The following is a 57,671-nucleotide window of genomic DNA, read 5'->3' as shown; positions in this document are numbered from 1 at the left end:
GTGATCGACCCTGTGGCTGATTATGCAGAGCTGATGCAGAGCCTCTTTGACTTTGACGCGATCCGCGCGATGTTCCAATCGGGCTTCACCATGCGGTTCGACGCGATGCACGCGGTCACAGGCCCCTACGCAAAGGCGTTGATCGAAGGGCAACTGGGTGCTGCAGCAGGAACGGTCGTGAACGGCACCCCCCTGCCCGACTTTGGCGGTGGACACCCCGACCCGAACCCAATCTGGGCGCACGAGCTGATGGCGCTGATGACGGGTCCCGATGCCCCCGATTTCGGCGCGGCCTCTGACGGCGACGGCGACCGCAACATGATCGTGGGCAAGGGGATGTTTGTCTCGCCCTCCGATAGCCTCGCTATTCTCGCGGCAAACGCGCACCTCGCCCCTGCCTATAAAGACGGGATCGCAGGGATTGCCCGTTCGATGCCAACGTCTGCCGCTGCGGATCGGGTGGCAGAACGGCTAGGTATTGAGAGTTTCGAGACACCGACAGGCTGGAAGTTCTTTGGCAACCTTCTGGACGCGGGCCGCGTCACAATTTGCGGTGAGGAAAGCGCGGGCACGGGATCGGACCACGTGCGCGAAAAGGACGGCCTCTGGGCGGTGCTCTTGTGGCTCAATATCATAGCGGTCACAGGCAAACCCGCGACGGAAATCCTGCGCGATCACTGGGCCGATTATGGCCGCAACTACTACAGCCGTCATGACTATGAAGATGTCGATGCAGACAGCGCCAATGCGGTGATGGATGGCTTGCGGGCAAAGTTCGCCACCCTCATCGGCCAGCAATTTGGCCCGCTGACCGTGAGCAGCGCGGATGAGTTCGCCTATGACGATCCCGTTGACGGCAGCCGCAGCGAACAGCAGGGCATCCGCATCGGGTTCTCATCTGGTGGGCGCGTTGTGTTCCGTTTGTCGGGCACGGGCACAGTGGGCGCGACCCTGCGGGTCTACCTCGAAGAGCTAGAGACCGACCCGACGAAACTGGACCAAGACCCCCAAGAGGCATTGGCCCATATCATCGCAGCCGCAGAGGCGATGGCAGGCATCACCACCCATACGGGCCGTGATGCCCCGAATGTAATTACTTAACCAAACGAAGCGCGGGCTGTTCGATCACCTCGCGCGACACAACTTCACCTTTGAATGCGATGACGGGATGACGCTGTGCATCCCCAATCGCACTCACGTTCACCAAGGCTTGGCTAAACGGCTTTTTGCCTGTGTTCGGACGAAAATCGTAGTTCATCACACGGATCGACGGGCGCGGTGTGCGACCGATCTTTAATTGGAAGAAATGAAACCCAACCTTACCAAGTGATACCTTTAATGACTTTTTGCGCATGACACGCTCCAATAGGTAGCAGACATGCCAAAGGTATTAATTTTTATTCGAACGTATATTCTTATTGTCTGATCAGCCCTGAAATACCCAAATTTGTGACTTTTGGAACAACAGAATTCGCGGAAAAGTCGGGACAGATAAACCACCCAAAACCCATAGGTTGCATCAGAACCGTCCCTTGGCGTGGGGAGAGGCCCATGTCAGCCAAATTGCCGCCGTCCATGTGAACTGCGGTCCACCCGCAGGGGCACCGTCGAGCGGGCTGAAATATTCCCAGAACCCATGTTCCGCGATGAGCTTTTGCGTCTGTTTGCGCAGCCGTTCGGCGTGGACCGTATGACCCGTTTCCGCGAGCCCAATCGCGATCAACGCGTTCACCATCCCCCAAACAGGCCCGCGCCAATAGCGAAGGTGGTTAAAATGCGGGTCCTCGGGATCGTTCGACGGAATGCCAAAGCCCACCTGCCCGATGATCCGATCATAATGCGCAAGCATCCGATCATCTTTGATCCCCGCAAACCAACACAGGAACGACGCGCTCGACAGCGAATTGGTAAACGTGCCCGTCCGCACATCGACTGAATCGTAGTGTCCCCGCTCTGAGTTCCAATGACGCTCCACCCCTTGCTTGAGTGTCTTGATCCAGCCTTCGATTTCATCGACGCCGTGATCCAGTTCGACCGCGATATGTAACAAATCGCGGCAAGCTCGCAGGAAAAGGAAGGTCATCCCGACATCGGCCACGCGAAATGGGCCGTGGTCGCGGATGTGGTCCTCATCATACCCACAATCGCGGTTGAATTGGACCAGCGCGAGGTAGCGGTCGTAGTCCTCTTTCTTGGGCCGCATGGCGGGGTCGACGTGATCAATGTCCCGCCGATGGTATTCGCCGACGTTCGACCCATCCACATTGGCCAGCGCCGCGTCCCAATCCACCGCATTGTCGCGCCCAGATTCCCAAGGATGCGTGATCACCACCATCCCCTCGTGCAGGCGATATTTGACGAACCAGCGATGCCACGACACCAGCCGCCCATACATCAGTTCCATATGCACGCGGCCATAGTGTTTGTCGGCCTCATAAACCGCACGCGCCATCGTCGCCGCAATCGGGGGCTGGGTGATGCCAGAGGTATGCGGCACCCGTTCGACATTCCAAATATCAGGGCCAGGGAAATAGCCGATGGCCTGTTTGTGAAAGACGATATGCGGGACCATCCCATTGTCCCATTGGCCCGTGAACAAGGTCTCGATCTCGGCCCAAGCACGACGCGGATCATGGGTGGAAAATCCCCACGCAGCAAAGGCACTGTCCCAGTTCCACTGATAAGGATACAGCCCCTTGGTCGGGACGGTGTATAAACCGCGGTCGTTTTCCTGAAGGATCTTGCGGGCTTTTTTATCGATTTTATCGTAATTCATCCGTGGTCCTTTCCCCTGTCCCGACCGTATGCGCCTGGGACCTGTGGGTTTAGTCGCCAGCCCCGAACGCGGCGACGTTTGGGCCAAAACCTGCGCAGTGCCCTTTTATTAGGCAGCTTTGCTCATCGGGGTAGCAAGGGTGGGAACAATCACCGCACGAGGATAGGTTGCCAAACGGGTCGTCAGGCAGTGACAGTCGACCTTGAAAACGCCTATCTCACTGACCCTGCGTAAAATATTTTATATTTCACATATATTTTACGACTTATGCGTCAGAACTGTTGACAAGAGGGGTGCGAGGTCGCATATACATTTCTAAATTCAAATGTATGCAGATATATACTGATCTGTGATACATCTGAGCGAAACAACCGATTGTGCCCCACCCCGCGGGCGACCGAGGAGACCAGACATGACCGATTACCCTGTAAATATGGATGTAAAACCAGAAGTTACCGCGTTTTTCGACCCTGCGACTTGGACCATTTCCTATGTGGTCAAAGACCCAGCATCGAACAAATGCGCGATTGTCGATTCCGTCATGGACATCGATTACGCCGCTGGCCGCATCACCTATGAATCGGCAGATGCGCTGATCAAACACGTCGAAGACAACGGTCTAGAGCTGGAATGGCTCCTCGAAACCCACGTCCACGCTGACCACCTCTCGGCTGCGCCTTATATCCAGAACAAACTGGGTGGCAAAATCGGCATCGGCAAGAACATCACCATCGTTCAGGACGTGTTCGGCAAGGTGTTCAACGAAGGCACCGAATTCCAGCGTGACGGTTCGCAGTTCGACGCTCTGCTCGAAGACGGCGACATCCTCGAAATCGGTGAACTGAAGCTGACCGTTATGCACACTCCGGGTCACACCCCTGCTTGCATGACCTACGTCACTGGCAACGCGGCCTTTGTGGGCGACACCCTGTTCATGCCAGACGGCGGTTCTGCTCGTGCGGACTTCCCGGGTGGTGACGCAGGCATGCTCTACGACTCGATCCAAAAGGTTCTCGCACTGCCTGACGACATGCGTCTGTTCATGTGCCACGACTACGGCCCGAACGGTCGCGACATCGAGTGGGAAACCACTGTAGGCGCAGAGAAAGAGCACAACATTCACGTCGGCGCTGGCAAAACGAAAGAGGACTTTGTCAAATTCCGCACCGAGCGTGACGCGCAACTCGACATGCCGCGCCTGATCATTCCGTCGCTGCAAGTTAACATGCGCGCAGGCGAAATCCCGACCGACAAAGACGGTCGCCCAATGCTCAAAGTACCAGTGAACGGCCTCTAAGGGCCGTTCCTTTTTATAATAAGAACGAGGGGAGACATCATGGACATCAAGGATATCAACAAACGCATCAGCGTGAGCCCACAGATCACTGCAGCCGACGTTAAGGCGATTGCAGACGCGGGCTTTCGTGCCATCATCTGTAACCGTCCCGACGGCGAAGGTGCTGACCAACCAACCTTCGAAGAGATCGACACCGCGGCTAAGGCTGCTGGTCTCGAAACGCTCTACCTGCCGATCGTATCGGGCAAGGTTGAGGACGCGGATGCTGCGAAATTCGGTGACGCCCTTGATGCGCTCCCTGGCCCTGTTTTGGCCTACTGCCGCACAGGCACACGTTCCGCGACCCTCTGGTCATTGAGCCAAGCGAAATCCCTGCCCGTCTCTGACATCCTCGCGGCAACGAAATCCGCTGGCTACGACATGGGCGGCGTTGTGCGTCGTATCGCAAACGGCGGCAAAACCCCGACCGACAACACCGACGCATCGTTTGACGTTGTGATCGTGGGCGGTGGCGCAGGCGGTATCGCAGTGGCCTCGTCGCTGAAGGCTCGCAAACCTGACCTCGACATCGCGGTGATCGACCCTGCCGACATCCACTACTACCAGCCAGGCTGGACCATGGTTGGCGCAGGCGTTTTCCACCCCCAAGAAACCGCAAAAACCATGGGCAGCCTCATTCCCAAAGGCGTCCACTGGATCAAATCGGCGGTCGCTGCTTTTGAACCCAAAGACAACGCTATCATCCTCGATGGCTGCCGCGTGGTTGGCTACAAACGCCTGATCGTTGCACCGGGCATCAAACTCGACTGGAACCGCATTGAAGGCCTCGTGGATACGCTCGGCAAAAACGGCGTGACCTCGAACTACCGCTATGACCTCGCGCCTTACACGTGGAAACTCGTGCAAGAGCTGAAAGAGGGCAAAGCGCTCTTCACCCAGCCACCGATGCCGATCAAATGTGCAGGCGCACCGCAAAAAGCGATGTATCTCTCGGGCGACCACTGGTTCAAAAACGGCGCTCTGAAAAACATCGACATCCAGTTCATGAATGCTGGCGGCGTGCTCTTTGGCGTCAAAGACTACGTGCCTGCACTGGAAAAATACGTCGAAAAATACGACGCATCGCTGAACTTCTTCCACAACCTGATCTCGATCGACGGCCCTGCGAAGAAGGCGACCTTTGCCGTTGCGAAGCCCGAAACCGAAGCCACCACGGTCACCGTCGAATTCGACATGATCCACGTGGTTCCGCCGCAGGTCGCACCTGACTTTATCCGCGTATCGCCACTGGCTGACGCTGCGGGTTGGGTTGATGTGGACCAGTCCACGCTGCGCCACAAAACCTACGACAACATCTGGTCGCTGGGCGATGTGATGAACGCTCCGAACGCGAAAACCGCTGCTGCGGCACGTGTTCAGGCGCCTGTTGTGGCTGAAAACGTCTGCGCAGACATCGACGGCAAATCGGCTGTCGCACAGTACAACGGCTACGGCTCATGCCCGCTCACCGTTGAACGCGGCAAAATCGTTCTGGCTGAATTCGGTTACGGCGGTGCGCTGCTGCCGTCCTTCCCGAAGTGGATCAACGATGGCACCAAACCATCGAAGCTGGCGTGGTGGCTCAAAGAAACTGCGCTTCCGCCGATCTACTGGAAGGCCATGCTGCGTGGCCGTGAATGGATGATCAAACCTGAAAAGGTAACCGCGAAATAACGACCTTCCTGTTCCGGTGTCCATGCCGGAGCAGAAACTGGCGGGGCCTTCGCCGGCTCCGCCGTTCTTTTTCTCTCCTCCGCCAAGGTGTTGCCCATGGCCCTCTCGCCACTCACAAAATATCTCCCGGTCCTTCAATGGGGCCGCACCTATAACAAAGAAGCCTTCCAGAACGACCTCGTCGCCGCTGTGATCGTAACGATCATGTTGGTGCCTCAGTCGCTGGCTTACGCGCTCCTCGCAGGTCTGCCCGCTGAGGCGGGTATCTACGCGTCGATCGTGCCGATCATGCTCTACTCCGTCTTTGGCACTTCACGCGCGTTGGCCGTTGGTCCTGTAGCCGTTGTGTCGCTGATGACCGCCGCCGCGATTGGCAAGGTCGCCCAATCGGGTGACATAGGATACGCCACCGCCGCGCTGACGCTGGCGTTCCTCTCTGGTGTCATGCTCTTGGGCCTTGGCCTGCTGCGGTTGGGCTGGATCGCGAACTTCCTATCCCACCCTGTGATTGCGGGCTTTATCACCGCCTCGGGCGTCCTAATCGCATCGAGCCAGATCGGCCATATCCTTGGCATCTCGATCTCGGGCCACTCGCTGCCGCATATGTTCGAAAGCCTGTTTGAGAACTTCACCAAACTGAACTTTATCACGCTCTTTATCGGCGTTGCGGCAACCGCGTTCCTGTTCTGGGTGCGCAAGGGTCTCAAACCGCTCCTCCTGTCCAAAGGCGTGCCGCCGAAACTCGCGGACGTGCTGACCAAGGCTGGCCCCGTTGCTGCCGTCGTCGTCACCACCGCTTTCGTTGCGCTGTTCCGTCTGGATAACTGGGGCGTCAAAGTGGTTGGCGAAGTCCCGCAGAGCCTGCCGCCCTTCACCATGCCCGACCTCTCGTTCGATCTGATCGGCAAACTCTTTGTCCCTGCCCTCCTAATCTCGATCATCGGCTTTGTTGAATCGATCTCGGTCGCGCAAACCCTTGCCGCAAAGAAACGCCAGCGCATCACCCCTGACCAAGAGCTGATCGGTCTGGGCGCTGCAAACATCGGTGCGGCCTTTACCGGCGGCTATCCTGTCACGGGTGGCTTTGCCCGTTCGGTTGTGAACTTTGACGCAGGTGCGGAAACCCCTGCGGCTGGTGCCTTCACCGCTATTGGCCTCGCCATTGCCGCTCTTGCCCTCACCCCGCTTCTCTACTTCCTCCCCAAGGCAACGCTCGCCGCAACGATCATCGTCGCCGTTCTGTCGCTCGTGGACTTCTCGATCCTGAAACGGTCGTGGGGCTATTCCAAACCCGACTTCTTTGCGGTGGCTGCAACCATCCTGATGACCTGGGCCTTTGGTGTGGAAACGGGCGTGTCGTCAGGTGTTGGCCTCTCGGTCCTTCTGTATCTCTTTAAAACATCGCGCCCGCACATCGCCGAAGTGGGCCTGATGGAAGGCACCGAACACTTCCGCAACATCAAACGCCATCAGGTGAAAACCGATGACCGTCTGGTGATGATGCGCGTCGATGAAAGCCTCTATTTCGCCAACGCACGCTTCCTCGAAGATTACATCTACGACCGCGTGCAGGCTGATTGTGGCATCGAACACGTGGTGCTGATGATGTCGGCGGTAAACGCCATCGACTTCTCCGCCCTCGAAAGCCTCGAGGCCATCAACGCCCGCCTCAAAGATATGGGCATCAAACTACACATGTCCGAAGTCAAAGGCCCCGTGATGGACCGCCTCCAGACCGCGCATTTCCTGCACGACATGACGGGCGAGGTATTCCTCTCGCAATACGAGGCGATGGCCAAGCTCACAGGCATGACTGCCGCCAAAGCAGCCGAATAACCAAAAGGGGCGCGACCATCCGGTTCGCGCCCTTTTTCTATGTCGAACTAGGATAACGATAGCCCGTACGGGCGGTCAGATGGTCTAGTCTGCTATGGATTTTCTGGGGTGGTACCCGCGGCCGGACTCGAACCGGCACGGCACTAAGGCCAAGAGATTTTAAGTCTCCGATGTCTACCATTCCACCACGCGGGCACGAGGGTGTTTTGCCCTGCCCCGCGCCGATGGGCAAGGGGCGAAAGGTGCAAAAGCCGCTTTGACGGAATTATCCGCCCGTTGCGACAGGACCGACGCCTTCTTCTTTGACGGCCTGCATCGCAACATAGGTCGATGTATTCGCCAAATACGGCAGGGTCGATATTTTCTCTGCCAGAACAAGCCGATAAGCCGACATCGACGCCGTGCGAACCTTGAGCAGGTAGTCGAACTGACCCGCAATCAGGTGACACTGTTCAATCTCTGGCACGCGAATGACGGCAGCGTTGAACTCGGCCAAGGCCGACTCGCGAGTGTCGGTCAGTTTCACCTCGACAAAGGCCACGTGATCGCGCCCCAAACGGATCGGGTCAAAGAGCGCGCGATAACCACGGATCAGCCCTGTTTCCTCAAGCCGCTTCAAACGCGCTTGGGTCGGGGATTTCGACAGGCCGATCCGACGCGACAGCTCGGTCACACTGATCCGCCCCTCAATCGCGACGATATCCAAAATCTTACGGTCGAATGCGTCCAGATCAGAACTATGGTGGATCATCTTGGCCTCTCTCAAAGCAATATCGCCTCAAACTCGGCGATTTTGACAGTGAATGCGCCGCGAAAGGCGAACCTTCAAGGTAAATTTACGGCAAACCCGCCTAACGAGCGGTAAATTTGGAAATTTAGCGCAAACATACGCCGCAGCCGTTCGCAACGGCATCACAAATTCCGCAAATGTCCTGCCATTTTGGGCAAAATCAGGCCATCCAACGAAAAAGGACCGCACCCTGCGGCACGGTCCTCAAATCTAACAATCGACCAGCGATTACGCTGCCGCGCCACGGATCACTTTGGCAAACGGGCCGAACATGGATTCGTTCGCGCAGATCAGGTTGCCATCCTCAAGGATGTTACCGTCTTCGTGAATCGGCTCCAGTAGGGCACCTGCTTCGCGCACAATAACGAGGCCAGCAGCGATATCCCACGGCTTCAGACGGCGTTCCCAGAAACCGTCGAAACGGCCAGCAGCGACATAGGCAAGGTCCAGAGACGCAGCGCCCAGACGACGCACACCCGAGGTCGCGGGCAGCAATTGACCGAGGTCACGCAGGGTCTGCGGCAGGTCCGTGCTACCAGCAAACGGCAGGCCCGTTGCAAAGATACCGTCGGTCAAACGGTGACGACCAGAGACGCGAATACGGGTCTCGTTCATCCATGCGCCCGACCCTTTTTCGGCATAGAACATCTCGTCTTTGACGGGATCGTAAACCACGCCCGCAACGATTTGACCCTTATGTTCAAGGGCGATCGACACAGCCCAGTGACCCAGACCGTGCAAAAAGTTGGTGGTGCCATCGAGCGGATCAACGATCCAGCGACGGGTCGGATCTTCGCCTTCGATCTCTTTGGACTCTTCTCCGAGGAAGCCATAGGTCGGACGGGCTTCCATCAATTCAGTGCGGATGATTTCCTCGGCATTGCGGTCGGCGCGAGTGACAAAGTCACCAGGCCCTTTGGTGCTGACCTGTAGCTGTTCAACTTCGGTAAAGTCTTTGAGCAAGGCGCGCCCAGCTTTACGGGCGGTCTTCATCATCACGTTCAGGTTTGCACTACCAGCCATCGGGGCCTCCGTTCACGGTCCAAGCAGCGCGTATAGGCAAATCCGATCAATCGGGCAAGGCCGCGAATGGCACTCTTTCGGGAAAAACGCACCGTTAACGATTTGTTTGGTTTTGATTGGCAACATGGGCCCAAAGGCAGGAAGAGGCCCATGATCGCGCAGAGTTTTGATAAGATCCGCTATCAAACCCGTTTTGCCATTCACGTGGCCACACGGGACATAGCCAAACGCCTCGCCTCTGCGGCGATGATGTTGGTTATATTGTGGTGGGTCGGCTACGGCACCCTGGCCCTGATCATGTCTGGCATTCTCGTCGCTTACGAGGTCGCGGCACATTGGCTTGCCCAGAAATTGCCCGAAAGGGACGAGGATATCACCGCCACCTATGTGTTCACCGTCTGGCTGGTGAACTGTAGCTCCGTCCTCTTTTACCTCGCGCCCGCGTTCCTTTTGGCAGCAGAGCCGTCGTCCGCCATGCTCCTTGCGGGGTTCTTGTGGCTCTTTGGGGTCTTTGTTCACATCACCAACACCTTCGCCGCCCTCCCGTTCTATAACTGGAGCCTGATGGCACCCTCTTTTGGCTCTGCCTTCGCGGTGTTCTGGCTCGCCAGCGAAAACGCGTTCCTCCCGTCGAGCGAGGGGGAATGGATCATCACCACGGGCATGATGGTCGTCTATATCTTCAACACGTTCGAAACCCTGCACAAACAAAAGGACACCCAGCGCGCCCTCAACGCCGCCCGCGAAGAGGCGAACGCCCGCTTGCGTGCCCTCGAACATCTGTCCCGCCATGACCCACTCACGGGCCTATTGAACCGTCGAGCGTTTGATGAAGAACTTGAACACCTCATTGCCCAGCGTCGTTTGGGCAGCGAATTGGGCGTGTTCCTCATCGACCTCGACGGGTTCAAGCCGATCAATGACACCTACAGCCACGAAGCGGGCGATCAGGTGCTTCAGGCCGTGGCGAGCCGCCTGTCCAAACTGGTCGGCGACACGGGCATCGTGGCCCGACTAGGCGGCGACGAATTTGCCATCGCATTCCGCACGATCACATCGGAAAAGGCCGCGCTGCGATTGGCCGACTATATTGCCCGCGCGATCCAAGCGCCTGTCGAATGGCACGAAAAGGAACTCCATATCTCGGCCTCGGTCGGCATCGGCCTCACACGGCACGCGGGCACTACGGTCGAAGGGCTATGTGGGGCCGCCGATCAGGCCATGTATCGCGCGAAAAACAGCTCTGGCATCTCAGCCGCGATTTACCGTGCCGACGATTTCGAACGCCGCCTATCGCTTGAGGACCGCCGCGAAATCCTCGCCGCGATGCACAGCCGCGAAATCCGCCCCTATTACCAACCCAAGGTCGACCTCGCCACGGGCCGCAGTATCGGGTTCGAGGCCCTCGCCCGCTGGATACACCCGACCAAAGGTCCCCTGCCCCCGAACCTCTTTATCCCGCAGATCAACGAACTTGGCCTGCACGGCGATTTCCTATCGCATATGGCGGGCTGCGTGCTCCACGACATCGAACAGCTTTTGGCCGAAGGCCTCGACCCAGGCGAAGTGTCGATCAACGTCCCAGAGGTCGCGCTTGCCACGCAATCTGGCCGTGCCGACCTCGACGACCTGCTCAGCCGGCATCCGAACGCCCGCCGCCACATCACGCTAGAAATCACAGAGGACGTGTTCATCGCCCGCTCTGCCGATACTATTCAGGCCAGCATCGCCCATTTCCGATCCGAAGGACTGCGCGTGTCGCTCGACGATTTCGGCACAGGCTTTGCGTCGTTCCAGCACCTGCGCCAACTTGAATTCGATGAGCTAAAGATCGACATGAGCTTTGTCGCCGACCTTGGACGCGATCCCACCGCCGAAGTTCTGATCCGTGGCTTCTTGGAAATCGCTGACGGTCTGGGCGTCTCTGTCATCGCGGAAGGCGTCGAAACGGAAGCCCAAGTCGATCACCTCCGCCGTCTGGGGTGTCGTCTGGGTCAGGGCTATCTCTTTGGCAAGGCGATGCCGATTGATGAAACCCGCATCCGCCTCTTTGCCGAGTCCAGTCGCGACCTTAGCCCCGTTGAAGTTTCACCGCCTCTTGCCGAGCCAGCCGAATAAAATGCGCAAGGTAGGGCCGCGTGTTCTCGGACTCGCGGGTCGCCGCAAACATCCGCCGTGTCACCCCGACCTGACCGTCCTTGCCCAACGGCCGCGTGACGTAATCTGACGATTGCCGCACCTGACGCACAACCCAGTCTGGCAGCACCGACACCCCACGGTTGGATGCCACGAGCATCAGGATCACCGCCGTCAATTCGACCTGCCGCACCGCCGCAGGTTCGACACGTGCGGGCGACAACAGCATCTTAAAGATATCCAACCGCGACCGATCAACGGGGTAAGTGATCAGCGTCTGCCCTTCGAAATCCTGCGCCTCGATCACTGCCTTTTGCGCGAGGGGATGATGTGACGAGGCCACAAAAACAGGATCGTAGTCAAACAGCGGGTTAAAATCGACTTCCGACTGATCCTCAGGGTCCGAGGACACCACCAAATCGACCTCTTCGCGACGCAGCGCGCTCATCGCATCAAACGAAAGGCTCGATCGGATATCGACGTCCACATCGGGCCAGACCTTGCGGAACTGTTCCAACACAGGCAGCAGCCATTCGAAACAGGCGTGACACTCCAGCGCGATATGCAGCCGTCCCGCGCGACCGTCTTGCAGACCTTCGAATTCGACCTCCAGATCGGCGAGGATCGGCAAAATCTGTTCCGCCGCCGCCAAGAGCCGCAAACCCGATGCCGACAAACGCAGAGGTTTCGCCCGACGCACGAAGAGTTCGACGCCGGCCTGATCTTCGATCCCTTTGATTTGGTGGCTCAGGGCCGATTGTGTGATGTTCAGCAAATCCGCCGCACGGGCCAACCCGCCCGTGTCATGGATTGCCTTAATCGTGCGAAGATGCCGGATCTCAATGTGCATCATGAACGAACCTCATGATCGTCGTGAAAGTTATGAATTTGTCTCACATCATTTATTTTGCGACAAGGGGGCATCAACAAATAGGTGAATCATGTCGCGCCCCAATGTCTCTTTCGAATTCTTCCCACCCAAATCGCTGGACCAATCGTTCCGCCTGTGGAACTGCGCGACGACCCTTGCTCCGATGGACCCGACCTTTGTGTCTGTGACCTACGGTGCAGGCGGCACAACACGCCAGCTCACTCACGAAGCCGTTGGTGCCATTCACAAAAACATCGGCCTGACTGTGGCAGCGCACCTCACCTGTGTTGAAGCAACCCGCGCCGAAACGCTCGAAATCGCGAATGCTTACGCTGAGGTCGGCGTGACCGAAATCGTCGCCCTGCGCGGTGATGCCCCCAAAGGCGCAGAGAAATTCCGCCCGACCGCAGATGGCTTCCAGTCGTCCATCGAACTGATCGAAGCACTGGCAGACACGGGCAAATTCAAAATCCGCGTTGGTGCCTACCCTGAAAAACACCCAGAATCAGGCGATGCGGCCGCGGACATCGAATGGCTGAAGCGCAAGATTGATGCGGGTGCCACCAGCGCGATCACTCAGTTCTTCTTTGAGGCAGAGACGTTCTTCCGCTTCCGCGACGCCTGCGAAAAAGCGGGCATCGACGCGCCGATCATTCCGGGCATCCTGCCGATTGAAAACTGGAACGGCGCGCGCAAGTTCGCCCAAATGTGCGGCACCTCGATCCCGCAGATCGTTGCGGACGCCTTTGATAACGCGGCCAAAACTGGTTCGACCGACCTCTTGGCGACCGCTCTGGCAACTGAACTATGCGACGACCTGATCCGTGGCGGCGTGAACGACCTGCACTTCTACACGCTGAACAAACCGGACCTGACCCGCGACGTTTGCCATGCTTTGGGTGTGACCCCTCAGGTCAAACTCGAAAACGTGGCCTGATCCCATCCATCAGGCCTCGGGCCCGCTCTGTATCAGAGCGGGCTTTTTCGTGTCCAACCCACGGTCCGCGACGGTGTCATGCAACCGTTCGGACGGATCACGCCCAACCTTGCGGCGGTGACGCGACCAAAACAGTTTACCCCATTGCGCCCATGTGCCGACCGATGGCGCGGTCACATCGCAGGGGAACCGATCCCGCCACCCGTCGGGCAAGGGCAGCCCCTGCCCTTCGAGCCGATCCAGCAGCCAAACGAGCGGGATATTCGAAAGGGGCCGCACATCCATGCGCCCACCCAATTGTCCACCAACATCGCCATGGGTGCCCTTGAACCAAACCTGTTCAATCTGCCCGTTCCAACGGTTTTGCGGCGCCCATATCTCTGGCAAGAATGCATCGCGGGTTTCATCCAAGGCCAATGCATGAAACGCCGACCGAACACAGGGCTCCAACCCGTCCGAATGGAAACTGTGCCGCTTTTCCTCAAACTTCCACAGGATCGGCAGCCGAAGCCCCAGTGATTTCACCGTATCCCACACGCCGATCGCCGCCACATCGGCAGAGCGATCACAGTAGAGTTCCTTGAACCTGCGGGCAAAAGGGCTGCGTGCGCCGTGGGTGTAATAGCGGTAGGCCAGTTTGACATGCCGTTCGGTCGCGTCGTGGTGTTTGACGATCCCCACCCGCTGGATCACCCCCGCGAGCGACCGCACGGCGAAAGCCCCGCGTGAATAGCCGATCAGGATAATCCGATCCCCAGGGTGCCAGCGCGAACATAAGACCCCGTAGGCCCGTTCGATCTGCCGATTGATCCCGCGCCCTGCGATGACACCAAAGGTTTCCGTCCAATCGCGCCACTGAATCCCCGCCTCGTAATAGACGGTCAAATTGGCCTTATGCCCCGCCTCGCGGAGCAGTTTGAACGTCAGACCCGCGTTGGTTTCAAAACCCTCGGCCAAGCTCGACATCGTCCCGTCGAGGATCACAACATGGGTCGCCTGTCCACGCTTGCGCCCACCGCCCTCTTCGCTGCGAGGACGACGGTTAAGGAGACCTAAAACCCAATCACGAATGGCCACTTTGTTCCCTTTGGTGAACAGGTTATGCCGTTACGCCTCAGCCTAACGCACAACCCAACAGTGTCCAGCCTAGTGATAGGGCGCGCACAAATCCTTTACTGTAATGGGATCAGAAAGGCCGTAGCCGTTGAACCGCGTGGTGACGCCCGTGACATAGGCGCCCATCGACCAAAACACGATCCAATCGCCCTCAGTCAGTCCCTCGGGCAAAGCCAGAGGATCGCGTAATTGGTCAAGGCTATCGCAGGTCGGCCCAAAGGCCCGCAAGCCCTGCCGCGCAGTATCACGCCAATCACCCTCAGCGCGCATGACGGCCAAGGCAGGCGCGGGCATCGACACCATTTCGGACAGGCCGCCGTAAATCCCATCGGTGAGGTAAACGCTCTGCCCACGAATGGATTTCACCTGAACGGCATAGGCGAAACTATCCGCCACGAGGCCCCGCCCCGGTTCGCAGATCAACGTCGGACGCACAGCAAAAGCCGACATCGCTTCGCGGATCGCGGCAAAGAACGGCTCTAGCGGTTTCGGCGATCCATCGCGCGACGCAGGAAAACCGCCGCCGACGTTCAAACGGTCCAACGTCACGCCCGCCCGCTCTGCAATTTGTGCCGCCGCGTGGATGTAGGTCACATAGGCCGCTGGGTCCGTGCATTGCGTGCCGACGTGGAAGGTCAGTGCCAATGGCCGACCCGAGGTCGCGACATGGCGCAACAAATCGACCGCGTGATCGACCTCTGCGCCGAATTTCGCGCCGAAATCATAGGCTGCGCCTGCGACAGGCAGTTTGAACCGCACAGCGACCTCTGCGGCGGGCGACACACCCGCAGCGACCAGCTTTTCATACTCTGACAGCGTATCGACCGACCACGACACAACGCCCGCCGCGATGCCTGCAGCAATTTCGGCCTTGCTCCGCACGGGGTTGTTGTAATGCATCGGCGCATCAGGGCAGATCCGACGGATCAGCGCGATTTCATCAGGCGAGGCCACATCGAATCCGTCCAAGCCCCCAGCACACAGACGCCGCAGCACGTCTTCGGTAGGGTTCGCCTTAACCGCATAGGTCACAAGTCCCGGAAACCCGCGCCGAAATTCGGCCAGCCGAGCATCCAGACGGTCGGGCGCAAAGAAATGCACGGGCGTGGTGTCGGACCGTGTCTTAAGCACATCCGCAATGGTTTGGGCCTCTACGGGCTGTTGATACATCTGCCTCTCCTGTTCGCTTTCCTCCAGTGTTCGCGAAAATTCAGACGATGTGTCGTGGCAGATTGAACAAAATGACTCTCCTTTTCGGCAAAATGACGGTATCATCGACGATATGACAGAACTGGACAGCACTGACCGCGCCGTGATCGCGGAACTCACCCGAAACGCCCGCCTGCCCGTCGCTAAGATCGCGCAGACGCTCGGACTGGCACGCACGACCGTTCAGGCCCGCATTGATCGGCTGGAACGGACGGGCGTGATTGCGGGCTACAGCTTACGGCTCTCGGATCAGGTGCAACGCAGCACCATTCGGGCGACCGTACTGATCCATATCCGCCCTTCTGCACAGGCGGCGGTGTTGGTGCAGTTGAAACGGATGTCCTCGGTTGAGGTGGTGCATACGACCTCTGGTCGGTTCGACCTCTGCGCCCAATTGCGCACGGGATCGACGCTCGAACTAGATCAAACGCTCGACAAAATCGGAGAGATTGACGGCGTTCAGGCAATGGAGAGCCTTATCCACCTCTCAACCCGCATCAACCGCGCAGTTTAACGCCCTTCGCCCTTTCCCTTTCGGCCCCTTTTGGCTAATCCACAGGGCAAGACCAGAAGGGATCATAAAGATGGCGATGGAAAAGACCTTTGACGCGGCCGAAGCCGAGGCCCGCATTTACAAAAAGTGGGAAGACGCAGGCGCATTTGCGGCTGGCGCGAACAAATCGCGCGACGAAACCTTTACCATCATGATCCCGCCGCCGAACGTGACGGGCGCACTGCACGTGGGCCACGCGTTCAACAACACGCTGCAGGATATTCTGATCCGTTGGCACCGTATGCGCGGCTTTGACACGCTCTGGCAGCCGGGGCAGGACCACGCAGGGATCGCGACCCAGCTTCAGGTCGAAAAGATGCTCGCCGCGACGGGCCAACCGGGTCGTCGTGATCTGGGCCGTGAGGCATTCCTCGACAAGGTTTGGGAATGGAAAGGCCAATACGGCAACACGATCATCAGCCAACTGAAACGTCTGGGTTCGTCCTGCGATTGGTCGCGCAACGCGTTCACCATGTCGGGTGCTCCGAACGCCCCTGCTGGCGAAGAAGGCAACTTCCACGACGCCGTGATCAAAGTCTTTGTCGAAATGTACAACAAGGGTTTCATCTACCGCGGCAAGCGTCTGGTGAACTGGGACCCGCATTTTGAAACTGCTATTTCCGACCTCGAAGTTGAGAACATCGAAACCGACGGCCATATGTGGCACTTCAAATACCCGCTGGCGGGTGGCGAGACCTACACCTACGTCGAAAAAGACGAGGATGGGAATGTCACATTTAGCGAGGAGCGCGATTACATCTCTATCGCGACGACCCGCCCTGAAACCATGCTGGGCGATGGCGCGGTTGCGGTGCACCCTGATGACGAACGCTATGCGCCGATCGTCGGCAAGCTCTGCGAAATCCCTGTTGGTCCGAAAGAACAGCGCCGCCTGATCCCGATCATCACCGACGAATACCCCGATATGGCCTTTGGCTCGGGTGCGGTGAAAATCACGGGCGCACACGACTTTAACGACCACGAAGTCGCAAAGCGTGGCAACATCCCGCAATATCGTCTGATGGACACCCGTGGCGCGATGCGTGCCGATGGTGCGCCTTACGCCGAGGAAGCCGCGAAAGCCGCCGAATACGCAGCGGGCAAAGCATTCACCGTTCAGGAAATCGACGCGATCAACCTCGTGCCCGAAGAATACCGTGGCCTCGACCGTTTTGAGGCGCGTGAAAAGGTCGTTGCTGCGATCACTGCAGAGGGCCTCGCCGTGATGACCGTTGCGACGGACCCGCGTCTAGGCAAGGCCGCGCTGAAGGCAGATGCCGAGGGCGCAGATGCGCTGGTTCCACTGGTCGAAGCAAAGCCGATCATGCAGCCGTTCGGCGACCGTTCGAAAGTTGTCATCGAACCGATGCTGACCGACCAATGGTTCGTTGAAACCTCGAAAATCGTTGGCCCTGCGCTGGATGCCGTCCGCAATGGCGACATCAAGATCATGCCAGAGTCGGGTGAAAAGACCTATTACCACTGGCTCGAAAACATCGAACCGTGGTGTATCTCGCGCCAACTGTGGTGGGGTCACCAGATCCCTGTGTGGTATGACGCAGAAGGCAACGCCTATTGCGCCCCGACAGAAGCAGAGGCCGTTGCGCAATCGGGTGGCAAATCGCTCACCCGTGACCCCGACGTGCTCGACACGTGGTTCTCGTCGGGTCTGTGGCCGATCGGCACGCTGGGCTGGCCGAACTGGGACGAGAGCACCTCGAAATACTTCTCGACCGATGTGTTGGTGACGGGTCAGGACATCCTGTTCTTCTGGGTTGCCCGCATGATCATGATGCAGCTCGCTGTTGTTGACGAAATCCCGTTCCACACCGTCTACCTGCACCAGCTCGTCCGCGACGAGAAGGGCAAGAAGATGTCGAAAACCACGGGCAACGTGATCGACCCGCTGGTGATCATTGATGAATACGGCGCAGACGCGCTGCGGTTCACCAATGCGTCGATGGCAGCGATTGGCGGCGTTCTGAAACTGTCCGAGGACCGCATCAAAGGCTACCGCAACTTTGGCACCAAACTGTGGAACGCGTCGCGTTTCGCTGAGATGAACGGTGCGGTGCATGGCGCGACTGAAATCCCGACCGCAACGGCGACCGTGAACAAGTGGATCATCGGTGAAACCGCTCGTGTCCGCGAAGAGGTCGACGCCGCGATTGAGGCCTACCGCTTTAACGATGCAGCCAATGCGCTCTACGGCTTTGTCTGGGGCAAGGTCTGCGACTGGTATGTCGAATTCTCGAAGCCGCTGATCATGGACGGCGACGACGCAGTCAAAGCCGAAACGCAAAAGGTCATGGGCTGGGTCATCGACCAATGTCTGATCCTCCTGCACCCCTTCATGCCCTTCATCACCGAAGAGCTCTGGGGCACGCTGGCCGACAACCGTTCGAAAATGCTCGTCCACGCCGACTGGCCGACCTACACCGCCGCCGATCTGGTGGACGATGCGGCAGACGCCGAACTGAACTGGGCAATCTCGTTGATCGAAGGCATCCGTTCGGCACGCGCACAGATGAACGTGCCTGTGGGTCTGTATGTCCCCGTGGTCATGCAAGAGGCCGACGCGGGCGCTAAGGCTGCTCTGGCGAACAACCAAACGCTCATCACCCGTCTGGCCCGCATCGGCGACATCACCGAATCCGCAGAAGCCCCCAAAGGGTCGATCACAATCACCACCAAGGGCGCGACCTTTGCGCTGCCACTGGCAGACATCATCGACGTGGCCGCTGAAAAAGCCCGCGTGGAAAAGGTCTTGGGCAAGCTGCAAAAGGAACTCGGGGGTCTACGTGGCCGCCTGAACAACCCGAAATTTGCAGAAAGCGCCCCAGAAGAAGTGATCGAAGAAACCCGCACCAACCTCGCCCTGCGCGAAGAAGAAGAGGCCCAGTTGAAAGCCGCTCTGGCACGTTTGGCCGAAATCGGCTGATCGGGTTGATCAATGGTAAAGAAGGGGCGGTCCATCGGGCCGCCCTTTTTCTATGCGGTTCTCGTTTTGACACCGCGACAAACAGTCTGCCCGCGCATAACCCCGTGGACGCGGTGCGAAAATTCACCCTAAACTCTGCCAAACGCCGCCAGTTCGCGGCCCCGATCAAGGAGAGGTCGGGCACGTAGGGGAGAGAGTTATGACCGCCATTCCGTCCATTTATGACGCGGGCCTAGACCGCAATGCCGCCAACCACGCAGCGCTGACCCCGCTGTCGTTCATTGCCCGCACCGTATCTGTGTATCCCGATTATCTGGCCGTAGTACACGGGGACCGTCGTCTGACATGGCGCGAAACCTATGCCCGCATGTGCCGCATCGGATCGGCATTGAACAAACGCGGCATTGGCAAGGGCGACACCGTGTCGATCATCGCGGCCAACACCCCAGAGATGTTCGAATCCCACTTTGCCGTGCCAATGTCGGGCGCGGTTCTGAACACCATCAACACGCGGCTCGAGGCAGAGACCATCGGCTTTATCCTGTCGCACGCGGAATCCAAGGTCGTCATGGTCGACCCAGAGTTCGCCGAAGTCGTCGACCGCGCGATCAAGATCAGTGGCCGCGATATGCTGGTCATCGACCTTGAGGACGCGATGTATGACGGTCCCGTCCACAAGATCGGCAGCATGACCTACGACGACCTTCTGGCCGAAGGCGACGAGGATTTTGACTGGCAGATGCCAGCCGACGAATGGGATGCGATTTCGCTGAACTACACTTCGGGCACAACGGGCAACCCCAAGGGCGTTGTCTATCACCACCGTGGTGCCGCGCTGAACGCGATGGGCAATATCCTGACATGGGGGATGCCGAACCATTCACGCTACCTCTGGACGCTGCCGATGTTCCACTGCAACGGCTGGTGTTTCCCGTGGACCATCGCCGCGATGGCGGGCGTCTGCGTCTGTCTGCGGGCTGTGCGTGTCGAACCGATCTTCCAATTGATCCGCGACGAAAAGGTCACCCACTTCTGCGGCGCACCTATCGTTCTGAATATGTTGGCGAGCGCACCGGACGAGCTGAAAGACTTTACCCACGAGGTCAAAGTCATGACCGCAGCCGCCCCGCCCCCCGCCTCTGTCATCGCCAAGATGGAAGCAATGGGCGTGCAGGTCACCCATGCCTACGGCCTGACCGAATGCTACGGCCCGTCTGTGTCTTGCGCATGGAAAGAGGAATGGAACGAGGAAACGCCGAACGATCAGGCAAAACTGAAATCGCGTCAGGGCGTGCGGTATCACGTGCTCGACGGTTTGATGGTGGCCGATGCCGAAACGATGGAGCCGACACCGAAAGACGGCAAAACCATCGGTGAGATCTTCATGCGCGGCAATATCGTGATGAAAGGCTACCTCAAGAACCCAACCGCGACCGCCGAGGCGTTTCGTGGTGGCTGGTTCGCGACGGGCGATTTGGCCGTGATGCACCCCGATGGGTATCTAGAGATCAAAGACCGCTCTAAGGACATCATCATTTCGGGTGGCGAGAATATCTCTTCGATCGAGATCGAGGATGTTCTCTACCGTCACCCCGCCGTGTCCGAGGCCGCAGTGGTTGCAAAACCTGACGAAAAATGGGGCGAAACGCCCTGTGCCTTTGTTGACCTGCGGGCCGGTGCGACGGTCACCGCCGAAGAGCTGATCGCCTTCTGCCGCGAAAACATGGCGCACTTTAAGGCGCCCAAAACGCTGATCTTTGGGCCGTTGCCAAAGACCTCAACAGGTAAGGTGCAGAAATACGTGCTACGTAACCGCGCCGCCCAAGAGGGTTAAGCGCGCGTAACCTTGGCCTCGCCGGCGGTCATTTCGCCGTCGGCGCGGTCGAACCGAAGGTAGGCGATGCCTTTGCCGCCCGACACGGTGTGCAACACGCCCGCCTCTTTGTCGCCCGCCATGATCGGCGTGCCCGCCTCTGCCGCACCATCGACCAGCACTCGGACAAGACCCTTTTTCAACTCGGTCTTGTGCTTCATCCGTGCGGTGACCTCTTGGCCGACATAGCAGCCTTTCTTGAAATCGACGCCGTTCAGCCGATCAAAGCCCTGCTCGAGGATGTAGCTATCGGGGCCAAGCTCCACACCTGTTTCAGGGATCAGATGTTCAATCCGCAGCGCGGCCCAATCGGTGCCATCATCGCCCCCCTCAGCCCCATAGAGCCGCCAGCCCAGTGCCGCGTCTCGCGGGTCGGTCAGGGCACCCTCTGGCGCATCGCCCGTGCCGCGTTTGACTTGCAGGTCGGTCGCTGCAATCTGCACATCGGCCCGCAGACGATACATCGTCAGGCGTTGCATCAGCCCCGCCGCGAGAGGCGTCGCCACGTCGATCAGGATGCGATCCGCCTGCCCGACCATAAAGAAATCCGCCAGATATTTACCCTGCGGCGTCAACAACGCCGCATAGGCGATCCCCTCGGTCGGGGTGCGGAGGTCATTTGTCGTCAGCCCATGCAGGAATTTAACACGGTCGCTGCCAGTCACGGCCAGAATGGTTCTGTCGGTCATCGGTTTTCCCTAAGTCGTTAGGGGTGGATATAGGGCTCAGTCTTCGGTTTTGAACTGCAGACGATAGAGATCGGCGTAAATTCCGCCACGCGCCAACAATTCGTCATGCGTGCCTTGGTCCATCACGCGGCCACGGTCCATCACGACGATGCTGTCAGCATTGCGGACGGTAGACAGACGGTGCGCGATGACCAGCGTGGTGCGGCCTTCGGACAGGGTCTCTAGTGCGCTTTGAACGATCTGTTCGCTCTTGGTATCGAGCGCCGAGGTCGCCTCGTCCAACAAAAGGATCGGCGTGTTGCGGACAAGCGCCCGCGCAATCGCGACCCGTTGACGTTGGCCGCCTGACAGGTTCGACCCACGCGGCCCCGCAGGGCTGTTTAGACCGTCCGACAAACGCGGCAAGAAGTCCGACACATGGGCGGCGGTCAGCGCGCGCTCAATGCTCGCCTCGTCCAGATCACGACCCAAAAGGATGTTGTCCCGCAGGGTTTCATCAAACAGCGCAGCGTCCTGACTGACGACAGAGAAGAGCCCCCGCAGATCAGCTAACCCCATAGCGCGGTTATCGACACCACCAATCGTCACGAGACCCGAGGCTGGATCAACCAGTCGGGTCAGCACGTTAAAGACCGTCGATTTACCCGCACCCGACGACCCGACCAGAGCCGTGGTTTTACCCGCCGCAGCGGTAAAGGTTGCACCCTGAAGGACGGGCAGATCACCATAGGCGAGGTGCACATCGTTCAAACGAATTTCTGGGGCACCCATTGGCGCCGCAGCAACGGTCGCAGGCGAGGAAATCGCTGGAGTGATGTTCAGAATTTCGCGGACACGGTTGGCGCTGACGGCGGCGGATTGCGCCGCCCCCGACAGTTGCCCCAAACGGCGCAGCGGATCAAAAACCAGCGCCATCGCGGTGAAGAACGCCATGAATTCGCCCACGGTTTTGTCGCCCGCGATGATCTGCGAGCCGCCATACATCAGCACCACAAAGAACCCGACGCCCGTCATCAAATCGATGATGCCGGGGATCATCGCCATGCCGAATGTCGCCTTCACCTCGGCTCGCACGCGGCCCTTGGTCAGTTTGGTGTAGCGGCCCTGCTGGTAGTCTTCGAGGGTGTTGAGCTTGATCGGGTTGATGCCGTGGAACACCTCGTCGAGCTGTGTCGACATCTTAGTCGCCAGTTCCCGCGCGGCTTGGGTTTTGCGGCGAATATAGCCCTGCACAGCGAGCGAAGGCAGAACCAGAACAGGCAGACCGATCAGCGCCGCCAGCGTCCATTTCCAATCGAGCGACAGCGCCACCCCAAAGAGCCAGATCACCGACACACCATCCCGCACCACGTTGGTGATGATGTTCGTCCAGACGGTGCCAATATTGGCAACATCGCCCTGAACTCGTTCGATCAAACTCCCCGGAGGGTTCGACTGGTGAAACGACATATCGAGCCGCATCAGATGCGCCAGCAGGTCGCCACGCATCCAGCCCGAAATCTTTTCGATCACCGATTTCATCACGACCTTCTGCGCGACAGAGGTCACAGCCCGCACGGTAAAGATCACGAAAATAGCGATCCCGACCGACCACAGCGCAGAGGATTCACCTGCCACCAGCACATTGTCGAACATCGGTTTCATAACCAGAGACAACACGCCGACCATAGAGCCTTCGATCACCATCAAAAGCGCAGCCCCAAGCAGGCTCCCCGATTGACGGCGGAGGTAGTTTGCCCAGAACCAGCGCAGAAGGCTGCCAACGGGTAGTTTCGTGTCTGACACTGTTATCCCTTTCGGTCTCTTGTCTTCGGGATACCGATAAACCGTTCGTATGGAAAGACTTCGCCGATTGACGCGGCGGGAAGCCGCGTTAGTGTCACGGTGATTTTTGAATAGGTGATCAGAATGTCTCTTTCCAACGGCCGCCCCTACCTTGCCATCCCTGGACCTTCGGTTCTGCCGGATCGTGTGGTGCAAGCGATGATGCGGCCCTCGCCCAATATTTATCAGGGCGAACTGGTCGATATGACGGCCACCATCATCCCTGACCTGAAATCCGTTGCCCGCACCACAGGTCATGTGGCGATCTACATCGCCAACGGTCACGGTGTATGGGAGGCAGCACTGTCGAACGTCCTGTCACGAGGCGATAAAATCCTCGTTCTGGTCACGGGGCGGTTTGGGCATGGCTGGGCCGAAATGGCGCGTGGTCTGCACCTCGACCTAGAGGTGATGGATTTCGGGCAGCAGGCCTCTATCGACCTGAACCAAGTCGAAACCCGCCTGAAGGCCGACACTGACCACAGCATTAAGGCCGTTCTGGCGGTGCATGTGGACACCTCAACCTCGATCAAGAACGACATTGCGGGCGTGCGTCAGGCGATGGATGCGGCGGGGCACCCTGCTGTTTTGATGGCGGATTGCATCGCGTCGATGGGCTGCGATCGGTTCGAGATGGACGCTTGGGGCGCGGATGTCACCATCGCCGCTAGCCAAAAGGGTCTGATGACACCTGCGGGTTTGGGCTTTGTATGGTTCAACGACCGCGCGGCTGCGGCTCGTGAAAGCGCTGATCTGGCGACGCGGTATTGGGACTGGAAACCGCGCGTTTCGCCAGAGATGTTCTACCAGCACTTTGCAGGCACCCCGCCGACGCATCACCTCTTTGGGCTGCGTGCGGCCTTGGACCTGATCAACGAAGAAGGCATCGAACAAGTTTGGGCGCGTCACGAAACGCTCGCCCGCGCGGTTTGGGCTGCGGTCGAGGCATGGGGTCAGGGCGGTGAAATGCGGCTCAACATGGCGGACCCTGCGGGGCGCGGCCATTCGGTGACGTCGATCTACCTCGGTGGCAATGACGCCGACCGTCTGCGCCACTGGTGCGAAGAACATGCGGGCGTGACGCTGGGCATTGGACTTGGGCGTGAACCAACTTCGGCGTGGTTCCGTATCGGCCACATGGGTCACGTAAACGCACATATGGTGCTGGGCACCTTGTCGGTGATTGATGCGGGCCTCAAGGCACTGCAAATCCCGCATGGGGACGGCGCGCTTTCAGCAGCAACTTCGGTGGTCGCGGGGGTTTAACCCCGCGCCTCGGCCAAGGCATCTGGCAGGGCCGAGGCCAAAAGGTCGAGGTCATGCTCCGTGCCGCAGCTGATCCGAATGCAGCGATCTTGCGGCGCGACGAACGGCATCCGCACAAACAGCCCACGGCGCAAAAGGCCGTTCAGAACATTGCGGGCAAAGGCCCCGTCCTGTCCGCAATCCACGCAGACGAAATTGGTGGCCGAGGGCACAGAGGTCAGCCCGTTGTCCGCCGCAATCGCAGCGATCCGATCACGGGCCTCTGCCACTTGCCCGACCACATGGCCCAACCATTCGCGATCCTGAAACGCAGCCAAAGCGCCCGCTTGCGCCACATTTCCCATCCCGAAATGGTTCCGCACACGGTCAAAGCCCGCGATCAGCTCTTTGCCGCCAACCGCATAGCCGACCCGCAGCCCCGCCAAAGCGAACGCCTTTGAAAAGGTACGCATCCGAATAAAACGTGGATCAACGGGCAGGTCCAAGGCCGTGCCTTCGGGCGCAAAGTCGATATAGGCCTCGTCCACGATCAGCAGCGCCCCTTCGGGCAGGCGATCCACCATGCGGGCAATGACCTCACCACGGTGATGGGTGCCCATCGGGTTATCAGGGTTCGCGATATAGATCAGCTTTGCGCCGACCTCTGCAGCCTTCGCGATCAGGGCATCGGGGTCCTCGTGGTCGCCCTTGAACGGGACCTTGTGCAGCACACCACCGTAGCCCGCGACGTGATAATTGAACGTTGGATACGCCCCGTCCGAGGTCACAACCGCGTCCCCTTCGGCTACCATCAACCGCACCAACATGCCCAAAAGCCCGTCGATACCTTCGCCAATCGCGATGTGCTCTACGGTCGTGCCGTGATGCGCGGCAATCGCAGCCTTTAGGTCGTAGCTTTCGGAATCACCGTATTTCCATGCCTCAGATGCGGCGGCTTGCACGGCGGCGATGGCCTTGGGCGACGGGCCAAAGACGTTTTCGTTCGCACCAATCCGCGCGGCAAAGGGACGGCCACTGGCACGCTCCATCACTTCAGCCCCGACAAAGGGCACAGTGGCAGGAAGCGATGCGATGAGCGGGGTAAATCGGGGGGCGTTTGTCATGGTGACAACATGGTTAACCGCCCTGCCCCACACCATGCAAGCAAAGACAAAGGGCGCGAGATTTTTCCCGCGCCCTTCGTTCAAATCACCAAAACGAACCGATTAGGCGCGTTCGGAATATTCCATCGAGTCGGTGTTCACGATGATCATCTCGTCGGTCGCGATGAACGGCGGAACCATGATGCGCACGCCGTTGTCGAGGATCGCTGGCTTGTAAGAGTTCGCAGCGGTCTGGCCTTTAACAACCGGCTCCGTCTCAACGATCTTGCAGGTGACTTTCTGCGGGATCGAAACGCCGAGAGCTTCTTCGCCGTAGTATTCGACGGTTGCGGTCATGCCGTCCTGCAGGAACGGACGACGTTCGCCCAAGAGTTCCGAGTCGATCTCGACCTGTTCAAAGGTTTCAGTGTCCATGAACACCAGACGACCGTCGGTTTCATAAAGGAACTGCTGGTCCTTCTGGTCGAGGCGCACGCGCTCTACCTTGTCTTCGGACCGGAAACGTTCGTTCAGCTTGCGGCCATCACGAATGTTTTTCATTTCGACCTGCGCAAATGCGCCGCCTTTACCGGGTTTCACGTGACCCACTTTAACAGCAGCCCACAGACCGCCTTCGTGTTCAAGGATGTTACCTGGTTTAATTTCGTTACCGTTGATTTTGGGCATCGGACATTTATCTCGATTATGTGACTGGTGGTTGCCGGAAAGCGGCGAGCCCCTATATCGGAACAACAAACCGGCGTTTAGGCGCTAGATATGCCAAAACTGTGGATTTACCTATGCAGATAGTGCATAGCTGCCATTCCAAATCAAGACCCCCGAATCGGATCAAAATAGGCATATTGCGCTGCACGCCGTAACCACAAGAGCAAAAACAACAAAGGACGCGAAATGGCTGATTTCGTAGATGGCACCGCTTTCAACAACGAACAGGGCAACCGTGCACGCAAACTCTTTGCTGCTGTTGTTCTCGCTGCGTTGGATGACGCGATTGCTGATGACAAAAAGTACGGCAATGGTCCGGAACAGATCGCACGTTGGGCGCGGTCGCGTGATGGCCGTGAAGTTTTGTCCTGCGCTGGCATCGACCCGAACGAACGTGTTGTGAAGGGTCTGATGGAATTCGTTGGTAAAGGTATCCGTACCTCTGTTGCGCTGTCGCGCGAAGAGAGCGAACGCCGCAACGCTGCTGCACAAGACGAAGCCGCCTAAGGTTTTATGTATCGGGCCTCTCGCCCACCCAAACGCAAACGCGGTCCTCTGCTCGGGCCGCGTTTTCGTTTTTGAGGGTCCGCGTGCCGCATCGGGGCTTTCGCGAACTCCTGCCCCACCGTAGAACAGGCGCCATGGCAAAGGCGATTATGATTCAGGGTGCTGGCTCCAACGTGGGGAAATCCATGGTGGTGGCTGGCCTATGTCGCGCCTTTCGCAAACGTGGCCTCTCGGTCGCGCCGTTCAAACCGCAGAACATGTCGAACAACGCCGCTGTCACCTCTGACGGCGGAGAGATTGGTCGCGCACAGGCGCTTCAGGCGCTGGCCTGTGGGTTGGCGCCGCATACGGACATGAACCCTGTCTTGCTCAAACCCGAAACGGATGTAGGCGCACAGGTGATCGTGCAGGGCAAACGGCTGACCACGCTCAAGGCGCGCGATTACGGCAAGATGAAGTCGACGCTCATGGTGTCTGTCCTCGACAGCTTTCATCGTTTGGCGCAAGCGCATGACCTGATCATCATCGAAGGCGCAGGATCGCCCGCCGAAGTGAACCTGCGGGACGGCGACATCGCAAATATGGGCTTTGCCGAGGCCGCTGGCGTCCCCGTCATCCTCTTTGGCGACATTGACCGTGGCGGCGTGATTGCGCAGCTGGTCGGCACTCATGTCATCCTGCCCGAAGACGACCGCAATCGGATCAAAGGCTTTGGCATCAACAAATTTCGTGGTGACACCAGCCTCTTTGCCGAGGGAATGACCGCGATTGTGGCCCATACGGGCTGGGCCCCTCTGGGTATCCTGCCGTGGTTCGATCAGGCATGGCGTCTGCCCGCCGAGGACGTGATGGACCTCAAGGGTCGCCCCGGTGGCGCGTTCAAAATCGCCGTGCCGCGCCTCAATCGGATCGCGAATTTCGACGACCTCGACCCGCTGTCCGCTGAACCCAATGTGACTGTTGAGATCGTTGAGGCTGGCCGCCCCCTGCCCGCCGATGCCGACCTCATTCTGATCCCTGGCAGCAAATCGACCATCGCCGACCTCGCGCATTTCCGCGCCCAAGGCTGGGATATCGACCTGCAAGCCCATATCCGCCGTGGCGGTCGTGTGCTGGGGATTTGTGGCGGGTATCAGATGCTTGGCCGTGAAATCCGCGATGATGACGGGATTGAAGGCGTACCCTCGCGCGTTGCGGGCCTCGGCCATTTGGATGTGGTCACAGAGATGAAGCCGCACAAGCGCCTCACCCTCTCAAACGCCCGCCATATCGAAAGCGGCGAGCCTGTCACTGGCTATGAAATCCACATCGGCGAAACGGACGGACCAGATCGCGATCGCGCATGGCTAACGCTGGATGGACGCGGCGAAGGGGCGCAGAGCAAGAATGGCCTTGTCCAAGGCTGCTATATCCACGGGCTATTTGCCGCTGATGGGTTCCGCGCCGAATACCTGCGCAGCTTTGGCATCCGTTCCGAGGCGCACTATGACCAAAGCGTTGAGGACGCGTTGGACGCATTGGCCCAGCACATGGAAACGCATTTAGATGTGGATATGGTGGCCGAACTGGCCGCGCCCGTGACTTATTCGAATTCCTGAGACGACAGGACGCGATAAATCTCACGACGGACCAGTTTGCGCACGTTGCGCGTGATCCGTTCGCCCAATGCCCCCTGAAGTTCAGAGCGCACGATCTCTGTCACCATCTGGCGCAGTTTGTCCTCATCAATGAGGGCACCACCGTCGAGATATTCGTCGATCTGCCCATCGAGGTCCGATAGATCGGGATCATCGCTGGCAACGACTTGATCATCGTCTTGCGCGGTGGGTTCGTCCTGCAAATCAGCGGTCAGAACATCAGCATCGTCGACGGTCGCGCTGCGCAGCGACGGAAACGGTTCGGGCGTGTCGATCAGATCTTCGACGTTATCGCCTTCGGGTTCCCAATCTTGATGTTCTGACTTGGTAACGGCTTGTTCCAACTCAGCAATCATCTGTTCCAGCTCTGTCATCGCAGAGCCCTCTTGCGGGGCCTCTTTGACCGGCGCGGGCGAAGGTTCAACCACGCGCAACGCAGGCGTCAGAACGAATTTTTCGGGCTGAGGATCGAAATGGTCAGGCTCTGCCACGTCTTCGGGAACGGAGTGCGGCGCGGGCTGCGCCGACCACTCGTTATCCGACACCAGACGGCGGATAGAAGATAGGACATCTTCGATCTCTACATTTGCGCGTTGGTCAGACATAACGATTTTCCTGCTCACTCAATGGTGAGTGTAACGAAAGCTACGCTCTCAGACAACCGACACGACGCGCTTGGCTGGGTAAATTATTCCAGCGCCTGCAAAACGCGGTCGAGCGCACGGCCTTGGGCCGAGGAACGGATGGGCGCGTTTGCAACCATGTTGTAGTGGCCTTCAACATCATACTGGGTCACAGGCAGGTTCAAATGCTCTGCCGTCAAAAGACCCGTTGCGTAGAGAATGTTGTAGCTGGCCAGAACGACATTGGCGTTTGCCTGAACCAAGTTCGCCCGTGCATCGAGCAAGGATTGTTCGGCGTTCAACACGTCAATCGTTGTGCGCGACCCAGCGGCGGCCTCTTCGCGGACACCATCAAAGGCAAGCTGCGCTGCCGCAACGCCCTGACGATAGGCATCCGACGCAGCCACAGCCGCACGGTAGTTCGAGAACGCATTTGTCACGCCCTGCTCAACGCTCAGCGTCGTCAGATGCAGACCAGCACGCGCTTGATCGCGCTGCGCGCTGGCCTTGCGGACCGCGCTAGAGATCGCACCACCTGCGTAGATCGGACCAGAGACCGACACGCCATAAGAGGTGCTGTCGTTAAAGCTGCCACCATCGACGCGGCGTTCAGTAAAGGACGCGCTCAGATCAACGGAAGGCATGTTCGACGCTTGCGCGATGCGAACACCCAGTTCAGCCGCCGCAATCGCGTGCTGGACCGAAAGGATCGACGGGTGCGCACGCAGTGCGTATTCGGTTGCCGCATCTTGCGTCATGCCAACATCCGCACGCGGCGCGCTTTGCAGCGAAACAGGTGCGGTGCCGACGGCGACACGGTATTGTTCTTGGGCTTGGATCAAATCACCCTGCGCAACGGCCAAAAGGCTGCGAGCAGAGGCAAGCTGCGCCTCGGCCAGTGACACGTCGGTGCGGGTCACTTCACCTACGCTGAAACGGTCCTGCGCGGCACGAAGTTCTTCGGACAGCACGCGGACGTTCGATTGACGCAGGTTTACGAATTCTTGCGCGGTGCGCACACCCAGATAGGCGGAAATCGCAGAGAGCAGAACGTTTTGCTCTGCCGCAACGAGGTCTTCACGCGCACCCAGAACGAGTTCTTTGCTCGCATCGAGTGCTAGCTTGTTCGCGCCGCCTTGATACAGGGTCAGTTGCGAAATCAGGCTGTAGGTTTCGGTCCAAACATCGGTCGACGACGACGCGGTCGCGCCATGCGTCGCGTTCGCGCTATAAGACAACGTGGGCCGCAACGACGCCATCGCAGAGGCGACATCTTCGTCAGCAGCACGCAGAACCGCGCGGTTTTGATCCAAGAGACCACTGGAATTATACGCCGAAACCAGCGCGCCACCCAGCGTTTCAGCAAAGGCAGCGGGAGAGGTAACAATCAGCGCGACGACGGCGGCCGCAGAGGCAAAAGTTTTTCGAAACATAGCAATTCCTTTATGCTTTTGGGCCTCTTCACGCAACCGCCGAAATCGCGGCAAATTGTCAAAGGGCGAATTCTGCTTTCTTAGCGAACCCAGTCAAAACAGGCGCGCCAGCGTTAAACGCCATACGCCAGTTAATCCGTTGGTCCATTTTGTAACCAATACGGACAACGCCCAGATCGCCTTCTGCAAAGATAGATACGATGCGACCACCGTCTTTCAACTGCGCGAGCAGAGAATCAGGCAGCACTTCGACTGCGCCTTGCAGGATGATGACATCGTAAGGGCCAGACTTTGCAGCGCCCTCAGAAAGAGCGCCAGAGATGATCGCCGCGTTATCAATGCCCTGCTCAGAGAGAATCGATTGAGCCTCTTCCGCGCGGGATTCGTCGTCTTCGACGCCGATCACGAACTCGGCCATGTGCGCGAGAACAGCGGTGGAGTAGCCCAGACCCGGCGCGATATCGAGGATCACTTCGGTCGGTTTGATGTCCAAAACATCGAGCATCTTTGCCAATGTACGCGGCTCCAGCAGCACACGACCGCCACCAATATCGAGGTTTTCGCCAATATAGGCGGCCTCACGCATGGTGGAGGGCACGAATGCCTCACGTGGAACCGATAGCATCGCGTCGATGATCGGGAATTTTGTTACGTCCGATGGACGCACTTGGGTGTCGACCATCATGGTCCGGCGGGTGGTATAATCTGCCACGGTCTAAACTCTTTCGTTCAGTTCCAATTGGGGTCTTGCCATATCTACCCCGAACGATCAACGGCGGAAAGGTAAAGATTCCACGAAAGCACATGCTTGCACCCCCGAATGAAGTTGTATAGATCACCCACACCACTGGCGGCGAGTTGGCGGAGTGGTGACGCAGCGGATTGCAAATCCGTGTACAGGAGTTCGATTCTCCTACTCGCCTCCACTGGGTATCCCCCTGAAATTTGTGACCTATTTGCCCGCGTAGCCGTAATAGCCGTCGTAGCGGTATGTTTTGTCACGGCCCTCGTAGCAGTTGAGAACCGTCACCACTTCGGCATCGCTGCGCAATGAGTCGGTCAATTGGTCGAAACTGGTTCGCAGTTCGGATTGTTTGGTGATGCCGTGGCGCACGCAAAGGACGGCACAATCGGCCAGCGGTGCAATATAGCGGGCATCGACCACGGGGACCAATGGCGCTGTGTCGATGATAATCACGTCCAAGGCCCCGCGTGCATTGGAGATCAGGTCGCGGAAGGTGGTGGATTGCAACGGTGCATCGGTCGGGACCATCGACCTCCGACGGCCCATCATCACGCCCAGAGACGACTTCGGATCGGCATCATAGAACGCCTCATCACCATCAACCTCGTCCAATAGATAGTCGAGGATCCCATGTTTTGGTTCGCAGCCAATAAAGCTGTGCTGGCTCGGGTTTCGCAGATCGGCGTCGATCAACAGCGTCTTTTTGCCCGCCGCCGCATAGGTCCGCGCAAGGGCCAACGCGGTGGTCGACTTGCCCTCGGCGGGAACGGACGAACATACCATGATCACCTTCCCCTTCCCCGGATCATCAGGGCAAGCGCGATCGACAGCCGCTCGCAGCCGACGGAATGATTCCGCGATCAACGACATCGGCTCATTCACGATTTTATCCGCGACCGTTTTTTGATCGGCAGGCAGCGCCTCACGCGGAATCACTGCGCCGACGCGGGCGGGCAGCAGATTACCCAACTGAATGGCCGAGGTGACGCCGCCGACAAAATATTCATAGGCAAAAGCCAGTGTGATCCCGCCACCGATCCCCGCAAACAGCGCGAGGGCGAGGATCAGTTTCTTGTTCGGGTAGGACGGTTGGCGCGGCGGCAGGGCTTCGGACACGACACGACTATCCGCGATCTGAACCAATGCCTGCGTTTCAATTTCGCGCAGCCGCAAAAGCATCGTGTCGTATTGGCGCTGCGCGATCTGCGCCTCTTGTTGCAGACTATAGACTTCGGTCAGCGTTTGCGGGCTGAGCGGGCCGGAGAGCAATTCGGTCTGAAGTTGCGCCCGCAGATCGGATTCGGCTGTCTCATACCCCGTCACACTCGCGTCGAGTTGCGACACAGCACGCGCACCCCCTGTCACGATCCGCGCCTCTAGATCGGCAAGCCCTGCAGCGAGGTCGATGGCCTCTGCCGTCCCCTCAGCCTTGCCCGCGATTTGACGGGCCAGAACGCTGCGTTGTTCGGTCAACGCAATAAGGGTCGCATCACCGATTTCATTGGCGAGTGTGTCAAAATCTGACGCCTCCAACGCGGCACGTGCAAGTGTTTGCGATTGCAGCAGTTCGACCCGAGTGGCCGCAGCGACAGTCATCTGATCGCGCAGATTTTCGACGGCCACCGATCCAGACTCGGCCATCAACCGATCAAGGTTGTGGTTAACATAGTCCGAAAACGCCCCATCGGTCGCAGCCAGTTGCGCCTGCGCCAGATCGAGCTGCGCCCGCAAAATGTCGCGCCCCGCCAATGCGTCCTGCACTTTCGCATCGAGCTGCCTGCGGATGTAAGTCTGAGCGTGGGCGTTCGCGACCTCAGCCGCGCGGGTCGGATTTTCCGAGGTGAATGACACAGCGACAAGGTAGGTCAGCCCCCGACGCCGCACCGACATCGCATCGTTAAACCGCCCCAAGGTCGCCTGCACCACCTGCAGCCCCATCGGCGGCTCTGGCAGTTCAAGCCCAATCGCCTGTTTCGCGCGGTCCGTCAGGCTTAGCGATACGCCGAACTCTTCGGTCAGGTAAAGTTCGGTGTCGCGGATGGTATCGAGCGCGAGGCTGCTGGACCGCAATTTCTCAACCTCGCTTTCCAGCCGCGCATCCGCCATCGTCGCCGCCGCCCGCTGTGTGTCCTGTGGATCGAGCAGACTGCGCCCCGCGGGGTCGACCTCAACCAAGGCCGTCGCGGTGTAGAGCGGCACAGCACTGGCCAGAAAGAGAAACGCGAGGGTCAAAAAGACAAAGATCGTGACCCCGATCAGCCGCGCCTGACGCTGCAGGATCGACAGTAGGTCCTTGATATCAATCGTCTCTCGCGGGGGCGTCGTCATTCTGAAAACTCGGCAGTTGGGGCGTCAGAACAGGTTTTGGCCCAAATTGTTTTAAATTTGGTTTATTAGGGTTTGGTTGAGAGGAAGGCAGGGCCGCGTTCCCCCGCCAAAAGCCGAACAGCCGTCAAAATGCCCGTTTTATACGCGCCCATATCAATCGAAATGCGGTTTGGGCGGATGGGGGGTTCGTCCTCAATCACATGACCGTGGATCAAAATGCGCTTCGACTTTGCCCGATCAGCCAGAGCGGGATTGCCCCACATGAGAGTCTGCGCATCCTGCCGCGCGTCAGGTTTATCGAGGTCATAAGACGCGTGGGCAAAGACATAGTCGCCAACGGTCAGCGACAGCGGCAAGCCCATGAGAAAGTCACGATGACCGGGTGGGATTGAGGTGGTCAGCTGATGCTTCAACGTCTTAGTCGGGGTCCTCGCCTCCCCCAGATGCAGCCCATAAGAGGCCAAGGTCTCAGCACCGCCACAGTCTAACCACGCCCGATGGCCCGCCGGATCGTCCAGAAATCGGCACATCATATCGTCATGGTTGCCACAGAGGGTAACGCGCTGGACCCCCACGGGATCAGGCGCAAGAAGGTGGTCGATGAGCCCCGACACCCCTGCCGAGCGGTCCACAATATCACCGAGCAAGATCAGCAGCTTTAGCCCATCAATCGCCGCGGCGTCCTCTATGATCTGCTGCTCCAACCGCTGATAGAGGTCAAACCGCCCATGAATATCGCCCACCGCATAGATCGCGACAGGCATCGTCGGCAGATGCAGCATCCGCCGTCGTGATTTGCGCCAACCCCCAATCATCCGCCCCCCGCCCTGCGGAACCGCGCCACGCCCAGCGCGATCAGAGCGACAAAGAGGTAAACGTTCCCCGCGACCTCGAGGCTAAAGTCCCCTAACGCATGAACCGCGACCGTCACTGTGGCACCGATTGCGGCCGCTGAGGTCGCGTATCCGTCCGATCTGCGCTTTATGTTTCGCCACGCTTTAACGACCGCAATAGCAACAGCGAGCATCGGAAAGCTCCCCGCTAACAGGCCCAATTCAACCCAAAGGGCCAGATAGGTATTGTGCGTCCGATCCCAGACTAAAGACGGGTCCAGCGCAGCTTCATGATAGAGCTCGAACGCATCAGGAAAGCCGTCCAACCCAAACCCCAACAAGGGGCGGTGGGCGATCATCCCCATCACTTCGCGATATAGCTCAAACCGATCAATACTACCCGCAACGGTGAACATCGACCGATCCAGCACCCCTTGACCCATAAACAAAAAGATCGCCGATACGGCGACACCACCAAAGACCACGGTTCGCCTGATCTGGCCCCGTGTCAGCCGCTTAGCCTTGGACATCATGAGGCCAAAAGTGACTGCGGCACCCAAGACGGTCGCCATGGTCCCCAACCGCGATTGCGTGGCAATGACCGTGGCTAAAATCACGATCGTCGCCGTCGCCAATGCCACAACATTTAGTTTATGCCGCGACCACGCCGTGGGGCCAGCGGGCATGCGGATCGACGGCGAGAAGGCGCGCCTGAAGGTCAGCGCAACGCCCAACGACACCCCCATTCCGAGGAACGTTGCAAAAGAATTTCGGTTAATGAATGTCCCCGTGGCCGACCCTACATAGTCCAGTTTGTCGCCCCAAAAGTGGATATCGCCAAAGAACGACAACGCCAAAAGCCCCCAAATGGCATGCGCAAAGAGCCCCCAGAATAACAATGTCGCCATCTGGGTCACACGCGCGGCGCTATCGACAACGCTGATCAAGAGCCAGAACATCAGCAGATAGCCCGTGATCCGCACGAGCGCGAGAACCGTCGCCGTGCGGTTGATCGTCAGAAAATCGGGCCAGAGGTCGGGCGGCAAAGTCCCTGTCGGATCAAACCGCAGCGGCAACACTTGCAGAACAGCAAAGCCCATTGCGGCCACGGCGGGTAAAATAATCACCATCTGCCCCTCGACAGGATCAGCGCGGCCACGGTCGTACATGACCTGAACCGCCCCATAGACCAGCCCGAGGACAGCCAAACTCAGCGTCATCAAGAGCCACACAAGCGGTCGATCCCCGCCCGCGGCGACCGCAGACAAGAGGACGAGGACGATCAACAGCGGGCCGTAGACCTTTGCCACCCACGCTCCGCGAGTTGAGCTGTGGGACTGCGCCGCGCCAACATCTTCAAAGGTGAACACGATCAGCCCCCATCATCCCTGCGCCGCTTCTTCGGCCAACCGATCCCTAAGCGATTGTAGAAAATCAGCATTTCCCGATTGTTCTTGCAGAACAGAGACCAACCAATCGCGCTGATCTGTGTAGTACAGAAAGTAATCGACCAAATAGTCGCGGTACCCCGCAGAGCCGAGGATCAGGATCGCGTCCGCCTCATCGCCTTGGTTAAACGGTCTCTCTGCTGACAGCTGGTAGGCCAAGCCCAGACGTCGCAGCGCCAATCCACCCTCATTCAGACCGGTGATCAGTGACAATGCTTTGGCATAAACTGCCTCGTCGGTTTCGCCTAACGCGTATAGCGCCGCCGCCCGAGCCTGATGCGCCGCAGACATCGTCGGCACGCTATCCAAAACCGCCTCAGCCCGCGCCAAACATGCCTGCGCGACTCGGGCTCTATCCTGCGGCTCGGCCTCAAGCGCGGCGGCCGAATTCAACCCGTCACATGACCACATCTGCCCGACCTGCACGAACCGCGATAGCGCGGGCGGAAGGGCGCCATCCCGCGTGGCCTCCTCTAGATCCGCAAAATCGCGGAAATAGGAAAAGAGGCCAGCGTGTTCTGACCGGATCATCGGCAAGGTCACCACGATCATTCCGACAGAAATAGCGATCAACAAAACTCTTAGCACTGAACATCTTTCCAACAGCGAGGGCGAGCTAAAACAACCATAGAAGGAATCACAGACAGAAAAATATCAAGCAAAGACCGCATATTTGGTTAACGCGGGCGCTGATTTCCAACCGCCATCAAAGGATCAAATTTTAGCTTATTTTTAAGAACTTTCTGTCACTCAGTGGTTTGAGAAAATCCACGATTTATGCGACAACAGGTTCAGCTTAGTGTTCAGGAGTGTGAAATGCGTTCAGTTATGATCGGTGCAATTATCGCCTTATTTTTCGCCCCTGGCGCGCAGGCAAAGAGCTTTTCCAGCCAGTCGAACCGCGGGTATCTCGTGAGTGCCATGTTGCAGCAATCGAATCGCCAAAAGGTTGTGACGCCTGTTCGCGAAATTATGCGATCTTTTGGTCGGGATTGGGACGATGATCGGCGCCGGTCGAACAATCGCGGGAACCATTACGGACGTGACGATGACCACGGTCCGCGTTTCCCTGTCCCACGTCGTCCGCGCAATTGCAGCCCCCATTAACCATCGGCAACGGTCGCGCGATACGCTTGCCCCTCGCGCGGCGGTGGTTTTCCCGATAAAGACGCCGCATGAGCGATTTAGACATCTTCCTTTCCGTTGCCCCTGGCCTTGAAACAGTCCTAGCTGAAGAAGCCATCGCGGCGGGCTTTGCCGATCCCGTCACCAGCATGGGCGGGGTGAGTTTTCGCGGAACATGGGCGGATGTCTGGCGTGCAAACCTGCAACTGCGCGGGGCCGCACGAGTTCTGGTGCGGATCGGGTCGTTTCGGGTGATGCACCTTGCCCAGCTCGACAAACGGGCGCGGAAATTCCCTTGGGGCGATGTGCTGCGCAAGGACGTCCCGCTCAAGGTCGAAGTCACCTGCCGCAAGTCCAAGATTTACCACGACAAAGCCGCCCGCCAACGGATCGAATCCGCCCTGACCGAGGACTTTGGCGCGACGCTAGCCGAGGACGCCCCGATCACCGTTAAGGTTAGGATCGAGGACGACCTTTGCACGATCAGCATCGATACCTCGGGCGAAAGCCTACACAAACGCGGCCACAAGTCCTTTGTCGGTAAGGCACCGATGCGTGAAAACCTCGCGGCGCTGTTCCTGCGGCAGATGGGCTATAACGGGTCCGAGCCAGTCGTAGACCCGATGTGCGGCTCTGGCACCTTTGTGATTGAGGCCGCGCAAATCGCGGCGGGTCTGATCCCTGGGCGTGATCGCAGCTTTGCTTTTGAACTGCTGTCGAATTTTGACGCTGCGGCGTGGGATGCCATGCGCGCGACGACGCCGACGGAACGGCCAGCACTGACATTCTACGGGTCTGACCGCGATGCTGGCGCCGTCAAAGGCGCCAAGGAAAACGCCGAGCGAGCGGGCGTGGCCGATATGGTCACCTTTGCCAACCACGCAGTCAGCGACCTGCCTTGCCCCGACGGGCCAAAGGGCATCGTGATCGTGAACCCGCCCTACGGCGCCCGCATCGGCAATAAGAAACTGCTCTACGCGGTTTATGGCGCCTTGGGTAAAACGCTGCTGGAACGGTTCAGCGGTTGGCGTGTCGGGATCATCACCTCGGAACCCGCGCTTGCCCATACAACGGGGCTGAAATTCCTGCCGGAAAACAAACCCGTGTCGCATGGCGGGTTGCGTATTCAGTTGTGGCAAACCGCACCCCTGCCCTAAGCGCGACAATACGCCCGCCAAAAATCGTTCGGTATACAATGGCACACATTGACTTGAGTGCCTTTGTTTATTAAGCGGAACGCAATCGCACGGGCGTTCTGCGCCTTTGTATTTTTGCCCTACGCGCCAGCGACAACAGCGGAGAAGCGACCCATGGCCAACACCCCCGACATTATCTACACCACCGTAGACGAAGCCCCCGAACTGGCGAGCGCATCGCTCTTGCCGATCATTCGGTCGTTTGCTGGCGCTGCCGGCATCACCGTTGAAACCCGCAATATCTCGGTCGCGGCCCGTATCCTGTCGGCGTTCCCTGAGTTCCTGACCGAAGAGCAGCGCGTCAATGACGACCTCGCAGAGCTTGGCGAACTGGTGAAAACACCCGAAGCAAACGTCATCAAACTGCCGAACGTGTCCGCATCGGTTCCGCAGCTCGTTGCAGCGATCAAAGAACTTCAGGGCCAAGGCTACGCGATCCCAGCCTACCCGACCGATCCGCAGTCGGACGAAGAAAAGCAAATTCAGGCACGTTACGACGCGATTAAGGGCTCGGCTGTGAACCCTGTTCTGCGCGAAGGTAACTCTGACCGTCGCTCGGCGAAGGCTGTTAAAGAATACGCAAAGGCCAACCCGCATTCGATGGGCGAATGGAAATCGACCTCGAAAACCTGCGTTGCGTCGATGCCGGGCAATGACTTCTTTGCCAATGAAACCTCGACCACGATCACCGCAGCCCAAGCTGGCGGCGCAAAAATCGTTCACACTGCAGAAGACGGCACCGAGACCGTTCTGAATTCGGGCCTGAAGTACCAAGAGGGCGAAATCGTCGACGCCACCTTTATGTCGGCATCTGCGCTGCGTGACTTCGTAAAGGCAGAGATCGACAGCATGGAACCGGGCGTTCTGTTCTCGGTCCACCTGAAAGCTACCATGATGAAGGTCTCGGACCCGATCATCTTTGGTCACTTCGTATCGGTCTACCTCGAAGACTTCATCGCGAAACACGGCGCGAAACTGGACGCTCTGGGCTGGAACCCGAACGGCGGCATCGGCGATCTCGAAAAACTGATCGCTGGCGATGCAGAGCTGCAAGCCGACCTCAAGGCGACCCTCGCTGCGCGTCCTGCGATGTACATGGTCGACAGCGACAAAGGCATCACCAACCTGCACGTGCCGTCCGACGTGATCATCGACGCGTCCATGCCGGCTGTGATCCGCGCTGGCGGCATCGGCTGGGGTCCTGACGGCAAAGCGGCTGACACCAAATGCTGCATTCCGGACAACTCCTATGCAGGCGTTTACGACGAGACCATCAACTACTTCAAAGAGACCGGCAAACTGGACGTCACCACCTGTGGCGCTGTGTCCAACGTTGGCCTGATGGCGCAAAAAGCCGAAGAATACGGCTCGCACCCGACCACCTTTGAAATCGTGGCGAAAGGCACCGTTCGCATCGTTCTCGACAACGGCGACGTGATCTCTGAGCACGCTGTTGAAAAAGGCGACATCTGGCGTTCGGCAACTGCGAAAAAAGCACCGATCATGGACTGGATCCAACTCGCGATCCGCCGCACCAAGGCAACTGGTCTGGCTGCGTTCTGGCTCGATGCGAACCGCGCACACGACGCTGAACTGATCAAATACGTTGAGCCTGCCCTCAAAGAAGCTGGCATCGACATTCCGATCATGGCACCGCGTGAAGCCACCCGCTTTACCCTCGTGGAAATGCGCAAAGGCAACGACGTGGTCACCATCACAGGTAACGTTCTGCGCGACTATCTGACCGACCTCTTCCCGATCCTCGAACTGGGCACCTCGGCTAAGATGCTGTCGATCGTATCCTTGATGCAGGGCGGCGGTCTGTTTGAAACGGGCGCTGGTGGTTCGGCTCCGAAACACGTTCAGCAGCTGATGGAAGAAAACCACCTGCGTTGGGACAGCCTCGGCGAATTCTGTGCGCTGGGTGAATCGTTCAAGTTCCTCGCCGACAAAGGCATGGCTAAGGCTGGCGTCATCGGTGCTGCGATTGAGGATGCGACCCAGAAGGTTCTCGAAAACAACAACTCGCCAGAGCGCAAAGTGGGTCAAGCTGACAACCGTTCGTCGCACTACTGGTTCGCACGTTACTGGGCTGACGCGATGGCGGCACAGTCGGACGACGCCGACCTCGCAGCGCATTTCGCACCGATCGCTAAGGCGCTGGCCGACGGCGAAGCAGCGATCCTCGCGGAACTGAAAGCCGGCGAAGGCAAGCCAGTTGATCTGGGTGGTTACTACCATGCAGACGTAACCAAGGTCGCGGCGGTAATGCGCCCCTCGGCAACGCTGAACGCCATCATCGGCTAATTCAGATTGAAATAGTGATAGAAGGGCGGGGTTTTCCCCGCCTTTTTTCGTTCGCGAAGCTGGAAAAGTAGAACTAACGTTCCATTAACCACATCCTGATATTCCCCTTCGAACGACCGTCACGGTGCATTAGCACGGTCGTAAACTTTCTTTGGCATGATCGACACGAACGGCCTATGTCGCCCTGACTTTGGCCCCGTCAAAATTTGAATTTGACATCAGTGTCATTTTGATATTTCTGTCAATTAACTTGAATTCCGAGTCGGATCACATGCGATTTCTTTCCCCCCTCCTGTTCCTGACAGCGCTCGCTGGCCCTGCATTGGCAGAGCCGCCCTTGCTGGTCGAAATTGTCACCGCTGAACAATCCTCCCCCACGCGCGACTACACGCTGGTCGGGATCGTTGAGGCGCAAAACAGCTACCCCGCGTCCTTTCGGTCGGGTGGTTTGATCACCGATATTTTCGCGGACGTGGGCGACCATGTGGCCGCAGGCGCAGAGATCGCCCGCCTCGACGCAACCACCGCGCAGGCACAACGCGATGCGGCGCAGGCGACGCTAGAGGCTGTCGCGGCGCGCCTCAAACAGGCGGAACAATCGCGGGACCGCGTTGAGGCGTCCCTGTCCCGCGGCACCGCGACCCAAGCCGATCTGGATGAGGCCGTGCAATCCTTCCTCAGCGCGCAATCGTCTTACCGTCAGGCGCAGACCCAGTTGGACAAGGCGCAGCAAGGGCTCGATGACACCACGCTCCACGCGATTGAGGATGTGATCGTCACCGAACGAAACGCCGAACCGGGCGAAATCGTCGGTGCAGGCGCATCGATCCTCGAACTGGCGACCGATGGGCGGCTCGACGCGAAATTCTATGTGCCCGACATCGGCAACCTGAACTCTGTCATCGGCCTCCCCGTTGCGATCACCCCGATTGATGGCGGCGAGACGATCATCGCATTCGTGGCCGAAGTTTCCCCCGTGGTGAGCGTTGCGGGCACCGTTGAAATGACCGCGCATTTGCCAAATGACACCGACCTGCCATTGGGCGGCTTGGTCGAGGCGCGTGTGACCTTGGATAGCGACCCCGTCATCACCCTCCCCGCGGACGCGCTGTTCGTCACCGCGAACGGCCCCGCGGTTTGGGTCGTTGACCCCGCCACCATGACTGTCAGCCCACGCGCTATCACCGTCGCCAGCTACCGTGAGGCAGAGATCGCCATCTCGGGTGGCATCACAGCAGGCGAACAGATCGTCGGCGCAGGTTCGCAAGTCCTCTATGCGGGCCGCGAAGTTTACACGGAGGCGCAGAAATGACCCGTTTTGCCCTGATCCTCGCGCTCTTTGCCGCGACACCCGTTTTGGCCCAAGACACCACCCCGCGCCCCGTCGTGACCGAAATCGTCAGCGCCGATATCGCCAGCCACCGCGCCTTTACGGGCCTGATTGAGCCGCGCACCGAAACCGACCTCGCGTTCCGCGTGGGCGGTCGTTTGGCGACCCTTTCGGTCGATGTGGGGGATCGCGTGGTCAAAGGGGCGGTTCTGGCCGAACTTGACCAGATCACGCTTCAACAGGATTTCCTCGCCGCAACCGCTGGCGTGGATTCCGCCCGTGCCGCCGCCGACCTCGCGCAGAGCCAGTTTGACCGCGCGACCGAACTGGCCGCGCGTGGCGTCTATTCCGATGCCCAGCTTGAGGCGATCAGCGCCAATAATGACGCGGCCATCGCGCAGTTGGAAAACGCGAATGCCACCCTGCGCCAAGCAACCGAGGCCGCACAATACGGCCAATTGACCGCGCCCTATGACGGCATCGTCTTGGCCCGCAAGGTCGAGGTCGGATCGACCGTCAACGCAGGGGCCGCGATTCTGACGCTGTCAGATCTGTCGGGCCTTGAGGCCGTGATCGACATGCCGACCGCGATCCTCGACCTGCTGCCCGATGACGCGATGTTCGACATTCAGCACCACACCAGCGGCATCGCCCCCGTCACCGCGCAACTGCGTCTGGTTGATCCCGTGGCCGAAGGCCGTCTGGACACCCGCCGCCTGCGTCTGACGCTGATCGATCCGCCCGAGGATTACCGCATCGGGGCCTTGGTCACAGCGGCCCCACTGGGCAACAACGCGCCCTTTGTCACGCTGCCGACCAATGCGATTTTGAACCGTGACGGCACCTTTGGCGTTTGGGCCGTCACCGCGCCCGACCGCAGCGTTCACTTTACCCCCGTCACGCAGGGCGCCGAGCTAGGAGATCGCACTGTGATCACCCAAGGCGTCAGCATTGGCGACGAAATTATCACCCGTGGCGTTCATGCCCTGACCGAAGGCCAGATCGTCGGAGACCGCATCGAATGAAAAGCTTTAACCTCTCTGATTGGGCGCTCCGCCATAAGTCCTTTGTCTGGTTCCTGATGATCATGTCACTGGTCGCGGGGCTGGTGTCCTACAATTCGATGGGCCGCGAAGAGGACCCGTCCTTTACCATCCGCACAATGGTCATCACGGGCGTCATGCCCGGTGCGACCGCCGAAGAAACCCTGACCCAAGTCACTGACCGCATCGAACGCAAGCTAGAAGAGTTGGACAGCCTCGATAGCACTCGATCCGTCACCTACGCGGGCCGCGCGATTGTCTATGTGGACCTTCTCGATACGGTGCGCGGTCGCGATATTGACCGGTCGTGGACCCGTGTTCGCGCGATGATGTCCGACATTCGCGGCGATTTTCCTGCCGAATTTCAGGGTTTTCACTTCAACGACAGCTTTGGCGATGTGTTCGGCAACGTCTATGCCTTTACTTGGGACGGTTTCGCGCCCGAGGATGTGAAAGCCTATGTCGAGGATATCGCGGACGAGGTGCAGCTTTTGGATGCTGCGGGGCGTGTCGATCTGATCGGCACCCGCGATCAGGCGATCTTTATCGAGTTTTCGCACTCCCGCCTTGCCGCTCTGGGCCTCGATGCGCAGACCGTGCTGAACACGCTGGCAACCCAAAACAAAATCGTGCCCTCAGGCACCATTCACACGCCCCAAGAGCGCATCAAAATCCGCGTATCAGGTCAGTTCAACACGGCGGATGAGCTGGCAAATGCGCCGCTGCGGTCGGGCGATACGTTCTTTACCTTGGCCGACGTTGCGACCGTCACTGCGGGCTACGACGATCCGCCGTCGAAACTGTTCCGCTACAACGGGCAGGACGCGATTGGCCTGATCATCGGGATGCGCGAAGGCCAGAACATTCTGAACTTTGGTGAAGAGCTAAAGGCCCTCATGGCAGAGGTGCAAACTCGTCTGCCCATCGGGATCGAGGTTAATCTTGTCGCCGACCAGCCCAAGGTTGTTGAGGAATCCGTCGGTCACTTTGTCAAAGCCCTGATCGAGGCGGTTGTGATCGTTCTCGCTGTGAGCTTTATCTCGCTCGGTATTCGGGCGGGTCTGGTGGTGACGCTGGCGATCCCTCTCGTTCTTGCCATGACTTTTGTCATTTTGGACGCGATGGGCATCACGCTTCAGCGGATTTCGCTCGGCGCGTTGATTATCGCGCTCGGCCTTTTGGTCGATGACGCGATGATCGCGATTGAAACCATGATTTCGCGGCTCGAACTGGGCGAAAGCCTGAGCAAGGCCGCGTCTTATGCGTGGACCTCTATCGCGTTTCCGATGCTGACGGGCACGTTGATCACCACGGCAGGCTTTATCCCGATCGGCCTAAACGGGTCGAGCGCGGGTGAATTTACCAACTCGCTCTTCTGGGTGATCGCGATCTCGCTCCTCCTGAGCTGGGTGGTCGCGGTGCTCTTTGCGCCCGTGCTGGGCGTAGCGTTCCTACCGAAACAGTTGAAGCACCACAAAACTGAGGCAGGCCGCCTGCGCAGGTCATTCCGTGCGATCCTCGTTCAAGCGATGCGGTTCAAATGGGTGACACTGGCCACGACCATCGGGATTTTCGTGATTTCGGTCATGGGAATGCAGTTCGTCGAACAGCAGTTCTTCCCCACGGGCGACCGTCCTGAGGTGGTTGTGGATGTGACCATGCGCCAGAACGTCAGCTTTGACGCGACCAACCGCGAGGTTGCTGCGTTCGAGGCGTGGCTGGCCGATCAAGAGGGCATTGATTATTGGACCGCCTATGTGGGCGAAGGTGCTCCGCGCTTTGTTCTCACTTTGAACAGCCCGCCGTCCGCCCCGTCGACCGGACAGATCATCATTCAGACCAAAGGCATTGCAGAACGCGATAGCCTGATCGCTGCGGTGAACGCCTATTCCGATGCCCGCGTGGGCGTCCAATTCTTCCCGACCTCTATCGCGCTCGGGCCGCCAGTGGGCAAACCCGTGCAATATCGCGTCTCGGGCGAGGATTACGCTGTACTGCGTGATGAGGCGCGCAAGCTGGCGGCGCTACTGTCCACCGACGACCGTCTGCGGGCAATCAGCCTTGATTGGAACGAACCGACCCGCGTGGTTCGCGTCGATCTGGACCAGACCCGTTTGCGTCAATTGGGCCTGACCCAATCCGATGTCGCGGGCGTGTTGTCGAGCCTTTACGAGGGCACGACGATCACCCAATTGCGCGATGATACCGCGCTGATCGACGTGGTGGCCCGTGGTGCCGAAGAGGACCGCACCACCCTGCGCGCCTTGGAAAATCTTCAGGTCACGACGGCGGGTGGGACGCTCATTCCGCTGGCGTCGATCGCGCGTCTGGATTGGACGACCGAGGCCCCCGTCATCAAACAAGAAGGCCGCGTGCCGACGATTACGGTCGTTGCGGCGATCAATACCGATGACCAGCCCGCAACCATCGTCAACGACCTCGCCGATCAGATCGACGCGTTCCGCGCGGATTTGCCGAACGGCTACAAGGTCGAGGTCGGCGGCCCCGTGGAATCGAGCGCCGAAAGTCAGGCCCCGATTGCGGCTGTTGTGCCGCTGATGCTGATCATCTTCTTGTTCCTCGTGATGGTGCAGGTGCAGAGTTTCCGACTGATGTTCGTGGTTCTGGCTGTCGCTCCGCTGGGTCTAATCGGTGTAGTGGCCGCCCTTCTGAGTTCGGGCGCACCTTTGGGCTTTGTCGCGATATTGGGCGTTTTGGCCTTGGTCGGGATTTTGATCCGCAATTCGATCATTTTGGTTCAAGCGATCGAAGACCTACGGGCCGAAGGCAAATCCCGCTGGGATGCGGTGTATGAGGCGTCAGACAGCCGTGCGCGTCCGATCCTCTTGACCGCGGCGGCGGCATCGCTGGCGCTGATCCCGATCTCGCACCAGATTTTCTGGGGCCCGATGGCCTATGCCATGATGGGCGGGATTATTGCGGGGACGTTGATCACGCTGCTCTTTGCACCCGCGCTTTATTGTGCTGTCTTTGGCGTCAAAGCCCCCACGGAGGCCGCATGAGCCCGTTGAAACGCTGCATTGATCATAGAACACTCGTCGCGAAAAAGCGGCGGGTGCAGATGCGCAAACGGCTGATCGAGGCCGCGACGCTGGTCTTTGCTGAACGCGGGCCAGAGGCCACGTTGATCGACCACATCATCCACGAGGCGGGCGTTTCGCGGGGCAGTTTCTATAACTACTTCCGCTCTATCGACGAGCTGTTGGAAGAGGCGAAGTTCAACCTCGCCGAAGAGATAATCTCGGTCGTATCTTCAACCGCCAGCAAAGAGACGGACCCCGCCGTGGCCCTGTCCTACGGGCTGAACTGGTTCATTCGGATCGCAATGGAATATCCGCTCTATTTGGATTTCACCGCGAAACTCGGCACCCGTGGGTTGGGTCAAGGCAGCATGATGCGCGAAACCACCCCGCCGATCATCCGCATGGGGATTGAGACGGGGCGGTTCTGTGCGATGTCCGAACAAACGGCGGCGGACATCTTAGAGACAACAGGCCTCGCTATTTTGCGGCGGTTGTTGGCAGGGGAAACGGTCGACCTGCCGTCCTATGCGGCAGCGATTTTGCGGATGTTGGGGATCACCCCAGAGGAGGCCGCAGAGATCGCAGCGCGGCCTGTGCCCGACATCACGGTGCCCGACGATCTGCTGATCGCACGAAGCGCGGGGCGCACGACCACCTAAAACGAAAAAGGCCGGCGTCGTGATGACACCGGCCTTTGGTTTATTCAGGGAGGGCGGGATCAGTCGCTGATCGCGCCTTCTTCGTCACGGCGTTCGTGCATACCCTTTTTCACTTTAGCACCGATGATCAGAGGCAGGATGAAGCCGATGATCGCAATGGCCCATAGGAACAGCGCAAGCGGGCTGTCGATCAGGGTGAACCAGTCGCCGTTGTCGATGGTGATCGCGCGGCGGAGGTTGTTCTCCATCGCGTTGCCAAGGAGCGTTCCGAGGATGATCGGCACAAGCGGCACGTCGAATTTACGTAGGATCCAGCCCATGACGCCAAAGGCAATCATCACCATGAGGTCAAAGGTCGAACCCGAAATCCCGTAGATCCCGACAAAGCTAACCATTGCAACGATCGGCATCAGGATACGTGGCGGGATCAGCAAGAGCCGTGTGAACAGGCCCACCATCGGGATATTCATCGCCAAGAGCATGAAGTTCGCAATGAAGAGTGCCGCGATCAGGCCCCAAACCACGTCAGGGTTCTGGGTGAACAACAGCGGACCCGGCGTGATGTTGAGCGACAGAAGCACAGCCAAGAGAACCGCCGTTGTGCCCGACCCCGGAACGCCCAGCGCCAGCATCGGCACCAGCGCACCACCAGCGGCGGCGTTGTTGCCAGCCTCAGGTGCTGCAACACCGCGCGGATCGCCCGTGCCAAAGGTGCCTTCTTTGTCGACCAGACGCTTTTCCATCGAATAGCTGATGAACGACCCCAGCGATGCACCAGCACCCGGCAGAACACCTGCGAGGAAGCCAAGGAACGAGGTCCGCAGCATCGTCGGCGTGCACTGTTTGATCATAGCCCAAGGCGGTGTCAGACGACCGATTTCCAGCTTACGGCCCGAACCGCTGGCTTCGCCATGGCGGGTTTCAAGGAAGATGAACACTTCGGACAGAGCAAAGAGGCCAACAATCGCTACGAGGAAGTCGAGACCGTCGTAGAGGTGCACTTCGCCAAAGGTAAAGCGCGGGACGCCCGTTTGCGTATCCACACCGATCATCGCCAGCCCAAGGCCAAGCGCCGCAGCAAAGGCCGATTTCGCTTGGTTCGTGGAGGAAACGCCCCCAAGCGTCATAAAGGCCAAGGCAAAGAGCGCAAAGTATTCGGCAGGTCCGAACAGGAGCGCGATTTTCACCAGCTGCGGCGCGAGGAGGATCAGACCCCAAGTGGCGAGGAAAGCGCCAACAAAGGATGCAATACCAGAGAGCGAGAGAGCTTCGCCCGCCATGCCCTTTTTCGCCATCGGATAGCCGTCGAGACAGGTCATCATCGCGGGTTCATCACCTGGAATGTTGAGAAGGATCGACGAAATACGGCCACCATACATCGCGCCGTAATAGACCGAGGTCAGAAGGATCAGCGAGGGTGTCGCGCCAAGTCCGAGGGTGAAGGCCAGCGGGATGAGGATTGCCACGCCGTTCGACGGCCCGAGGCCCGGCAGCGCACCCATCACGGTGCCCAAGAAGCAGCCCAACAGCGCGAGGCCGATGTTCTGCCATGTCAGTGCGATGGCAAAACCATCGCCGAGGTTTGCGAGAAGTTCCATGCTGCCCTCTTAGAAACCAAACGGGCCGCGCGCGAGCGACAGGCCGAGAATGAGGTGAAACACCGCGTAGATGCCCACAGAGGTACCGACACCCGTCAGGATCGAACCGAGGACCGAAGACCCCAGGCGCCACGACAGATAGGCCGCTGCAAATGCGGTCGCGATGACAAAGCCCAGCTCTGGCAGCAGTTGTGCGTAGAGGAGCATGACGACAACAGAAGCGCCAACTTCGACCAGACGGCCCAAGGCAGGCCATGCTGGTTCAGGATCGGGACGGAACGCGATGACCGCGCTCGACAGACCGAGGATCGTTGCGATGATCAGAGGGAAAGCTTTGGGACCAACAGCGTCGGATAGGAAACTTTCTTGGATCGCGAATGCAGAAATAGCAAAACCGATGGACAGAAGAATTCCGACGACGCCAAAAATACGATCGCTCATTGGGATCTCCATTTTGGGGCGGATGGTGTAATGTGGACGCCGCAGAACCCCGCGGCGTCCGATCATAAAAAGGTCTGCGACCTAATTACTGGATGATGCCGATTTCGCGCGAGATCTGTTCGATCTGAGCAACGGAGTTGGCAACAAAGGCTTCGAACTCAGCGCCTTGCAGGTCGAGCGGAGCAAGGCCGTTGTCAGCCATGATCTGTTTCCACTCGTCAGATGCGTAGAGCGCTGCGATCTGAGCAACCCAAGCGTCGTAGGCTTCGTCCGACATGTTGCCCGGTGCGTAGAACCCGCGCCAGTTCGCGCCGATTGCGTCTACGCCCTGCTCACGTGCGGTCGGGAATTCAGCGAAATCACCGCCCAGACGCTCAGGAGAGAGAACAGCCACAACGCGGATGTCGCCCGAATCTACGAAACCTTTGGCTTCGGAGATGTCGCCAGTGAAGGCTTGAACCGAACCAGCGAGCAGCTGGGTCACAGCTTCGCCGCCGCCATCAAACGCGATGTATTTAACCGAACGAACATCGTCGATGCCGTAAGCGTTTGCTGCGATCAGAACCTTAAGGTGGTCCCAACCACCAACAGCCGAACCACCAGCGACCGAGATCGAGGTCGGGTCGTTTTTAACCATGTCGAGCAGTTCGGTCAGGTTGTCGATTTCGCTGTCAGCAGCAACTGCGATCACGCCGTAGTCAGCGCCAACCGATGCCAGCCAACGGACTTGATCCATGGTGTTGCCCGGATATGCGCCCTGAGCCAGACGAGTTGCGGTTGCCGAGGATGCTGCAACGATCAGGTCGTTGTCATCGCCGCGCTTGTTCACAACTTCTGCGAAGGCAACGCCGCCACCGCCACCAGCGAGGTTCACAACCTGCATGGTCGAGCCGATTAGACCCTGATCCTGAAGCGATTTACCAACCTGACGGCAGGTGAAGTCCCAGCCACCACCAGGGTTCGCGGGTGCGATGCACTCTGGGTTTTCAGGGGTATAGCCTTCTGCCGATACGGTCAGTGCGCTTGCGCCCAGCAGGGTTGCGATGATCGCAATACGAGTCGCTTTGAATGTCATGGTTTCCTCCTTGGTGTGTCAAACAGCGGGCTTAGCCCCCTGCTTTGGAATTCGACCCGCGTCCCATACCGCCCTTTGCAGCATCCTCATCGCGGGTTAAGCAAGATCAGTATCCGATAAACCTGTCACGAACCTGTCACTGGGATTTTCGCGGCAAATCAGGGCCTTACCAAAGGGAATCACGGCGATGCGCGTTTTGATGGTCGAAGATGCCACCGATTTGGCCGAGGCGGTTGTCACCAGCCTGTCGCGGTCTGGGATGGCCTGCGATCACGCCGATAGCGTCCAAGGGGCCGAGGATTTTCTCGCCGTTCAGAGCTATGACGCGATCATCCTCGACATCAACTTGCCCGACGGGTCTGGCACCGAACTGTTGCGCAAAATGCGGTCTGGCGGGGATCGGACGCCCGTCTTGATGCTGACCGCGTTGTTTTCGGTGGACGACCGCGTTGGGGCGCTGGACCTTGGGGCGGATGACTATCTGGTAAAACCCTTTGATCAGCGCGAATTAGAGGCACGGTTGCGGGCCTTGTTCCGCCGCGAGTCTGAGCAGAAAAGCGATACCGTTGCGTTGGGTCCGCTACAGTATTCGCCCGCGCAGATGACAGCGACGCTTCATGGGGATCGGTTGGATTTAACCCGCCGTGAGGCTGCCTTGCTCGGGTTATTGATGCGCAGCCCTGGTCAACCGCTGAGCAAAGAGCGGCTTTATGACGGGCTGTTTACCTTTTCGGATGCCGATGTGGGGCTGAACGCGATTGAGCTGTATATCGCGCGGCTTCGTAAGAAATTCGCGGGCAGCCCGATCACCATCGCGACCCAGCGCGGGGTTGGCTATCGGATCAGCGTTGATGGGTAGCCTCGCCCTCCCCCGCGCGAAAAGCCTTTTGGCCCGCGTGATGACGGGCGTTTTGACGATCCTGTTTTTGGGCGGCGTTCTGGTCACGTTGACCGCGTGGAGCAACGGACGACAAGCGGCCCGCCAAGCCTATGACCGTATCCTGATCGGCGCGGCGAACGACATCGCCGAATCCATTCGGATCATCGACGGTCAACCTGTGACGGACTTGCCCGTCTCAGCCTTTGAACTGCTGGCGCAAGCGCCCGATGATCGGATCACATATGCCGTGCGCGGCCCTGATCTGACGCTTTTGACGGGGCACGAGACGGCACCGCTGCGCGAGGGACGCGCGGATGCAGAGCAGCTCTATGATGGGACGATGAACGGAGAGGATGCGCGGTTCGTCGACGTGACCCGTCGTTTTTCCGAACGTGATTTTTCGGGGGTGGTGCGGGTGACGGTCGGGCAAACCCGACGGGCGCGGGATCAAATGGCGTTCGATCTGACCTTGGACGCGCTGATCCCTGTGGGGGTCGCGGGTGCCGCGCTGGTGCTGGTCGCGTTCTTTATCGTTCGTTCCGCCTTGCGTCCACTCGAGGCGATTGCGGGCGGGTTTTCGCAGCGTGATCCTTATGACCTGACGCCCTTGGACGATCAGAACGTGCCCGCAGAGGTGGGCGTGATCCTTCATGCGATGAACAGGTTCATGCAGCGGTTGGATCGGCAGATCGACGCGATGCGGAACCTAATCTCGGACACCGCGCACCAGTTGCGGACGCCCGTTGCCGCGATCCGTGCCCAAGCGGAATCGGTGACAGAGGAGGACGACCCCGAAAGAGCGCAGGTCGCGATTGCGCGGTTGTTGAAACGGACGCGGTCGCTGGGGGTGCTGCTGGATCAGATGTTGTCACGTGCCTTGGTCATTCACCGCACGGACAGCGTTCCACGAGCGATGGTGGACCTACGCGATGTGGCTTTGGACATTGTGGACAGTCGCGACCACGAATTGCTCGCCCCGAATGTCGAAGTTGAACTTGTGATCGGCAGCGATCCTGTTCTGGTGAGCGCGGATGAATTTTCGCTCTCTGAGGCGGTAAAGAACCTTTTGTCGAACGCGCTGCGCTATGGCACGCCGCCCGTGCGGATTGGCGTGAAACAGGACGGGGATCGCGCAATCCTCTGGGTCGAGGACGCGGGCAAAGGGCCTGATGATGCGGTGCTCGCGCGGCTCGGGTCGCGGTTTGAACGGACGGCATCGTCGCGTGAGGATAGCGCGGGGATCGGGTTGTCGATTGTGACGGCAGTGGCGCAAGCCTTTGACGGGAAAGTGGAAATGCAAAAGACAGAGCATGGGTTTTCGGTCGCTCTCGTCCTGCCTCATGTGGTGGAGGATCAGGCATGAAACCGATCCTAACAGCGGCTCTGATCGCCCTCTCTGCGCCCCTCGCCGCCCAAGAAGCCACCACCAATTTTGGCAGCGGCCCGACCGTATTAACCCTGCGGTCCACGACCGACATCGCGATCATCGCGCCCGTTCTAGAGGCCTTTACCGAGGATAACGCCGACCTGTCGGTGCATTACGAACAATGGGGGTCAAACGCGCTCTATGAAGCGAGCAAAGAGGCCTGTTTGACCGACAATAGCCCTGCGGATGCGGTGTTTTCCTCAGCGGTGCATCAGATGCTCGACCTCGTGAATATGGCTTGCGCGGCGCGCTATGTGTCGGACCTGACGACCGCCCTGCCCCCGTCACGCAGATGGCGGGACGAGCTGTGGGGGCTGACCGAAGAACCAGCGGTCATGGCCTATAACACCGACCTCGTTGACGTGAGCGAAGTGCCGCACAGTAGGTTCGAACTGCTCGATCTGATGCGGCAAAACCCGACCAAATATCGCGGCCATATCGCGACCTACGATATTGAGGCCTCGGGCCTCGGGTATCTCTATGCGTTCAACGACAGTCTTGAGGCGACGACCTTTGGTGCGCTTCTCGAAGGTTTTGCGCGGGCTGATGCGGTGGCGACCTGTTGTTCGGCTGAGATCATCGACGATGTGGCCTCGGGGCGGTTCCTAATCGCGTATAATGTGCTGGGGTCCTATGTGCAGAACGCGACCGCCACCAATGTGGGTGTCATCCTGCCCGAAGATTACATACTGTTTTTGTCCCGCGCCTATATGATCCCCGCCAATGCCACACATGCGTCAGAGGCCGCGCGGCTGTTGGATTTCATCCTATCCCCCAAAGGGCAGCGGATCGTGAAGCAGATGGGTTTGGTGTTTCCTGACGACCAGTCGGAAACGGGGCTTCTGCCCAGTGCGCGGCGGTTTATTCCGCTGAGGCCACCGCTGCTGGTGGCCTTGGATCGCCATGCGACAGAACGGTTTATTGCGCAATGGCGGGACGCTTTCGCTGCCCCGCCAATTCCGTAGATCAGATCCCGTCGTCGAAAGGATAGAAGCTCTCGGCAGAGGACCGCCGCCAACGTTTCAGGTAGCCTTGGTTGTCCTCTTCCTCGCGCAAGAGGAAGCCTTCGGGGAGGTAGGGGTAGACCTCGTGACCTGTGACCATGTCCCCCGCCTTTTCGCGCATCATCAGGTGGTGCGGCAGGAATTGCCCCGGATGGGACAGGCCCGCAGCCCCCGTCATATCCGCCAGCGCCTTGAGCGTGTTTCGGTGGAAGTTCGCGACGCGGGTGGCCTTGTCCACGGGGTTCAGCGCGCGTTGCAGCATTTTATCTTGCGTTGCGACACCCGTAGGGCAGTGGTTCGTGTGGCAGGCCTGCGCCTGAATACAGCCGACCGCGAACATGAAGCCACGGGCAGAGTTCACCCAATCCGCACCCAGCGCGAGGGCACGGGCGATGTCAAAGGCTTGGACCAGTTTACCAGAAGCGCCCAGACGGATTTTGTCGCGCAGGCCAACACCGCGCAGCGTGTTGTGGGCAAAGGTCAGACCTTCGACCAAAGGCATCCCCATGTGGTTCGCGAATTCCAGCGGGGCCGCACCCGTGCCGCCCTCTTTGCCGTCGATCACGATGAAATCGGGGGTGATACCCGTTTTCAGCATGGCGCGGACGATGCACATAAATTCGCGGCGGTGCCCGATGCAGAGCTTAAAGCCCACAGGTTTACCGCCCGACAGATCACGCAGTTGCGCGATGAAGCGCATCATTTCGATCGGGGTGCCAAAGGCCGAATGGCTGGCCGGCGACACGCAATCGACGCCCATCGGAATGTGGCGGGCCTCTGCGATTTCGGGGGTGATTTTCGCAGCAGGCAGCACGCCGCCCTGACCGGGTTTGGCACCTTGGCTCAGCTTAATCTCGATCATCTTGACCTGATCAGAAGAGGCCGTTTTCGCGAATTGTTCAGGGGAAAACTGGCCTTCGTCATCGCGGCAGCCAAAGTAGCCCGTGCCGATTTCATAGATCAGGTCGCCGCCGCCTTCGCGGTGGTAACGGCTGATCCCGCCTTCGCCAGTGTCATGGGCAAAGCCCCCCATGCGCGCGCCATTGTTCAACGCCAAGATCGCGTTGGCAGATAGCGCACCAAAGCTCATGGCAGAGATGTTGTAGATCGAGAGGTTATAGGGCTGCGTGCAATCGGGGCCGCCGACGGACACGCGGAAATCCTTATCCTCGATTTTGACAGGACGGATGGAGTGGGTGAGCCATTGATAGCCGCTCTCATAGACGCGCTTTTTCGTGCCAAAGGGGCGTTTATCCTCAACGTTTTTGGCACGTTGATAGACGATGGCGCGGGCATCGCGGGAAAACGGCACCTCTTCGTCGTCGCCTTCAAGCAGGTACTGACGAATTTCAGGGCGGATCATTTCAAAGAAATACCGCACCCGACCGAGAAGCGGGAAGTTCCGCAAAACCGCGTGTTTCGTTTGGATTGCATCCAAGAGGCCCAGCAGCGTCAGGACGCCCAAGATGATAGAGACAATCGGCGTGAAGACGTTGTTTTGCGGCAGCAAGAGCGAGAGCAAAAAAGCAATCGCGACCCCGAAAAACGTAGCGTATCGCAGTAAGAAAGACGTCATAAAAGTCCCCTATTCAGGCGTAGTTCTCGATCATTGCACGACCTCTGTCGCGCGACCATTCCCTTAGTTTAGACGACATCTGTAACTGGTTTCTTATAGATCGGGGCCTTTTGACAGGTTTTGGCACCCGTCTAGCCCCTTGCATCCAGCCGCATCGTCGCCTATCTGATGCTTCGAGAGGTTGGCGCGGGCGAGCGCCTCGCCAACCCGGTCAGGTCCGGAAGGAAGCAGCCGTAACGAGCCCCGCTTGGGTCGTTGTCCAGCCTCTCACCTTACCCCCCTCATTTGTTAGAGTTCGCCCCATGTGGGCAGCCCCGCTTTGTCAGATTTGCGTTTAACAACAACGGCCATGACTGTGCCAAACAGCAGGCCCGCAAAGATAGACCCCAGAGCCGCCTCAGCGATACGCATGTCGTTGTAGCGCCAGAGGAAGGTCCACATCAAAAGGCCCCACATCGCGCCAAAGGTCATGCCTTGGATCGTGACGATCTGCCAAAACGTCATGAAGTGGACGGGACGAATCTCTAGCCCCATGCGGCGCAGGATGATGTTAAAGGGCGGGTCGTAGGCACGGCGGGGGATGCCCGCCTCGATAAGTTTCTCGACGGCTTTTGCGTATTTTGTTTCAAATTCGGTCATCTGATCGCGCTCTTATTCGAATGTGCCCACCGTAGCTCAGGAAATCCCGATCACAACCCGATTGTTGTGTCCTGCGTGCTGGACGCCGCGCCCCTCTGCCCCTAGGTTGGGGGCGCTAGCAGATCGAGGAATACATGACCGACACGCCCCAAGCCGGCTATCAGGTTCTTGCCCGTAAATACCGCCCCGAAACCTTTGCCGACCTCGTCGGTCAAGACGCGATGGTGCGCACGCTCAAGAATGCGTTCGAGGCAGGGCGGATCGCGCAGGCCTTTATCATGACGGGTATCCGCGGGACGGGGAAGACCACCACCGCGCGGATCATCGCAAAGGGCATGAACTGTGTTGGCCTTGATGGTCAGGGCGGCCCTACGACCGAACCCTGCGGCCAGTGCGAACATTGCACCGCCATCATGGAAGGTCGCCACGTTGACGTGATCGAGATGGACGCGGCATCCAACACAGGCGTCGCCAACATCCGCGAGATCATCGACTCGGTCCATTACCGCGCGGCTTCGGCCCGCTACAAAGTCTACATCATCGACGAAGTTCACATGCTGTCGACGGGCGCGTTCAACGCGCTCTTGAAAACGCTTGAGGAACCGCCCGCCCACGTCAAATTCATCTTTGCGACCACGGAAATCCGCAAGGTTCCCGTGACGGTTCTGTCGCGCTGTCAGCGGTTCGACCTGCGCCGCATCGAACCCGAGGTGATGATCGCGCTCTTGCGCAAGATCGCCAGCAGCGAAGGCGCGGAGATCACCGATGATGCGCTCGCGCTGATCACTCGCGCCGCCGAAGGGTCGGCACGGGATGCGACATCGCTTTTGGATCAGGCGATTTCGCATGGTGCGGGGGAAACCACGGCGGATCAGGTGCGGGCGATGCTCGGCCTTGCGGACCGTGGACGTGTGTTCGACCTCTTTGACATGATCCTGCGCGGTGATGCGGCAGCGGCCTTGGCCGAGCTGTCGACGCAATATTCCGATGGCGCGGACCCGATGGCGATCCTGCGCGATTTGGCAGAGATCACCCACTGGGTATCGGTGATCAAGATCACCCCTGATGCCGCCGAAGACCCGACTGTTTCGCCTGACGAACGCGCCCGTGGTCAAGCCGCCGCCGCGACCCTGCCGATGCGGGTGATGACGCGGATGTGGCAGATGCTGCTCAAAGCGATTGATGAGGTATCTCAGGCCCCGAACGCGATGATGGCGGCAGAGATGGCTGTGATCCGCATGACCCATGTGGCGGACCTGCCGACGCCAGACGAACTGTTGCGCAAAATCGCGAACACTGCGCCCCCGCCCCGTCCGAACGGTGGTGGAGGTGGCGGCGGTGCGCGCCCTGCCCCTTCAGGTGGCACGACAAACGCCTACGGATCGCAGCACACGCCGACCCACAACGGGCCGAGCGGCCCTGTGTCTCAGGCTGCGCCAGAACTGGCTGAACATGCGCTAGCACGCTACGCGACATTTGAATCCGTACTGGAACTGATCCGTGCGCACCGCGATGTAAAACTGCTCGTTGAGGCGGAGAACTACATCCGTCTTGCCCGTTACCAACCCGGTCGGATTGAATTCCAACCTGCGGATGATGCCCCTAGCGATCTGGCACAGCGGCTTGGATCGCGGTTGCAAGCGTGGACGGGGAACCGCTGGACGGTGATCCTCGTGAATGAGGGCGGCGCACCGACGGTTGCCGAAGTGCGTGCCGCCGAAGAGAACGCGAAAAAGGCCGAGGCCGCGACATTGCCGATGGTGCAGGCCGTCCTCGCTGCTTTTCCGAAAGCCAAAATTACCGAAGTTCGGACGGCTGCCGACCTCGCCCAAGAGGCGCAGGTTGAAGCCCTCCAAGAAGTGGAAGATGAATGGGACCCGTTCGAAGAGGATTGATCCTAGCGGCACTGCCCGCGCCTGCCTTTGCTGAAGTTTGTGAACAAGTGCGACCGCTCTGGTCGCCCGGGGTTGATGTGACCATCTGGTCAGAGCCTCTTTATACGCTGACCAACCCGTTGTTGTTCATCATGATCATCATCGCCTTGGCTGGATCGGCATTCAGGCATATCGGCGTGCAGATGGCTGGCATTATCGCGTCGTCATTCCTGCTGATGTTC

47 protein-coding genes, 2 tRNA genes and 1 other RNA gene (2 of these 50 cut by a window edge) are annotated in these 57,671 nt (G+C 58.9%); 26 read left to right on the top strand and 24 right to left on the bottom strand.

The window, feature by feature from the left end:
- On the top strand, positions 1-1,101 hold the 3' portion of the coding sequence (locus QWY83_RS11495) for an alpha-D-glucose phosphate-specific phosphoglucomutase (RefSeq protein WP_249945780.1). It extends 531 nt beyond the left edge of the window; only the last 1,101 of its 1,632 coding nucleotides appear in the window; its start codon lies off the left edge, out of view; its stop codon occupies positions 1,099-1,101.
- On the opposite strand, the gene QWY83_RS11490 is transcribed toward QWY83_RS11495, so the two are convergent.
- Entirely contained in the window at positions 1,094-1,354 is a 261-nt protein-coding gene (locus QWY83_RS11490; RefSeq protein ID WP_249945781.1) for a hypothetical protein, read from the bottom strand. The genes QWY83_RS11495 and QWY83_RS11490 overlap by 8 nt on opposite strands.
- A 165-nt stretch (positions 1,355-1,519) precedes the next feature.
- On the bottom strand, positions 1,520-2,776 hold the full coding sequence (locus QWY83_RS11485; RefSeq protein ID WP_249945782.1) for an MGH1-like glycoside hydrolase domain-containing protein: 1,257 nt from the start codon (positions 2,774-2,776) through the stop codon (positions 1,520-1,522).
- A gap of 412 nt (positions 2,777-3,188) precedes the next feature.
- Here QWY83_RS11485 and QWY83_RS11480 point away from each other — a divergent pair, with 412 nt between their 5' ends.
- The 3 genes from QWY83_RS11480 to QWY83_RS11470 all read left to right on the top strand — a co-directional run bounded on the left by QWY83_RS11480 (position 3,189) and on the right by QWY83_RS11470 (position 7,622).
- Positions 3,189-4,073 carry an MBL fold metallo-hydrolase gene (locus tag QWY83_RS11480; RefSeq protein WP_249945783.1) on the top strand — a complete coding sequence of 295 codons (885 nt, stop codon included), beginning with the start codon at positions 3,189-3,191 and terminating at the stop codon, positions 4,071-4,073.
- 39 nt (positions 4,074-4,112) lie between these two features.
- Positions 4,113-5,786 carry a bifunctional protein tyrosine phosphatase family protein/NAD(P)/FAD-dependent oxidoreductase gene (locus QWY83_RS11475; protein ID WP_249945784.1) on the top strand — a complete coding sequence of 558 codons (1,674 nt, stop codon included), beginning with the start codon at positions 4,113-4,115 and terminating at the stop codon, positions 5,784-5,786.
- A 96-nt stretch (positions 5,787-5,882) separates the two neighbouring features.
- Positions 5,883-7,622, top strand: a complete 1,740-nt coding sequence (locus tag QWY83_RS11470) for a SulP family inorganic anion transporter (protein ID WP_105235631.1) — start codon at positions 5,883-5,885, stop codon at positions 7,620-7,622.
- Between the two features lie 109 nt (positions 7,623-7,731).
- On the opposite strand, the gene QWY83_RS11465 is transcribed toward QWY83_RS11470, so the two are convergent.
- From QWY83_RS11465 to QWY83_RS11455, 3 genes are all read right to left on the bottom strand, one after another.
- Positions 7,732-7,817 (bottom strand) — tRNA-Leu (locus tag QWY83_RS11465).
- A gap of 70 nt (positions 7,818-7,887) precedes the next feature.
- A complete protein-coding gene (locus QWY83_RS11460; RefSeq protein ID WP_067549763.1) occupies positions 7,888-8,373 on the bottom strand; it encodes an Lrp/AsnC family transcriptional regulator in 486 nt (161 codons plus the stop codon).
- 267 nt (positions 8,374-8,640) lie between these two features.
- Positions 8,641-9,435, bottom strand: coding sequence for an inositol monophosphatase family protein (locus QWY83_RS11455; RefSeq protein ID WP_249945785.1), 795 nt, complete (start codon positions 9,433-9,435; stop codon positions 8,641-8,643).
- Between the two features lie 150 nt (positions 9,436-9,585).
- Between QWY83_RS11455 and QWY83_RS11450 the strand changes: the two genes are divergently transcribed.
- Entirely contained in the window at positions 9,586-11,553 is a 1,968-nt protein-coding gene (locus tag QWY83_RS11450) for a putative bifunctional diguanylate cyclase/phosphodiesterase (RefSeq protein WP_249945786.1), read from the top strand.
- Here QWY83_RS11450 and QWY83_RS11445 read toward each other — a convergent pair.
- Complete coding sequence (locus QWY83_RS11445; RefSeq protein ID WP_249946234.1) at positions 11,507-12,421, bottom strand: LysR family transcriptional regulator; 915 nt, start codon at positions 12,419-12,421, stop codon at positions 11,507-11,509. The genes QWY83_RS11450 and QWY83_RS11445 overlap by 47 nt on opposite strands.
- A 91-nt stretch (positions 12,422-12,512) precedes the next feature.
- On the opposite strand from QWY83_RS11445, the gene metF reads away from it, so the two are divergent.
- The gene (gene metF / locus QWY83_RS11440) at positions 12,513-13,379 is read left to right on the top strand and encodes a methylenetetrahydrofolate reductase [NAD(P)H] (protein WP_249945787.1); all 867 of its coding nucleotides are present in this window, start codon (positions 12,513-12,515) and stop codon (positions 13,377-13,379) included.
- A 9-nt stretch (positions 13,380-13,388) separates the two neighbouring features.
- Here metF and QWY83_RS11435 read toward each other — a convergent pair whose 3' ends face one another.
- Together QWY83_RS11435 and QWY83_RS11430 are read right to left on the bottom strand one after the other, a co-directional pair.
- Positions 13,389-14,456 (bottom strand): T6SS phospholipase effector Tle1-like catalytic domain-containing protein, encoded by a 1,068-nt coding sequence (locus tag QWY83_RS11435; protein WP_249945788.1) that lies wholly within the window; start codon positions 14,454-14,456, stop codon positions 13,389-13,391.
- A 69-nt stretch (positions 14,457-14,525) separates the two neighbouring features.
- On the bottom strand, positions 14,526-15,665 hold the full coding sequence (locus tag QWY83_RS11430; protein WP_249945789.1) for a type III PLP-dependent enzyme domain-containing protein: 1,140 nt from the start codon (positions 15,663-15,665) through the stop codon (positions 14,526-14,528).
- 112 nt (positions 15,666-15,777) lie between these two features.
- Here QWY83_RS11430 and QWY83_RS11425 point away from each other — a divergent pair, with 112 nt between their 5' ends.
- The 3 genes from QWY83_RS11425 (at position 15,778) to QWY83_RS11415 (ending at position 21,032) form a co-directional block, all read left to right on the top strand.
- The gene (locus QWY83_RS11425) at positions 15,778-16,218 is read left to right on the top strand and encodes an Lrp/AsnC family transcriptional regulator (RefSeq protein WP_067550516.1); all 441 of its coding nucleotides are present in this window, start codon (positions 15,778-15,780) and stop codon (positions 16,216-16,218) included.
- A gap of 70 nt (positions 16,219-16,288) precedes the next feature.
- On the top strand, positions 16,289-19,198 hold the full coding sequence (locus QWY83_RS11420; RefSeq protein ID WP_249945790.1) for a valine--tRNA ligase: 2,910 nt from the start codon (positions 16,289-16,291) through the stop codon (positions 19,196-19,198).
- A gap of 199 nt (positions 19,199-19,397) precedes the next feature.
- A complete protein-coding gene (locus QWY83_RS11415) occupies positions 19,398-21,032 on the top strand; it encodes an acyl-CoA synthetase (protein ID WP_105235638.1) in 1,635 nt (544 codons plus the stop codon).
- Here QWY83_RS11415 and ygfZ read toward each other — a convergent pair.
- Both ygfZ and QWY83_RS11405 read right to left on the bottom strand, forming a co-directional pair.
- Complete coding sequence (gene ygfZ, locus QWY83_RS11410) at positions 21,029-21,760, bottom strand: CAF17-like 4Fe-4S cluster assembly/insertion protein YgfZ (RefSeq protein WP_249945791.1); 732 nt, start codon at positions 21,758-21,760, stop codon at positions 21,029-21,031. The two genes, QWY83_RS11415 and ygfZ, sit on opposite strands and share 4 nt — an antisense overlap.
- Positions 21,761-21,796: 36 nt before the next feature.
- Positions 21,797-23,545, bottom strand: coding sequence for an ABC transporter ATP-binding protein (locus tag QWY83_RS11405; RefSeq protein ID WP_249945792.1), 1,749 nt, complete (start codon positions 23,543-23,545; stop codon positions 21,797-21,799).
- Positions 23,546-23,668: 123 nt separating this feature from the next.
- Between QWY83_RS11405 and QWY83_RS11400 the strand changes: the two genes are divergently transcribed.
- Complete coding sequence (locus QWY83_RS11400) at positions 23,669-24,850, top strand: pyridoxal-phosphate-dependent aminotransferase family protein (RefSeq protein ID WP_249945793.1); 1,182 nt, start codon at positions 23,669-23,671, stop codon at positions 24,848-24,850.
- On the opposite strand, the gene QWY83_RS11395 is transcribed toward QWY83_RS11400, so the two are convergent.
- Complete coding sequence (locus tag QWY83_RS11395) at positions 24,847-25,953, bottom strand: pyridoxal phosphate-dependent aminotransferase (protein ID WP_249945794.1); 1,107 nt, start codon at positions 25,951-25,953, stop codon at positions 24,847-24,849. The genes QWY83_RS11400 and QWY83_RS11395 overlap by 4 nt on opposite strands.
- Before the next feature lie 102 nt (positions 25,954-26,055).
- Positions 26,056-26,619 (bottom strand): elongation factor P, encoded by a 564-nt coding sequence (gene efp, locus QWY83_RS11390; RefSeq protein ID WP_067549786.1) that lies wholly within the window; start codon positions 26,617-26,619, stop codon positions 26,056-26,058.
- Positions 26,620-26,844: 225 nt separating this feature from the next.
- On the opposite strand from efp, the gene QWY83_RS11385 reads away from it, so the two are divergent.
- Complete coding sequence (locus tag QWY83_RS11385; RefSeq protein WP_067549788.1) at positions 26,845-27,165, top strand: DUF6280 family protein; 321 nt, start codon at positions 26,845-26,847, stop codon at positions 27,163-27,165.
- A 134-nt stretch (positions 27,166-27,299) separates the two neighbouring features.
- Positions 27,300-28,763 (top strand): cobyric acid synthase, encoded by a 1,464-nt coding sequence (locus tag QWY83_RS11380; protein WP_249945795.1) that lies wholly within the window; start codon positions 27,300-27,302, stop codon positions 28,761-28,763.
- On the opposite strand, the gene QWY83_RS11375 is transcribed toward QWY83_RS11380, so the two are convergent.
- The 3 genes from QWY83_RS11375 to QWY83_RS11365 form a co-directional block, all read right to left on the bottom strand.
- The gene (locus tag QWY83_RS11375; RefSeq protein ID WP_249945796.1) at positions 28,748-29,407 is read right to left on the bottom strand and encodes a hypothetical protein; all 660 of its coding nucleotides are present in this window, start codon (positions 29,405-29,407) and stop codon (positions 28,748-28,750) included. The genes QWY83_RS11380 and QWY83_RS11375 overlap by 16 nt on opposite strands.
- Positions 29,408-29,490: 83 nt before the next feature.
- Positions 29,491-30,858 (bottom strand): TolC family outer membrane protein, encoded by a 1,368-nt coding sequence (locus tag QWY83_RS11370; RefSeq protein WP_249945797.1) that lies wholly within the window; start codon positions 30,856-30,858, stop codon positions 29,491-29,493.
- 58 nt (positions 30,859-30,916) lie between these two features.
- A complete protein-coding gene (locus QWY83_RS11365) occupies positions 30,917-31,570 on the bottom strand; it encodes a protein-L-isoaspartate O-methyltransferase family protein (RefSeq protein ID WP_249945798.1) in 654 nt (217 codons plus the stop codon).
- A 140-nt stretch (positions 31,571-31,710) separates the two neighbouring features.
- On the opposite strand from QWY83_RS11365, the gene QWY83_RS11360 reads away from it, so the two are divergent.
- Positions 31,711-31,784, top strand: a tRNA-Cys gene (locus QWY83_RS11360).
- A gap of 26 nt (positions 31,785-31,810) precedes the next feature.
- Here QWY83_RS11360 and QWY83_RS11355 read toward each other — a convergent pair.
- The 4 genes from QWY83_RS11355 to QWY83_RS11340 form a co-directional block, all read right to left on the bottom strand.
- Positions 31,811-33,931, bottom strand: coding sequence for a GumC family protein (locus QWY83_RS11355; RefSeq protein ID WP_249945799.1), 2,121 nt, complete (start codon positions 33,929-33,931; stop codon positions 31,811-31,813).
- Positions 33,932-33,996: 65 nt separating this feature from the next.
- Positions 33,997-34,713, bottom strand: coding sequence for a metallophosphoesterase (locus QWY83_RS11350; RefSeq protein ID WP_249945800.1), 717 nt, complete (start codon positions 34,711-34,713; stop codon positions 33,997-33,999).
- A 29-nt stretch (positions 34,714-34,742) separates the two neighbouring features.
- Entirely contained in the window at positions 34,743-36,134 is a 1,392-nt protein-coding gene (locus QWY83_RS11345; protein WP_249945801.1) for an O-antigen ligase family protein, read from the bottom strand.
- Positions 36,135-36,146: 12 nt separating this feature from the next.
- Positions 36,147-36,785 (bottom strand): hypothetical protein, encoded by a 639-nt coding sequence (locus tag QWY83_RS11340; RefSeq protein ID WP_249945802.1) that lies wholly within the window; start codon positions 36,783-36,785, stop codon positions 36,147-36,149.
- A 243-nt stretch (positions 36,786-37,028) separates the two neighbouring features.
- On the opposite strand from QWY83_RS11340, the gene QWY83_RS11335 reads away from it, so the two are divergent.
- The 7 genes from QWY83_RS11335 (at position 37,029) to QWY83_RS11305 (ending at position 46,916) form a co-directional block, all read left to right on the top strand.
- Positions 37,029-37,319: a hypothetical protein gene (locus tag QWY83_RS11335; RefSeq protein ID WP_249945803.1), complete on the top strand. Its 291-nt coding sequence runs from the start codon at positions 37,029-37,031 to the stop codon at positions 37,317-37,319.
- A gap of 68 nt (positions 37,320-37,387) precedes the next feature.
- Complete coding sequence (locus tag QWY83_RS11330; protein ID WP_249945804.1) at positions 37,388-38,494, top strand: THUMP domain-containing class I SAM-dependent RNA methyltransferase; 1,107 nt, start codon at positions 37,388-37,390, stop codon at positions 38,492-38,494.
- Between the two features lie 153 nt (positions 38,495-38,647).
- Positions 38,648-40,840 carry an NADP-dependent isocitrate dehydrogenase gene (locus tag QWY83_RS11325; protein ID WP_249945805.1) on the top strand — a complete coding sequence of 731 codons (2,193 nt, stop codon included), beginning with the start codon at positions 38,648-38,650 and terminating at the stop codon, positions 40,838-40,840.
- Between the two features lie 271 nt (positions 40,841-41,111).
- Positions 41,112-42,152, top strand: a complete 1,041-nt coding sequence (locus QWY83_RS11320) for an efflux RND transporter periplasmic adaptor subunit (RefSeq protein WP_249945806.1) — start codon at positions 41,112-41,114, stop codon at positions 42,150-42,152.
- Entirely contained in the window at positions 42,149-43,195 is a 1,047-nt protein-coding gene (locus tag QWY83_RS11315; protein WP_249945807.1) for an efflux RND transporter periplasmic adaptor subunit, read from the top strand. The genes QWY83_RS11320 and QWY83_RS11315 overlap by 4 nt, the downstream gene beginning before the upstream one ends.
- Positions 43,192-46,236: an efflux RND transporter permease subunit gene (locus QWY83_RS11310; protein ID WP_249945808.1), complete on the top strand. Its 3,045-nt coding sequence runs from the start codon at positions 43,192-43,194 to the stop codon at positions 46,234-46,236. The genes QWY83_RS11315 and QWY83_RS11310 overlap by 4 nt, the downstream gene beginning before the upstream one ends.
- The gene (locus QWY83_RS11305; protein WP_249945809.1) at positions 46,233-46,916 is read left to right on the top strand and encodes a TetR/AcrR family transcriptional regulator; all 684 of its coding nucleotides are present in this window, start codon (positions 46,233-46,235) and stop codon (positions 46,914-46,916) included. Before QWY83_RS11310 ends, QWY83_RS11305 begins: the two co-directional genes overlap by 4 nt.
- A 59-nt stretch (positions 46,917-46,975) precedes the next feature.
- Here the strand turns inward: QWY83_RS11305 and QWY83_RS11300 are convergent, their stop codons facing one another.
- The 3 genes from QWY83_RS11300 to QWY83_RS11290 form a co-directional block, all read right to left on the bottom strand.
- On the bottom strand, positions 46,976-48,514 hold the full coding sequence (locus QWY83_RS11300) for a tripartite tricarboxylate transporter permease (RefSeq protein ID WP_249945810.1): 1,539 nt from the start codon (positions 48,512-48,514) through the stop codon (positions 46,976-46,978).
- A 9-nt stretch (positions 48,515-48,523) separates the two neighbouring features.
- Positions 48,524-48,955 carry a tripartite tricarboxylate transporter TctB family protein gene (locus QWY83_RS11295; protein WP_249945811.1) on the bottom strand — a complete coding sequence of 144 codons (432 nt, stop codon included), beginning with the start codon at positions 48,953-48,955 and terminating at the stop codon, positions 48,524-48,526.
- An 85-nt stretch (positions 48,956-49,040) separates the two neighbouring features.
- The gene (locus QWY83_RS11290; RefSeq protein WP_249945812.1) at positions 49,041-50,030 is read right to left on the bottom strand and encodes a Bug family tripartite tricarboxylate transporter substrate binding protein; all 990 of its coding nucleotides are present in this window, start codon (positions 50,028-50,030) and stop codon (positions 49,041-49,043) included.
- 187 nt (positions 50,031-50,217) lie between these two features.
- Here QWY83_RS11290 and QWY83_RS11285 point away from each other — a divergent pair, with 187 nt between their 5' ends.
- The 3 genes from QWY83_RS11285 to QWY83_RS11275 are packed head-to-tail and all read left to right on the top strand — an operon-like array spanning position 50,218 to position 53,301.
- Positions 50,218-50,889, top strand: coding sequence for a response regulator transcription factor (locus QWY83_RS11285; protein WP_249945813.1), 672 nt, complete (start codon positions 50,218-50,220; stop codon positions 50,887-50,889).
- Positions 50,882-52,273, top strand: a complete 1,392-nt coding sequence (locus QWY83_RS11280; RefSeq protein ID WP_249945814.1) for a sensor histidine kinase — start codon at positions 50,882-50,884, stop codon at positions 52,271-52,273. Before QWY83_RS11285 ends, QWY83_RS11280 begins: the two co-directional genes overlap by 8 nt.
- Positions 52,270-53,301: an ABC transporter substrate-binding protein gene (locus QWY83_RS11275; RefSeq protein ID WP_249945815.1), complete on the top strand. Its 1,032-nt coding sequence runs from the start codon at positions 52,270-52,272 to the stop codon at positions 53,299-53,301. The genes QWY83_RS11280 and QWY83_RS11275 overlap by 4 nt, the downstream gene beginning before the upstream one ends.
- A 1-nt stretch (position 53,302) precedes the next feature.
- Here QWY83_RS11275 and QWY83_RS11270 read toward each other — a convergent pair whose 3' ends face one another.
- Positions 53,303-54,916 carry an FMN-binding glutamate synthase family protein gene (locus QWY83_RS11270; RefSeq protein ID WP_249945816.1) on the bottom strand — a complete coding sequence of 538 codons (1,614 nt, stop codon included), beginning with the start codon at positions 54,914-54,916 and terminating at the stop codon, positions 53,303-53,305.
- 175 nt (positions 54,917-55,091) lie between these two features.
- Between QWY83_RS11270 and ffs the strand changes: the two genes are divergently transcribed.
- Positions 55,092-55,188: signal recognition particle sRNA small type (gene ffs / locus QWY83_RS11265), an RNA gene on the top strand.
- A gap of 16 nt (positions 55,189-55,204) precedes the next feature.
- Here the strand turns inward: ffs and QWY83_RS11260 are convergent.
- A complete protein-coding gene (locus QWY83_RS11260) occupies positions 55,205-55,555 on the bottom strand; it encodes a DUF6404 family protein (RefSeq protein WP_249945817.1) in 351 nt (116 codons plus the stop codon).
- Positions 55,556-55,689: 134 nt separating this feature from the next.
- On the opposite strand from QWY83_RS11260, the gene QWY83_RS11255 reads away from it, so the two are divergent.
- Both QWY83_RS11255 and QWY83_RS11250 read left to right on the top strand, forming a co-directional pair.
- Positions 55,690-57,450 carry a DNA polymerase III subunit gamma/tau gene (locus QWY83_RS11255; protein ID WP_249945818.1) on the top strand — a complete coding sequence of 587 codons (1,761 nt, stop codon included), beginning with the start codon at positions 55,690-55,692 and terminating at the stop codon, positions 57,448-57,450.
- Positions 57,426-57,671, top strand: the 5' portion of a protein-coding gene (locus QWY83_RS11250) for a hypothetical protein (protein ID WP_249945819.1). The gene runs 162 nt beyond the window's last position; the window shows 246 of its 408 coding nt (coding positions 1-246); its start codon is at positions 57,426-57,428; its stop codon lies beyond the right edge, outside the window. The genes QWY83_RS11255 and QWY83_RS11250 overlap by 25 nt, the downstream gene beginning before the upstream one ends.

The sequence above is a fragment of the Marivivens donghaensis genome (assembly GCF_030410045.1).
GTDB classification, from domain to species: domain Bacteria; phylum Pseudomonadota; class Alphaproteobacteria; order Rhodobacterales; family Rhodobacteraceae; genus Marivivens; species Marivivens donghaensis.
Note: the sequence above shows the minus strand (reverse complement) of the source record. Positions and strands in the feature narration are given on the sequence as shown.

Excerpts from the sequence above, each read along its gene's own strand:
- QWY83_RS11475 (WP_249945784.1), top strand. The coding sequence starts at position 4,113 with ATGGACATCAAGGATATCAACAAACGCATCAGCGTGAGCCCACAGATC.
- QWY83_RS11335 (WP_249945803.1), top strand. The coding sequence starts at position 37,029 with ATGCGTTCAGTTATGATCGGTGCAATTATCGCCTTATTTTTCGCCCCT.
- QWY83_RS11275 (WP_249945815.1), top strand. The coding sequence starts at position 52,270 with ATGAAACCGATCCTAACAGCGGCTCTGATCGCCCTCTCTGCGCCCCTC.
- QWY83_RS11375 (WP_249945796.1), bottom strand. The coding sequence starts at position 29,407 with ATGTCTGACCAACGCGCAAATGTAGAGATCGAAGATGTCCTATCTTCT.
- QWY83_RS11325 (WP_249945805.1), top strand. The coding sequence starts at position 38,648 with ATGGCCAACACCCCCGACATTATCTACACCACCGTAGACGAAGCCCCC.
- QWY83_RS11305 (WP_249945809.1), top strand. The coding sequence starts at position 46,233 with ATGAGCCCGTTGAAACGCTGCATTGATCATAGAACACTCGTCGCGAAA.
- QWY83_RS11280 (WP_249945814.1), top strand. The coding sequence starts at position 50,882 with ATGGGTAGCCTCGCCCTCCCCCGCGCGAAAAGCCTTTTGGCCCGCGTG.
- QWY83_RS11370 (WP_249945797.1), bottom strand. The coding sequence starts at position 30,858 with ATGTTTCGAAAAACTTTTGCCTCTGCGGCCGCCGTCGTCGCGCTGATT.
- QWY83_RS11330 (WP_249945804.1), top strand. The coding sequence starts at position 37,388 with ATGAGCGATTTAGACATCTTCCTTTCCGTTGCCCCTGGCCTTGAAACA.
- metF (WP_249945787.1), top strand. The coding sequence starts at position 12,513 with ATGTCGCGCCCCAATGTCTCTTTCGAATTCTTCCCACCCAAATCGCTG.
- efp (WP_067549786.1), bottom strand. The coding sequence starts at position 26,619 with ATGCCCAAAATCAACGGTAACGAAATTAAACCAGGTAACATCCTTGAA.
- ygfZ (WP_249945791.1), bottom strand. The coding sequence starts at position 21,760 with ATGACCGACAGAACCATTCTGGCCGTGACTGGCAGCGACCGTGTTAAA.
- QWY83_RS11255 (WP_249945818.1), top strand. The coding sequence starts at position 55,690 with ATGACCGACACGCCCCAAGCCGGCTATCAGGTTCTTGCCCGTAAATAC.
- QWY83_RS11355 (WP_249945799.1), bottom strand. The coding sequence starts at position 33,931 with ATGACGACGCCCCCGCGAGAGACGATTGATATCAAGGACCTACTGTCG.
- QWY83_RS11270 (WP_249945816.1), bottom strand. The coding sequence starts at position 54,916 with ATGACGTCTTTCTTACTGCGATACGCTACGTTTTTCGGGGTCGCGATT.
- QWY83_RS11490 (WP_249945781.1), bottom strand. The coding sequence starts at position 1,354 with ATGCGCAAAAAGTCATTAAAGGTATCACTTGGTAAGGTTGGGTTTCAT.
- QWY83_RS11385 (WP_067549788.1), top strand. The coding sequence starts at position 26,845 with ATGGCTGATTTCGTAGATGGCACCGCTTTCAACAACGAACAGGGCAAC.
- QWY83_RS11445 (WP_249946234.1), bottom strand. The coding sequence starts at position 12,421 with ATGCACATTGAGATCCGGCATCTTCGCACGATTAAGGCAATCCATGAC.
- QWY83_RS11470 (WP_105235631.1), top strand. The coding sequence starts at position 5,883 with ATGGCCCTCTCGCCACTCACAAAATATCTCCCGGTCCTTCAATGGGGC.
- QWY83_RS11300 (WP_249945810.1), bottom strand. The coding sequence starts at position 48,514 with ATGGAACTTCTCGCAAACCTCGGCGATGGTTTTGCCATCGCACTGACA.
- QWY83_RS11290 (WP_249945812.1), bottom strand. The coding sequence starts at position 50,030 with ATGACATTCAAAGCGACTCGTATTGCGATCATCGCAACCCTGCTGGGC.
- QWY83_RS11425 (WP_067550516.1), top strand. The coding sequence starts at position 15,778 with ATGACAGAACTGGACAGCACTGACCGCGCCGTGATCGCGGAACTCACC.
- QWY83_RS11320 (WP_249945806.1), top strand. The coding sequence starts at position 41,112 with ATGCGATTTCTTTCCCCCCTCCTGTTCCTGACAGCGCTCGCTGGCCCT.
- QWY83_RS11400 (WP_249945793.1), top strand. The coding sequence starts at position 23,669 with ATGTCTCTTTCCAACGGCCGCCCCTACCTTGCCATCCCTGGACCTTCG.
- QWY83_RS11395 (WP_249945794.1), bottom strand. The coding sequence starts at position 25,953 with ATGACAAACGCCCCCCGATTTACCCCGCTCATCGCATCGCTTCCTGCC.
- QWY83_RS11480 (WP_249945783.1), top strand. The coding sequence starts at position 3,189 with ATGACCGATTACCCTGTAAATATGGATGTAAAACCAGAAGTTACCGCG.
- QWY83_RS11460 (WP_067549763.1), bottom strand. The coding sequence starts at position 8,373 with ATGATCCACCATAGTTCTGATCTGGACGCATTCGACCGTAAGATTTTG.
- QWY83_RS11310 (WP_249945808.1), top strand. The coding sequence starts at position 43,192 with ATGAAAAGCTTTAACCTCTCTGATTGGGCGCTCCGCCATAAGTCCTTT.
- QWY83_RS11455 (WP_249945785.1), bottom strand. The coding sequence starts at position 9,435 with ATGGCTGGTAGTGCAAACCTGAACGTGATGATGAAGACCGCCCGTAAA.
- QWY83_RS11350 (WP_249945800.1), bottom strand. The coding sequence starts at position 34,713 with ATGCTGCATCTGCCGACGATGCCTGTCGCGATCTATGCGGTGGGCGAT.
- QWY83_RS11315 (WP_249945807.1), top strand. The coding sequence starts at position 42,149 with ATGACCCGTTTTGCCCTGATCCTCGCGCTCTTTGCCGCGACACCCGTT.
- QWY83_RS11420 (WP_249945790.1), top strand. The coding sequence starts at position 16,289 with ATGGCGATGGAAAAGACCTTTGACGCGGCCGAAGCCGAGGCCCGCATT.
- QWY83_RS11430 (WP_249945789.1), bottom strand. The coding sequence starts at position 15,665 with ATGTATCAACAGCCCGTAGAGGCCCAAACCATTGCGGATGTGCTTAAG.
- QWY83_RS11450 (WP_249945786.1), top strand. The coding sequence starts at position 9,586 with ATGATCGCGCAGAGTTTTGATAAGATCCGCTATCAAACCCGTTTTGCC.
- QWY83_RS11285 (WP_249945813.1), top strand. The coding sequence starts at position 50,218 with ATGCGCGTTTTGATGGTCGAAGATGCCACCGATTTGGCCGAGGCGGTT.
- QWY83_RS11415 (WP_105235638.1), top strand. The coding sequence starts at position 19,398 with ATGACCGCCATTCCGTCCATTTATGACGCGGGCCTAGACCGCAATGCC.
- QWY83_RS11485 (WP_249945782.1), bottom strand. The coding sequence starts at position 2,776 with ATGAATTACGATAAAATCGATAAAAAAGCCCGCAAGATCCTTCAGGAA.
- QWY83_RS11260 (WP_249945817.1), bottom strand. The coding sequence starts at position 55,555 with ATGACCGAATTTGAAACAAAATACGCAAAAGCCGTCGAGAAACTTATC.
- QWY83_RS11295 (WP_249945811.1), bottom strand. The coding sequence starts at position 48,955 with ATGAGCGATCGTATTTTTGGCGTCGTCGGAATTCTTCTGTCCATCGGT.
- QWY83_RS11380 (WP_249945795.1), top strand. The coding sequence starts at position 27,300 with ATGGCAAAGGCGATTATGATTCAGGGTGCTGGCTCCAACGTGGGGAAA.